The organism is Lysinibacillus xylanilyticus, assembly GCF_001708185.1.
In the GTDB taxonomy this organism is placed as follows: domain Bacteria; phylum Bacillota; class Bacilli; order Bacillales_A; family Planococcaceae; genus Lysinibacillus; species Lysinibacillus xylanilyticus_A.
On sequence record NZ_MDDN01000003.1, the window covers coordinates 1 to 57,671 of the forward strand.

The window sequence follows — 57,671 nt, forward strand, 5'->3', positions numbered from 1 at the left end:
GAATAAGTTCTTGAAAGTTGCATTTCACCTTATTACACACGGCATATTGTACGATTATGAGTCCGCACTACCAGCTCTGAAATCGTAACCAAGTTTATATTTACTATAACACACCGACCTTTCGAAAAAAAGAAAATCGTAAGGTCTTTTAGTCGTGCGAAAATTTAGTTGTAGTTGGGAGGGGTACCCCTCCCAGCTACAACTAAATCAAAAAACAAAAGAAATTAAAGAATTACACTTGACTGGAGGTAAGAAGGAGGCTGGGACATAAGTACATATTAAAAGCAAAATTCAAAAAAATCACATCAGAAAAGCGCGAGAAATCAACGTTTCTACCATTGATTTCTCGCGCCTTTTTAGATTTTGTGCAGTTTTGTCTCAACTTCATATTAGGATAAGCCCTAGTGAGATAAATGTGCTTTATTGGAGGTTAATTAACGAAAATCACACCACGTTTTTTTCTGCAGTTAGTCAGCTTTAAATGAAAAAAAGACCATCAAATTGACGATCTTCGTTATTAAATAAATCTACCCAATTGCATTATATTGTAATTTTGTCACGGTACAAAACAAATGTAACTACGTTTAATAATATAGTAACGCTGACAAGTATTGCTGAAACAAAAGCCATAGTACCCATTGTATCCATCAGAGAAGCAAAATCTTCATTTTTCACCAATATATAGCTATAAAACATTTGTAAACAAATTGCGATTGCGCACGCGCTAAAACTAATAATAGAAAATGCGACCCATTTCTTGCTCTTTTGTTTTTTATATCCTAAAAGATTAACAAATGAGGCAATCAAAGCTACTAATCCAAGTACTATGCTAAATAAATTAATCATAAAAATACTCCCTCCTCATATCTTCAAACGAAAAATAGTTAAATAAGTTACCTACTAATTACTTAACATTTGTTCATAATTATTGTAAATAGACTTGTGAGGGAGAGTTTAAGGAGTTGACAATTTTGCTACACTCAAACCCTCTTGGCATTGTCGTGGTTAAAAAAGGATCCCCATCGTATGTGAATGGGGACTCTTTATTGTTGTTTAATTACATGTTATAACACTAGTTGCTTTTTTGCTAGGTTCTATATTCCAAGGAATTTTACCTGTATATGGCGGAATAGGTCTAGCGTGACAATTAAATTGCTTTTCTAGGGATGTTTCATTTTTCCAGTCGTAATAGTGAGAAAAGTTATTCTTTAATTCTGCGAATGCTTTTTCTTTTGTCCAACCTTTGGCAGATTTATTTGGATATATAGAGATTGATTTTACGCCACTTCTATCTATCCAATATGCTTTAGTAATATATGTAGCCCCACCTGGGTCAATTCTGAAAGGTCACTGCAGGTAGTGAGTCTAATATTATATTTTCTTTTATTTGTAGTTCGGAATCAATTGTGACCCATTCAAAAGTATCGTCCTCACTAAATTCATTAGTATATAGAGGGACCCCAAAAGTAAACTCAATTCCAGAAGGCAGTGTTGCTTGTCCCGAGTTAAATTGAGTACTTTGTAATATTTCATCTTTTTCTTCATCAGTCATAGATTCATATAACTTTTCATCTTCTAACGTCAATACTTCTAAAGCCACTTCTAAGCTTGGTAATACATCCTCAGCATTATTAGAACTTGAATTTACATTAATACTTGGAAAAACAAATGATAAGATTAAAATAAAACTTAAAGAAAACAAATACATTTTCTTATTCAATTTTAAATACCTCCTTTTTTACTTTTTCCTGGATATATTTATAACTTATCATTAGACATAATAATTTCAAAATCAATTTTTGTTAATAATTGAACAAAAATTGATAATAGTCAGAAAATTATCTAAAATTCAAAGATATTATAAATATCTTCAAACCATACTCAAAAATTTGCCCTCTAAGTAATGTAAATGACGCTGAAATAGCTGTAATAGTCCCTTCACGTGGAACTGTGAAGGCTGGATAAAGAATCTCGCTAAGTTTTTTGTATTGTCTATAATAACTACATCATTTATAGCGGTACTAAATCCTATAAGACTAGCTGTTTTAACATCGATTATTTCATTAATTATGGATTGTGTATTGCCAGAGGAGAATGGAATAATCGAGCCATCGGCAGGGGTAGAAGTGTTTATACTGTTGGCATCAGCAGCCGAAAATGTCCCGAATTTATCGCATTTTTTAGATGTTGACGAGTCATTATTACATTCAAAATTATTCATAGACTTTTTCCCCTTTTAGTATTTATCCTATGTGGTTAAGAGTAGGGGATAAATGTAAAAACCTCATTTATTGGTAATTATCAAACAACGTGGTGGTCGTACACAAATAAATAGCAGGCCAAATATAGAGAATGCTGGAAGGGTAGATAGGGGAGTAGTAGATGTGGAAGAACAAAACAAATAACAATGTGTGACATTTTAGCTTTCAGAATGTCTAAATTTCTTGAAGCCAATTTACAAGAAAAAAATAAAAAAGATTGAAGTAAATTAGCCTCAACCTTTCTTACACACGCATGCATGTACATACGCTTTGCCGTATATTATTAGCCCCATTTAGACCGAAGTTACCCTTAACAGAGCCCCAACAAGCCTTAATTTGAAGCATTATTTTACATCATATAAAATTCAGAAATAATAGCAAAACCTTGATAACACGGCATTATTCAAACGAATTGATTTCACTTTGCATGTTGACTAAATTAGTCCGTGAAGCATAAAGATGATAAATAACCTAACATTAATAAAAGACCAATACCCATTGCGATTTCCATGCTTGTACCTCCTTTTAAAAAACGACACATTTTTCCCACAAATAAATGGAAGTAAATGCTGACTGAGTTTTCACTTTATACATAAATATTGTACAATGAAATATGGAAATATGAAACCTTTTATTGGCTTATGCGTATATATTAGTAGTAGAGTTACCAATTTGTACATAAAGAGAAGGTGTTAATTAATGAAAAAGTGGTTTAAAAAGAGTATCGTCATCATGGTTGCGTTTTTAACATTAGGATTAATTACGCCAACACATGAAATATGGGATGCATTCGATCAAAATGCTTCAAATCGTTCTTCAATTGATTCAGCACCAGGGACAAGCACTGCCGTTGCAACTGAACCAAATGCAGCAATAGAAGAAAAGACCGAGATACATCAGGAACCGGTTGACTACGGATCATTGCTTGTTGATGCCGCTAAAGAGCAATCCTACATAAAGTTCGGCACAAAAATTGGCCCGAAAATCAGCAATGAATTTGACGCCATTATCTTCCCTAAAATGGAAGAAGCAATTGCCATGACAGTAGCGGGCTTAGACGATGCATCATTAGCATCCTTATCAATTTCAGAAAAGCCAAGTGGGAATTATGGCGAAAAAATTTTTAATATTACTAGCAATGAAACAGGCAAGGATTTAATTCGCTTCCATGTCCGTACAGAAAAAAGACCGCAGGAAGGCTATTATTACAACTTCCACTACCACAGTGCAGAGGACAGTTTTATGGCACACAACAATTTAGGGGATATTTATTGGGAGAAAAATACACCTCCGAAGTGGTTATCCTAAAAGTTACGAAACACTCGTTTAAAATACGAGTGTTTTTTGTTTGAAAACATTGATATATCAACGTTTGTATTAGAATGGTAAGTTGTTATATTTGTATGCCGTTCTAAAGGTGAAGGAGAGAGAAAAGTATGTACCCAAAAATGTACCCCAAATTCATCGTTTTTCAATTTCCTCAGATTCTACAAATGAACTCAAATTGATAATTTCAATCATAATATTAGAGGCGTGTACTTCATCTTTTTCAAATGAATATGCATAATTCCTGTAGGAGCTCGAACGCGTCAACAAACGGCAACGATGCTTAAACGCGATCATGATAAATATATTAAGTAATCGTCAAGGCAAGCAAAGCTAAAAATTATTTTTGAGCATTGGCGTTTTTATTATTGTACTGTGAAACTATATGAGGATTCATTTCTTTGGATCAAGTTTTAAACTGAGCACCAAACTAAAGATTACTATAATACAAAGAATAATTAAATCAATATTATAAATGGAAACTATTGTATTTCCTGATTTCGCGATATCATAAATTCTAATAATAATACCTAGAAAGGAACAAATTAGTACTAGAATAGCAATTTTTTTCATGTTTTCCCTTCTGAATTTATATTATTATAATATTATGTAATTTAGATAAATATTAAAAAATCTATTCACCACTATTAAATGTTTGTGTATTATTGGAAATAATAAAGGAGTATATCGACTAAAGGCGATGGAAAAAATACAAATCCTGCAGTAGCTCTAACGTGTCAACAAACGGCAACGATGCTTAAACGCGATCTTGATAAATATATTAAGTAATCGTCAAAACCAGCAAAGCTAAAAAAAATTAGCCAAGCTGGTCTTTTTTTATTGCACAACGCCAAACAAAATACCTTGTAAGTTAAATTGTATTCAAAACACCCTTTACTAATTTTATATTGAATTTCGATAAGCCTTTAATGTTGAATTGTACTTAGAGTTTGATAAAAATTTTTGGAGGTTGTATTGCCCCCATGGTCCTAATTTAGTAGTACTAGAGCCTAATAAACCATCCTTAGCAGCACTTTTAAGTGTTTCAATCTGTTTACTAGAGAGTTTAGATGTTTTACTTTCTTCGATAATTTTATTAACATTGTTTAATCTTTCTTCACTCTTGGAAGTACGGTTAATTTCGTTACTGTTTTGTTGAGTGAGCCCATATTGTTTATAGGATCTACGTGCCATTAAATATTGCATAGTTGTTGAATTTCTTGAAGTAATCATAAAAGTCTTCCACCTTTTTAGTTAATTGAATTTTTAGTATTTACCTTACTTATTATAATATCGACCAGTATTTTAAATAAATTAGTCTTTGTGAATATTTTACTATTAAATATAATTATAGATATTACTATTGTGAAGCGGGGGACCTATTTTAAGTTTCTACTCATCAACATCGAATTTGATGTTGTTTTTAATTTTTACAGAGCAACTAGCACGGGGAGATGACAAAACAAACAAATGTTTGGTGTGATGTTTAGGAGATTTGGCTAATTGGGATAAAATAATTGCCAGCTGCGTCTTTTCTAATTTCAATCTACTCGAATCTTCAGCTGCAGCCATCTCCTCAAACTGACGATTAGAAGTACGCAACTCTCTGATTGCTCTCGATCGAGCAGTTGCGCCTGTCTTTCCCATGCGAATTGGAATGTCTTCTACTTCATTTAATGTATGCTCATATTTCATTTCAGTTTTACCATCGTCCTATGTGCTCTCATTTTCTGAAATCCATACTAAAAACGAAAGTGGAAATAAATAATAAAAAATATATTTTTATGAAACTATTTTTAAACTCAAAACGTTATAAACAACTGGGTATATAAACCATTTATACTTATAGTTGGTTCTTATCCAAAAGTTGTAGATGACATTTGTTAAATTATATGTCATGTATATAGGTTGATTGGAGTGAAGACTGGGCGACTCCTTGGGGATTAGCGTCACAGATGAGACCCTGCAGCGAAGCGAAGCGGCTCATCGGACGCCCCCCAGGAAAGCGCCCGGTCGGAACGGAAATCAACGACACGCTATGGTGATGAGCCGAATGATGGAGGAGAAAGAAATATGACAGTTAGTTATTGGAAAGGACCAAATCTTACACTACGAGCGATACAACCGGAAGATATCGTTGTATTTGAATTATTAGATGATGAAATTCTTCGCAATATGGATTCCATACATTTTCCTCGCTCTGCGGATCAAATGAGTGAGTGGGTGGAGGAACAATTATCTGAAGAAGATGATGAATTCCGCTTTATTGCAGTAGATCAAGACAATAATATTGTTGGTATGATTGAAACCTTTGATTGTGATTTGAAGAATGGTATTTTTGATTATTATTTAGCTGTATTTGAGCCATACAGAGGTAAAGGGTATGCAAAAGAAATGATTCTTATGGTTCTTCGCTTTTTCTTCTCAGAGCGTGCATATCAAAAAGTCAATACAACCGTTTACTCTTTCAATGAGCCATCCATGCGCTTGCATGAGAAATTAGGTTTCGTGAAAGAGGGGCAACTAAGAAATATCCTTTTCACAAAAGGAACTTATCATGATGGTATTTGCTATGGAATGCTAAAACAAGAGTTTGAACAGAATCATGGAATTCTGTAAAAAGGAATAATCAACAAATTAACAGGACCAATGGAATTGTTTTTGTTGATATTCCCTTCCTTTGAGGAGATTGACTTAGGAATGTGAAAACGAAATGTCCTGGATCATGTGCTACAGGAGCATCCTATGATAAGCGTGGCTCAAACATCTAGGCGTTTCCTCGTTTGTTTTGACGGTTACGTAAGTAGATAAATGTGAATGGTCTAGTTGTCGATGAAAGAAGATCCTCGATTGTTCCATTTATTGACGGTAAAACAGCATTGGTTCGCGGATATTATTGGCTGTTTCATCACTAGCCATCCGAAGCCCCTTGAAAGCACCCAGTCGGAACGGAAATCAACCACACATTGTGAGCCGAATTTCTAACAATACTAACAAAAATAGTAAATAACTATATTAACCAAACGATCATTATGATATACTATTTTTGTTTTACATATTTGGGAATAATTTAAAGGTTAGGGAGGGAACATCTTAGGGTGTGGAAGGCATGAAAAAATTATTTGGAAAATTAAATAAAATCGACACATTTTCACCGTATTTCTTTTTACCGTTTATTTTAATACTCTATTTCTTTACGAGTATGTTTGATTGGCATAAGTTTGAGCAGTTCAATATACATGTATCTATTTGGCCAGCTGTTATTTTAGCGGTTATTTGCTATTACATAGGTGTGTATGTTATAGATAAGCTGAATTGGACGATCCCTTCATTTGGTCTATCGTTTTTAAGCAAATATGTGATTCATTTTATTGTGTTTCTGACGTTACTTGGTTTAGGTGCCTTCATACTGATGACTTTTGAAGGCGGCTTTGGAATTTCGGATGAGTCAAATCGACGAAATCTTGATCCAAAGCTAAACTTCTTTAGTCAATTACTATGGTTTGGCGTTTTATTGCTACTATCTTATAAAATGATTTTGGAAAAGAATATGACATGGAAAAAAGCATTCGTCTATGGTTCTATCTTTGCAGGCGTCATCTTTTTATTCTTGTTAATGGCCTATCGAACACCATTAATTATTATGCTATTTACAGGAATCATCATTTTCCACTATGTAGTGAAACGAGTCAAATTAACGTGGTTTTTAACAACGCTGCTAGTTATTGGTGTAGCTTTCTCTATGTTTAGTTTTATTCGTGTGTTAACGGAAGATAGGTCATTAGAATTCAATGACCGGAGACAACCTGATGTAGAACTGACGGAAGACGAGAGAGAGAACCTGTTAACGGCAGAACAAAAGGTTAACCAAACGCCGTTATGGATACGTGCACTAAATGAGGAGAGTGTAACAGGTCATATCGTGTTAAGTACAATTATTGAGTATACACAGGAAAACGGATATTTAAATGGAGAAATCCATAAAGGTATCTTTAGTACGTTATTACCTGGTGAGCAAACTTCACCTCGTATGGAGGTAACGGAGGTTGTCAATTCCGTAAGTGTGGAGAAGGGTAAGAATATTACACGTGAAAACCGAACAACGACACCAACCTTTATCGGTCAATTGTTTTTAGATGGCGGCTATTTATTAGTGGCAATTGGCTTCTTTTTATACGGAGCTTTAATTTCACTTATTTACAATAAAGTGAAGCAGGAAGGTATTCGTAGTTTCCATACTGTCGCATATGCATTCACTATTACGGTATTTACGGTTTCTATGCATACAGGTCTACTCGATTTAATCATTATACTAATGCTTGGTTTCGTCATTATTGCATCGTCTATTATTAATATGGAAAATAAAACAGCTTCGGTCATCTTGAAAAAGACGGCTTTGGCTAACCATATGAATTCTTAAGTCATTGTAAGTAAATTTGAAAATTGGATATCAAAAAGCCTTCCCCGTCATTGGAGAAGGCTTAATTTTATTGAGTAATGCGCTCGAAAAACGCTTTTGTTTTTTCAATATCCGTAACATGCTGATTGCACTGTTGGCTATCTGCGCAAATGTAATTACTATAATTCGTGAACGTTCCAACGACTTGCCCTTTTACGGAAGTAGTAAATAGACCTACTACGGAATGGTGATTGCAAATTGCGCATATTCCTTTAATTGTATCGTTAGAGAAAATGCCCTTAATCGCTTTTAGCTGTTCATCTTGTTCAATTACAACATATTTTCGATGTGTTCCAGGATCATCCCAAGCTAAATAACATGTCTGTTGAAAATCCATGTCCTCAAGCTTCGGTAGCTTCAGCTTTTTTTCCTTTTTAAATAGGCTTTTCAGTGTGCTGGCAGTCAGTGCTTTGAACGGGATGACATATGGTTTTAATTGCTCTAAATATGCTTCACCTTGTGCACGATCTTTAACATCAAAAAGCTGTTCGATTAGCTGAGCATCTGCAGCGGACAACGCTACTTTTGCAGTAATTTCGCTTTCAACAATACCATGTACGGCAAGGATGACGTCTTTATCTTTTGTCGTTGCAAGTGTTTGGATGATTTTGTTCATTTGCTGTTCAAGTAAATTATAGTTTGCGACCGTTAGAAACGGCTGAATTGTTTGGTTTTCCATTTGAAATCACTCCTGTATATTAGGCTTTTAATAAAGGTTTTTGGCCTAAAGAGATCCTTCAATTGATGTTATTTGTGTTAACTTTTCTAGACCTCTTTGACCTGGGAAGTGTTTGGTCTAGAGCAAGCATTACAAAAGAATGCGTCCATTTCGATTCCTCCTTGAAAAGAAAACTACTATTATAATAGCATCTTTTGGGAACTTGATAAATGAAAAAGGTGTAGTAATTCACATTTTTTTGTAAAATCAGATATGAAATAAATTGGTAAATTTGGTACAATTGTAATATTGGTTTGAAAGGGGGAATTTTTATGAGACAGGTTATGTATGATAAAAGTTTGGTTATTTGGAGCGGGATGAAAATTTAAGGGAACAACAGGAGGAACAACTATATGCTAAATCAACAAGGATTTAATTTATGGGCTGACGGTTATGATAAAACGGTTCAGCTTAGTGAGGAAAGTAATCAATACCCATTTGCAGGTTACAAGGCCGTATTAAATACGATTTTTAACGAGGTCATGTACAGTCCAAAATCAACTGTACTGGACATTGGCTTTGGGACAGGGGTATTAACAGCGAAGCTTTATGATAATGGCCATATGATTAATGGGTTCGATTTCTCCTCGAAAATGATCGACATTGCGAAGGAAAAAATGCCGGATGCTAACTTAATGGAATGGGATTTATCAAAAGGCTTGCCACCAGCGCTACTGGATCAAACATATGATGCCATTATTAGTACCTATGCGCTGCATCATTTTACAGATGACATGAAAGTACAATACATCACAGCATTATTGCAGCAATTAACACCCACAGGAAAAATTTTCATTGGTGATATCGCTTTTGAAACAAAAGAGCAGTTGGAAAAATGTCGTCAAGACAGTAGTAGCTATTGGGATGATGATGAGTTTTACTTTATCTATGAGGAAATTGGCCCCTTATTAAAAGGACTATGCCAACTAGAGTTTCACCCAATTTCGCATTGTGGTGGGGTTTTTGTTATTTCGAATTTTGCTCAGGAAGATATTTAAGTGTTTATTTCGGATTATATATACGGGCAATTCGAGATTGAGGATGTGTTAGAAGAACTTATTTCGAGTAAACCGATGCAAAGGTTAAAAGGTATTCATCAAGGTGGGGCAAGTTATCTTGTGAATAGTCAATGGAATGTAACGCGTTATGAGCATTCGGTTGGTGTTATGCTGCTAATTAAACAGCTTGGCGGTTCTTTAGAGGAGCAAATAGCGGGATTATTGCACGATGTTTCACATACTGCCTTTTCGCATGTCATTGATTTCGTCCTTGATCATGATGCTGAAGACTATCATGAAGAAATATTTATGGATGTGCTGAGGAATTCGGAAATCCCAATGATACTTAAAAAGTATAACTATAATTACGAACATATCTTGTTGAATAGCTCGAAATGGACTTTACTTGAACAGCCAGCTCCGGATTTATGTGCAGATCGCGTCGATTATACTTTACGAGATATGTATAAATATGGACAAGTTTCATTAGAGGATATACAAAAGTTTTTAAATGATATTATTATTTTTCAAGGGAAGATGTGCCTTCAAAGCATCGAACGTGCAGAATGGTTTGTGAAAACATATTATCAAGAAGTGCTTGATTTCTTCATGGATCCGTTAAATATATATGCCTATCATAAATTGGCGCAAACGTTAAAGTTATCATTAGAAAAAAAGGTCCTGACGCTCACCGATTTTCTTAAGGAAGATAATGAACTAATTGAACAGATGAGATCTTCAAATGATATTCAAGTGCAGAGTCTATTAAAGCAACTTCATCCATGTGTAAAAGTGAGGGTGGATCATACAGAATTTGATATTCATCAAAAAAATAAAGTGCGACTGATTGATCCTTTACTATAATATGGGAAATAAATTACTAAAGGCAAGTGATTTATCAGAAGAAGTTAAAAAAATGAATGCAGATGCTAAAGAAAAATTCAAACAGGGTATGTTTGTGAAAATACTTTAATTTTCTCGATAAATCACAAAAAAGTTTCGATAAATTAACAATATTAGTCGATAAATTCACGAGTTTTCTCGATAAACGAAAGAGAAGGGGCTGTCTACTGGCAGCACCTTTTTTTATGCAAACATCGACATAATATACTTACCTGATAACATAAAAACGGCATAAACTGCGAGTGCGCTAATTACGGAAATACTTGGTTTAAACCAGTATGTTAATAAAAATGCAAGAACCGTGAAAAGTAACATGCCTACAGCACCAAACACAGTATTTTGTAAAACGCTATGGAAAGTATCTTCTTTCATATTTTTCATCTGCATGCCCATATTGATAAGTGTTAGGATAGGCAACGCCGTAATGATGCCTGATAAAAACAAATATTTTGATTGGCTTAACAGTAATGCTAATACCATGATAGAGCCGCCCACTATAAAATATAGAATATATAACATATGAAACCCTCGATCTTGTGTTCAGAATAGTGTAATAATACTTTACGAAATAACTATTTACAAGCCCTTGTTTTGAGTATTTAGCAAGAAACTAAGAAAGATAGATTTTTATCAAAAATAACGAGAATATTTCGATAAATAGGACATGCTTTTAAAAAAATATCTGAAAATATAAACTTTATCAAATCTCTTTTTATATATCGTGTTATACGATACAATCGAATCGAACGATATATTGAAGGAGTAAATTTGATGATTACAGACATAAATAATTATTTTACATCAATTTTTTATCATCTACATACCGCACATGAAGATGTGATTTCGCATCAAAGCGTACGTATTTTACAGATGATTCAGAAGGAAGAGGAAGTAACAGTTCGCGATATCGCAGGGTTACTGAATATTTCTCAAAATACTGCCTCTGAGCACGTAAAAAAGCTGGAGCGTAACGGCTGGGTGAAAAAAGAGCGAGACATCGATGATCAACGCAAAGTAAATCTGCATTTAACAGCGGAAGGGCTTCAGATCGTCAAGAAAAACACAGAATTAGATGATGACAAACTGCAATATGCATTAAATCAATTATCAGAACAACAACAACAAACGATTTTACAGGCATTTCGTCTATTAAGCGAGGTGTCTAAATAATGTATACACTTGTGAAAATTCTCTGCTCAGCAGCTATAATCGGTATTGTAACAGAAGTTGCGAGAAGATTTCCTTCCTATGGTGGCATGATTGCAGCACTACCTCTTGTTAGTATTTTAAGTATCATTTGGCTAACTGTGCAAAGTGAGTCGAGTGAGCATATTCAGCGATTTACTTATGGTGTAATCGTTGGACTACCAGCAACTATGTTCATGCTATTTGTAATATATATGGCGATGAAATCATCGATCCATATTGTTTTTGCCATTGGACTAGGAATCGTTTCGTGGGCGGTATTTCTTGGGGTTCAAAAAGCCATTGCTGGTATTTTTAATATTTCTATTTAGGTAGGAGAATAATAGATGACAGTAATTTCTATTCAACAGTTACCTCAAACGGATGTGTTGCAGTTTTTTACAGAGCATTGGGGAAGTACAGAAATGGTTATTTCTAGCGGAGTTTATGACTGTAGCAAATTACATGGTTTTGCCTATGTAGATAAACAAAATACTATTTTAGGTCTTATAACGTATAGTATTCGTCATAAAGAATGTGAAATTATTTCTCTTGACAGTATTTTAGAGGGAAGAGGGATTGGTTCATTACTTGTACAAGCTGTTGAACAAAAAGCATCCGAACAAAACTGTACAATGATTACCCTCATTACGACCAATGATAATTTACACGCGTTAAGATTTTATCAAAAACGTGGCTATCACTTAGTCGAAATATTACAGAATGCTGTAGAAAAAGCACGAGTATATAAACCTGAAATTCCTTTAATCGGCAATGACGGGATTCCAATACGTGATGAAATACGACTAGAAAAACAATCTGGCTCTAGATGAGTCAGATTGTTTTTTTCTTCATTCACAAATGTTTTCTGTAGCAAAAGAAAAAAGTCAGCTAAAATTACGCCAAGGCGAAATTGATATTCTAGGTATCATCACCTGCCATTTCTCGCTATACTTGATGGAGAGCTAGAAAGTGAGGAATTTATATGAAAAAAATACTATTTGTTTTATTATTTAGCGTTCTTATGGTGGGAGCGGGCTTCATCATTTATTTAAAAAGCAATCCACCACTTGTCATGAACAGCTATACGAATCCTACTGATGATTCAACCATTAGAATTGTTGAAATCGAGAATAAAGGACTACATGAGATTCAGCTTCAGCAAATACTCGTTAATGATAAAATGCCTGAAAATGTCGAGCTTGTCGTTAGTAAGTCTGAACCGTTTGAAGCGGAAACGAAACTGGAGGATAACCCGAATATTACATATCATAAGTTAAGACAAATTAACATTTTTCCTAGTAAATACATAGATCGCGAAGCCGTTGGAAAGCAGCCTCAGCATTATGCTGTAAAGGTTGAGGCACCAAATATTAAGACCATAACGATTAAGTACAATTATTTAAAAATCCCATTTACATTAACAGCTGAGTTACAGGCTAAAAAATAAAGGGTTTCGTCTATTCACATTATCCCGCATGTCATTTCATAAGAGTATTTTAAAGCTATTCATAGGAGGAATATACCTCTTGAATAGCTTTTTTATTTGACAGGAAAAAAACGGAACCTATTCCAGTGGATTTCGTAAAATATAAAAAGGAAGGGGTGTCTATATTGTATTCATTACTATACTATAAGGAAAAACCTTGGGAGATTGACGATGAGGAGGAATTTACTCAATATGCCCAAAAGCTTCAAAAGCACATTGCCATCTTAACCTATGGGAATAATCTAGATGAAGAAGCCTTTGATGAGCTGATTGCAAACTATTTAACAGAGGAAAGTAGCGAAGATCCAACTAAATTTAAGATAAGATATGATACATATGATGCTAATGTGAATAGTCCACATAGGAATAATTGGCTTTTTGGTTTTCAGATGAATGATGAGCAGTTTTTAGCGTTTGAAGCGGCTATCCATCGTTTAGATGGGACACATGTCAGAATTCACCATAGGAGTAGAGGCCATTATGAAGTAGAGATTGATGGTAAACGATATTCCACAAGGGTTTATCGTACTAGAGATTGCTCTAAGGTTTATCGAGAGCCCGTAGAGGGGAGATACTTACTTTTTATCGACGAGGAGTCCGAAGATAATGAGTTGTTAAGAAGTAAGATGCATACGATACCAGAAAAATTGCAATCGCTCTCCTTATCAGTGACAATTCCTTATGAAGAGTGGGAAGTATATGTACGGGATTGGATCAAACGATTACTCAAAATCATACAAGAGTAACAGCCAATCAACAACAAAAAAAGAAGGTAAAATACTTTGGATATTTTGACAGATAAATTAATAATGATTGGTTTGTTTATTCTCATCATTCATTCGATAGAAACACTTGCGTATGCAGTTCGATTATCAGGTGCACGTGTGAAATTATTAGCCTCTGCACTATCCTTATTCAATATCATTGTCATGGTTTCAAGACTTGCAAATATGATGCAGCAACCTTTTACTGGAAGTTTGACTGACACAGCACCAAAGGAAAACACATTAGCATTTGTGGAGCAGCAGTTTCGCGTACTTATTGGCGCCGCTTCACTAGGTACATTGGTAGGTATTTTTCTATTGCCGACATTTGTAGCAATTTTTTCAAGGGCTATAATCCATTTGTCTGAGGAAAGAGGCTCCATTCCAGCATTATTCAAAAAAAGCTTTAGTATCGAGTATGTCAAACGGGGAATAAAACATATTCATATGCCGAGTTTTTCATACTTAAAGGGCATTAGTTGGCGTGATATACCTATTAAATTATTTGTCGTTAATGTAGCCATTACGGCCATTTATACAATTGGTGTCCTATCTGCACTTTACGCCTCTTTATTAGTTCCTGAAAGATCGACAACTGCTGTGATGTCGTCAGGGCTTATTAATGGTGTAGCAACGATGTTATTAATTATCTTTATTGACCCTAAAATTTCCATTCTAGCTGATGATGTAATCAATCAAAGAGGCAGCTACTTAAGTCTTAAACGAGCTTCTGTGATGATGATGGGTTCAAGGCTGCTAGGCACATTCGTTGCGCAGCTTTTATTTATTCCTGGGGCAAAATACATTGCCTGGTTTACACAATTTATGACTTAGGAGGATTAATATGAATCAAGAATCTTATGAACGTCCAACAGATTATTATGACAACCAGCTGTTTACTATCGATGAACAAATTTGTGCACTAATAAATCAGCGTAACCAACTGTCAAATAAAAATCCTGGTTTTCCACCGGATGAAGCACTCGATCGCTGGGCTAAAAAATATGGTTTTTATGAAGCCTATCTTGCATCATTATTTGGGATGATGAGAACAGAAGAGTATTATAAACCTCGCGTAGAGCCGACCGGTTTTAGAAAACATATCCCGGTATTAAAGTCAGTTGAAGTTGATGAACAATTCTATACGGTAACTTATATTCGGCAGTATCAAAATGCAAGTGTTGTACAGTTATTAATGGATTGGGATCCTCGACAAGAATCAAATGTTCATGTCAGACACAATTATACGCATAACAGTTTTGAGTTGTTTGTAGGAGAAGAATACGAATGTTGGATAGATAGCGGAGGGGGAACAAACGGCCATGACAGTTGCACTTTTATCGTTTCACCTCCGTTACCTGATAGTATTGAAGGTTTAGATTTTGTCTTTAAAGAACATAGCGACGCCTTTGGGGAAAAACCGACTGGATTGGTGATAACTATTCAAGCTAAGTAATAACTTACTCGAAAAATAAAGAAGGATAGATTGAAGTTGATATTATCATGATAACTTTCAAGGAAAGGGAAATCGGAATTCAATGAAAAAATTATGCTTCCTAATTATGATGTTTTTTGTGTTAGCTGCTTGTAGTACGGGTCAACAAGAAGAAGTGCATTACAAAGCGAAAAGTGAGCACTGGAAGGCTGTTTATGATAGTAATGCAGAGGATGGTTTAAGGATTTTCTATTTAGGTGAAAACAAAGACTTGGGTGATTTACAAATTTCGATTGAAGGTGCAAAAAACTCACTAGGGCTGTCAGACGTACGCGTAAATACAGAAGGACAATTAACCTTAACGAAAAAAGAAAGTGAGCAGATTTTTAAAGAGGATACTTCACCCATCATTCATATTCAATGGCAGTCTTATGACGAGACATTAGAAGTGCAAAATAATAGGCGTGTTGATTAGGAAAAGGTAGGTTTATTATTGAGCGAAAAAAGATTTTTTGTTGCTATTTTGCTAATATATACCCATTTTAACTGATTGTAGCGTAGGGCTACTCAAGTGCTCCTGTCGCTTCGCTTACATTGCAGAGCAAAGCTTCCCGCGGGAAAGCGAGACAGATGAGACCTGAGGCCAACACGATGTTGGTCACGAATGTATTGTCACAGTACGTGACTTGTTCCTTTAGCGAAGGAAGCGGCTCGACGCTCGCCTGCAGGAAGCCTTGCTTTGTGCGAAAGCGAAGCGTCAGCAACAAAGCGAGTAGCCCGTAGCGGAAATCAGAGCCTTCTAATACATGTCAAAATCATGTTATTTTTGATGATACTTTCAATGCATACTTTTGTGCTTCCTGTAATGACTGGAAAGAAGAAAAATGCAGTGATTCCCATTGCTACTACTGTCTACAAAGACCAGAGTGTCCATTACCAAGCAAATAGGTATGAATTGAGTTGGTATTTATTTTTTTAGTAAAATACTCTATTCTTGCAATTAATATTATGAAAAAAGTAAAATTTCAACTATTGACAAGTATTGGTGTATTCTTTATAGTAAATAACAATTTCATCAAACAATGGAATTGGCGATGACGAGGACACGAGGTTTGAAAAGCGATTTACAGAGAGGGAGGCATTGGCTGAAAGCTTCCTAATGAAGCTATCAAAGCTTACTACCTTTGAGCTGTGCTTGGAAACTTGCACCGTATTTGCAACGTTACTGCAAAATCAATGAGCCACTAGTGCATCTAGTGGGAATTTGGGTGGAACCACGGGTAATCAACACATACTCGTCCCTTTATGGGACGAATATGTGTTTTTTTATTTTAAAAAAGGTTAAAAGGAGTAGAGAACATGTCAAATCAATTAATTAATATTCAATTTCCAGATGGGAAACAACAAGCTTTTTCAAAAGGTGTTACACTAACCGACATTGCACAAGCGATTAGCCCTGCTTTACGCAAAAAAGCAATCGTAGGGAGTGTGAACGGAACCATCATTGATTTGACGCGCCCGCTTTTGGAAGATACACAAATTTCCCTGTACGATGCTAGCTCAAAAGAAGGAATTCAGGTTATTCGTCATTCAACGGCCCATTTATTAGCCCAAGCAATTAAGCGTTTATACCCGGATGCTCAATTTGGGGTTGGACCCGTAATAGAAAATGGCTTTTATTATGATATTGACATTGCGCATTCACTAGCACCTAGTGATTTACAACAAATTGAAAAAATGATGAAGCAAATCGTTCAAGAAAATATACAAATACAGCGCAAAGAAGTAACACGATCAGAGGCTCAGCAGCTATTTGCTCAGGATGCGCTTAAGCTAGAGCTACTAGAGGATATTCCTGAACATGAAGTTGTGACGGTTTATGAACAAGGAGAATTTTACGATTTATGCCGTGGACCGCATGTACCCTCTACAGGAAAAATACAACACTTTAAATTAATGCATGTGTCAGGAGCGTATTGGCGTGGAGATAGTAATAATCAAATGCTTCAACGTATATATGGTGTAGCATTTGCCTCAAAAAAAGAACTGGAGGAATACTTTGTTTTCTTAGAAGAAGCAGAGAAGCGTAATCACCGTAAGCTTGGAAAAGAGCTAGAGCTTTTTATGTTTTCAGAAGAAGCACCTGGGATGCCGTTTTATTTAGCGAATGGGCAGATTATACGCAATGAATTGGAGTCCTATTTACGTAATTTGCAAACGAAATTTGATTATCAAGAAGTACGGACGCCATTAATGATGAATCAGCGTTTATGGGAACAGTCAGGGCATTGGGATCATTATAAAGAAAATATGTACTTTACACAGGTCGACAACCAGAGTTTCGCATTAAAGCCCATGAACTGTCCTGGTCATATGTTGATCTTTAAAAATGATTTGCATTCATACCGAGATCTTCCGATTCGTATGGCTGAATTCGGTCAAGTTCATCGACATGAATTTAGTGGTGCATTAAATGGACTTTTACGAGTACGAACTTTTTGCCAAGATGATGCACATATTTTTGTCACGCCACAGCAAATTGAGGATGAAATTACGCTTGCTTTGAAAATTATTGATGAAGTGTATCAAGTTTTTGGCTTCCACTACGACATTGAATTATCAACAAGACCAGATAATTATATGGGCGATATTGAACTTTGGAATCAGGCAGAAGCGGCGTTAGAAAATGTACTTCAAAATTTAGGCTTCCCTTATACAATAAATGAAGGTGACGGAGCATTTTATGGACCGAAAATTGATATTCATATTAAAGATGCCATTCATCGTAGCCATCAATGTGCAACCGTGCAGCTCGATTTCCAGCTACCCGAGAAGTTCGATTTAACGTATATCAATGAACAAAATGAAAAAGTAAGACCTGTCGTTATTCATCGAGCAGTATTTGGCTCAATTGATCGCTTCCTAGGTATCTTAATAGAGCATTTTAGCGGCGCGTTCCCAACATGGCTTGCACCTCAACAAGTAACAGTGATTGGTGTTGCCGACCAGCATCAACACTATGTACAGCAAGTAGTAGAGGCTCTCCAAAAGGAACAAATACGTGTAAAGATCGATAATCGTCAAGAAAAGCTCGGTAAAAAAATTCGTGAAGCGCAACTGAAAAAAATACCGTATATTTTAGTGCTTGGGGATAAGGAAATGGATCATCAAAATGTCACTGTTCGTCAATATGGTCAGCAAGCTTTATCCGAAAAATCATTAGCGCAGTTTATCGAGGAGATTAAGCTAGAGATACAACAAAAAGCTTTATCTTATGAAGGAAATTAAACTACTTTGATGCTTGTATAATAAATAAAAAGGCTTGTAGCTCGACATCTAGGCATTTATGTGAAACTAATCGAAATTAGTCACTGCCCTAGAGTCGAGCTAAAACAAGCCATGAAAGCAATGTTGTGAAAAACTATTTTTTTGTAATTTACTTAAAATTGTTAGTTTTTTTATTTATTTGCTACTATTAATCAATTTTCAAGCATACAATAAATTAAATAACAAACGAACTATATACGAAAAGGTGCTATTGTTTTGATGTTAATTTCTATTGAATGGTTTCTGTCTCAGCATCGATGATAGGTATTTAGAAAGCATGCTAAAAATATACTTGTCAATTGGAATGAGTAAAAGTATGTTGAGAGGTCTATTTTTCATGTATACAATTTGAGTTTTAGATGAAATGTTTCCTCAGCCTTCGGACACTCTAAGGCTTTGTTTGACGAAAATTCAAGGTAGCATTTGTTCTATTCTTCATCAATTGTCTGGTGTAATTGATGAAAAAATCGTTTTCAGTACGAAATGATTGATATTGATTATTAGGATATTATTAAGATGTAGTTTCAGATGGTTTGCTAAGTGTAGGTGCTGTGTTTTCTACTGAATCTTGAGGCTACGGTAGTAAAAAGCTTGAAATATCGACCAATGTTGGGCCTCCTTTTTCGTGTTATAAAGAAGATTTTACTGATTGTATTGATGTATACCTAATTGTAGACATGACATCAGGATCAAATGTTTCTTTATAACGGGAACCTAGTACAAGATAAAACTAGTCAAATCATTGAAATATTGGACTGGCTTTACTTTATCGATCGTTTAGTATTTTCAATAAATGCTCATTACAATTAGGAAGCATTTAAATACTTATTTAATAGGACATCTAATTCTTGACTACAATCTACCACACTAGGATGGGTGAAACCTAAATCCATAGCCTTTCTATACATAATTCTTCTTTTAACTTCAATTTCCATTTTTAAAAATTGTTTACGCGATTTAATTCCCAAGATCTTTTCCTCCTAATTTCTTCTCAATATTCTTGTAATAAAATATTTATATGACCTCGATTCAACTTTTTCATTGTATCTCACTTAAAATAAAAAATATGTCATATTGTGTATAGGGTGAGAAATTCGTAATATAGTCACAGGAAATTATCCTAATTCTTAAAAGAGGGGAAAGATAAAAGGTTTCAATATAAAGTGTTTAGACCTATTTCGATTTACTTTTATTGTTATTTTATGCATTCTAATGCCTTATATACGACTATATTAAAGTTTTTTATTGCTAGACGATAGAAAACGTGTAGAGATAGGTTTAATAGATTTGCAACTTTTTTACTATAAAGATTTAACTTGTATGGAACTTCGTATCTTGTCATAATTTATCAAATAAACTTTTTTGTTGTTTGTTATTGAGGAGATTTCATTTTGTTTAATAATGTTGAGAATTTTCGAAATAAATGGAATAATAGGTAAATAGAGATGTGATATAAGGGCATTCCTAGAGGAGGTTATAATGACCGTAATTTACTTTGTAAGACATGCTCATTCTTATTATACAGCTGATGAGTACAACCGCCCGCTTTCTGACAAAGGGTTTGAGGATAGGGAGCATGTCACTGAATTATTTAAAGATAAAATAATCCACGCAGCCTATTTCAAGTCCATATAAAAGAGCCATCCAAACGGTCGAAGGCATAGCGCAGGAACATAATCTACAGATTAATAGGATGGATACTTTAAGAGAACGAATACTATCTAATAGGAAGATCATTGATTTTGACGATGCCATTTATCAATTATGGAGTCAGCCAAATTTTGCATTTGAGGGTGGTGAATCAAATGAATCCGCAATGGAACGAGCAATTACCACCTTGCAAAAAATAGTACTTACACATCCAAATGACAATGTAGTAATTGGGACACATGGCAATATCATGGTTTTGATGATGCACTATTTTGATCCACAATTTGATTACACTTTTTGGAAGGAACTTGCCATGCCGGATGTCTATGAACTTACATTTGAAAACTTCGAGTTAAGGGATGTTCAGAGAATTTGGAGAGAGTAGGATAAGAGAAGTGGAACAAGAATTATGTGAACAAATAATGAAGCTAGAAAAGCAATTAAAGCATGAGAGGAAAGCGGATTTTGAGAATATATTGGCTGATAATTATCGAGAATGTGGAAGTTTGGGCACAATGTATGATAAATTAATACAATTAAATTCGCTGGAGAACGAAGGTGGATTTCAGAATATCCCATTTGTTGTTAGATTTTGCGATCCAGCAATGCTACATATTGTACAACTTCAATTGCAAGCGACAAAAAATCATTAAGAAGCTCTATTGCGGACTCAGAGTGGAAAATGTATTTCATCAGGGAACCCCAACTTTAAACGCTCGTATGTAATATGACATACGAGCGTTATTGAGTTTGGCTGAAGTGGCAGCCCCTTATTTCGTTTTATCGAGAAAATCAAGGATTTTTATCTGGGCCATTCTTCTCGTAATAGACCAAATAATAGTAGATCATAAAACTTGCCGAAGCGGAATATCTCATTTCTTAAAGTACCTTCTTTTGTAAAGCCACATTTTTCATAGGAACGTACTGCTGCTTCATTAAAGCTAAACACCTGAAGCTTAATCTTATTAATGGAAATGTAATTAAATATAAAATGAATAAGGGTTTTCATGGCATCTGTTCCAAGTCCTTTTCCTTGCCATTGTTCACCGATTGAAATGCCTACAAAGCATGTGCTATTTTGCCAGTTAATTGCATAAACGGCGCAGGAGCCGATTAGTTCATTAGATGACTTTTCAAATATCCCGAAGATAAATTCTTCTTTCTTGCCACTAATACTTTGAAAAAATGAGGAGTGATCCTCAAAGGTTTTTGGAAAGGGGATCTCGTCATTCGCAAGTAATAACGATTTTTTTTCACTTTCAATTTTTACAAATGCTTCTAAGTCAGAAGATGTCATTTGCTGTAAAGTAATAGATTGACCTGTAAGAAATTCTTTAAAATAATTTTCCATTAGTTTGGTTTTCTCCCTTGTTCAAGGGCTGCAGTTTGAGCGATATCCCTTGATTTATTTGTTGAATAAACAAAACATCTACTGCACTTTTCGCACTCATTGGCAAAACTCCTTATGTTTGAATATTTTCATAATAACATTTTTAGGGATTTATAGAAATATATAATTTAAATTACCTTTTATTTGAAGGGTGCCAATTTGTTTGATCATTTATATCTTGTTGCTCCATCCACTGAAGGAAAGTTTCCGTGTCTCGAATATTGTGATCTAATACAGCTTGATAGACATAGATTGAAGGAAGTATTAGCGTTTTGTGTAGCAGCTCTTCTTTTATTTTTAAAATACACTTTCGACGATCAATTGTTAAAGAATCATTCATAAGCGAAACTAAATCTCTTGATAAAGGGCCATTTCGTGTTTCTGAAAACAGCCACATATCAATATTCCAAATGTCTGAAGGAGTATGCTGATATTGTATTTTAAAATAGTAACCATGATAGGCTGTTTCAAAATAATTACGGTACTTTACCTCTAAAACTTTAGGATGGTTAGTTAAATCCGATAGTATCGTCATGGCTTCAGCCGGATTAGGACTGACACTGAAGGTTTCGATATCGATATCTTGATCTACTAGTAAATCATAGGCCGTAGCTCCAACAACATATACTTGTCCGATTTTATTCCATTTTTCTAATAACGCCAATTCGTTTAGAATCGTCAAGGCAGTTTCTTTTCGCTCTTGCGCTCTCTTTAATATTTCCAAAATTTACACCTACCCTTAAATTAATTTCTAAATCATGTTAGAATACATTATATTTGTCATTTGTTCAATATTATATCAGGGATGTTGAATAGGAAGATATAGAGTTATTCTTGATCAAAACAAGGATTTTTTTGCTGCTGTATGCCCATTTTTAGTTGATGAATAGAATATGATGTACTAATGCTATGAACAATATCAGACAGAAAGAAGGAATAATACATGCGTACTTTTACTCCATATTTTAATGGTCTAATGCAATACTTACCTGAAGAGGAGCAGCTTCAATTACAACGGGCAATCGGAGCAACAGAGTCTCAGATACAATTATTACTTAAAGTGTTTCCTGAGTGTCCGGAGTCACTTATGAATCTATTAAAGGATGTTAATGGAACGTACTATTGTAAGCATGGTGATGAAACGATTTGTGTACTTGTACTCGGCTCGGGTCTTGATGAATATCCATATTATTTAAAGTCCGTCGAGCAAATCATTAAAGATTACCGAGTAGAAGATAGTGTAAGTATTTATGATCGTTATAAGGATTTTTTAGATTTTGTAGAAGTGGATGAGCGTATTAATCTTCACGTACCGCTAAAAGAACGATTATGCTTTTCGGATTGCATGAACAATGGGGGTACGTCTAGTTTATATATTGACTTCAAGCCGAATGATTGTGGGATAGTAGGACAAGTGATTCGCTATATGCATGACCCAGATAGCTATGAAGTGATTGCACCTTCCTTTGACGCATATTTACAGCAGCTGATGGATGGGGAATATGAATTTACTGCGCTCTATGAGGAGGACTACTAATGTCGGAAGAGACAGCTTCTATAAGATTAAAGTTTCTAGAAGAAAATGATGATCACTTGATTGAACGATATACTATAACTAAGGAGCAACTTCGCTATACGAAGTCTCCAATGGATAGCATTGAATTAGTGAAGCAGGACAAAAACCGCTATGCGATTTTGGCAATAGATGGAGACAAACTCGTAACTTTCTTTGTGCTCCATGAAAAAGAAGGCGTCAAGCCATATTCCTCCAATAAACAGTCGATATTAATCCGTGCCTTTTCAACAGATTTTTATGAACAAGGTAAAGGCTATGCGAAGGCAACTTTACAGCTATTGCCGGACTTTGTTACGAAGCATTTTCCTCATATAAATGAGCTTGTATTAGGCGTTAATTTACCGAATACTGCTGCACAGGCATTGTATAAAAAATGTGGATTTGTCGATGAAGGCAAGATGGCAGTTGGATTTACGGACATTAAGGTGATGAGTTATTACATAAGTGAGTCACAAGTAATCGAAGCATGTATGGAGCAATTTGAGGAGATATGTGCGATTGATCAAGATGTAATTGGAGATTTCTCAAGAAGTGAAACTATTCGCACGGCCGTTCAAGAAAAACGTTGTCTTATTCAACAGTCCGAACAGGGGATTGCTGGTTTCCTCATTTTTACAAATGACTTTTTTGACAATAACTTTATTTCACTAATCATCGTCAAGCCATCTGAGAGACGAAAGGGTGTTGCTACTGCATTATTAGCTTTTTATGTAGAAATGGCAGACACAAGAAAAATCTTCTCTTCGACGAACCAATCAAATACGAGTATGCACAAAGTATTTGAAGCAGCAGGATTTGTAAAAAGTGGCTATATTGAAAATTTAGACGATGATGATCCAGAGATAATCTATGTGAAAATGAAGTAAATGGCAAGTCTCGTAGCATGTTTACTGCGAGACTTGCCATTCGTTATTTTCTTGCCTTTATGAATAAAAAGGAAGGGCGACTAATCTCTTTTTTGAGAGAAGGCAGCTGTTGCATAGCTTCATCGCTAGGAATCGGTTCTAGTATTTTTTCAATCGTCAAGCCATGCGCGATTAAGGTATTGATTATTGTAGAAACACTGCGGTGATATTTGACAACGCCATCTACAAACCACGTTTGCTCACGCTTGCCCTCATCATGGTAATGGTCGACTGCATAATGGCTTCTATTGCCATGTTCATCATAAAACCAGTTGCCCTCTATCGTTTTACGAGCTGTAGTAATCGGGTGCTCAACTGAGAAAATAAACAAGCCATTAGGACGAAGCATTCTTGTAATGTTTTCAATTACGCCATTGAAATCAGCTATATAATGTAATGAAAGAGAGCTTGTAATACAATCATAGCTTTCTGGGGCAGCATGATAATCCTCTAATGCTTGCAAATGGTAGTCTATGTTTGCATGAGCATGTTCACGTTGAGCAATTGACAGCATATTTTTGGAAACATCAATTGCTGTAACATGCTTTGCGCCATTTTCAATACAATAGTATGCGAATTCTCCCATTCCACAGCCGATATCAAGCATTTGTAAATGGATTAAATCAGGGAGCAATGATTTGAATGCCGGTTGCTCCAGTAAACGGTTATAGTTATAAGGTGTTTGCCGTAATTTCCGGTATTGTTGGAAAAATTCTAGATGATCATAAATGTTTTGTTTCATGTCAAACCTCCAATAGTTTTACATAACGTTATGTAACATTTGCGCATAATTATTGTCCCATAGCTATTGAAAAAGAAATAGACTTATATTTCAAATTTTAGTAAGATGTAGATAGAGGCCTGTCAATTTTTTCAATTGCAGCTGACCTAAAAGTAAATATAAAATGGTTAAAGAAATTCTATAATGTTATTTTTTGATTTAAAGGTAAAAATCTGCAGACTCCTGCGGGGAAAGCAAGAGCACGAGACCCAACAGGGAGCGTTAGCGACCGATGTGGCTCGTAACTTGCCCCGCGGAAAGCGAAGCGGATTTTTACCTTTTACAATTATGCTAGGATTCTCATGAAGGATTTTTTTATGATGAAATCGGGGAGGGAGTTAACTGAAAAAATATGTACTATTGTCTTCAACTTTATGTATATATGTCCTCACCATGGTGTTTCATTTTTCCTTGAATTCCTTTGAAAATGGAAGAGCCTTTTTAGGATTTACAATGTTGATTCCACTCCTTACTGTTTTCCTCGTTCAAAAAATGGGGGGAAGGCTACCTATTCATACATTTTCTTTGACAAAGCCCTCGAGTAAATGGGTATTCCTAAGCATTATTGTTCCGATCGTAATGGGCATTGGGCTTCATACCTATTTTTATGTCACACATGGAGATTTTTTTCTCATTACTAAACCTACGCAATTCATAGCCTTACTACTTATAGGACTTACGATTAGCGCGTTTTCTGCATTAGTGGAGGAAGTGGTATGGCGGGGGAATTATCATTATTATTTGCGTCAACGTTTTAGTTTTTGGCCTACTGCTTTGTTCATAGGTGTGATGTGGTCATTATGGCATTTGCCCATCGCCTTATTATACAAATCTTATACAACCCCCGTTCTTTCAGTTCCTGTATATTTGTTCATACTTTTTGCCTTGTCACTAGTTCTTTCTATTATAAGAGAAGTTGCTCAATCTATTATTCCAGTCGCACTATTACATGGTATGATGAATGTTTTTTATTTAAGTGATGGCCAACAAATGTCTGTGACAACAGATTTTCAAGAATGGCTAAAATGTATCGGAATGGTATTACTGTGCATTGTTTGTATCCTCCTTTCGTGTCATAAAATTGTAACAATTCAAAAAATAAACGTGTTTAAAGGGAAATGATGGCACTTTTTTTAATGAATGACGTTATTTTCATTGGGAGTAAATATCTAGTTTCCCAAATAATACATTGGAGGATTGTACATTGAGTAAAGAAGAATTATTAAGCTTGAGTAGTAATTCATTGTTCGTGGCCTTTATTTTACTGCTAATCGCTATTATACCGATTGGACTTGCCGTGAAATCAAAAGGAAAAATGTTTGGTAAAGTAGGGCTTATACTTACTTATATTGCCTTTACTTTGCAACTAGTTTATTTTGTTCTAAGGTGGATTGCTGTTGACCACGCACCTGTTAGTAATATGTATGAGTTTATGACGTTTTTTGGCATCATGCTTACGGGTAGTTATTTGATTATTCATTTTTTATATAAGCAAATCGTTGTTGGCTTGTTCACTATTCCAGTGTCATTAATTATTCTCGGTTATGGAAGTGTTTTTACAAAAGAAGTTTCACCACTTGTTCCATCGCTGCAAAGTCACTGGTTAACGATTCACGTTATGACAGTTGCATTTTCAAGTGCTATACTATCGATTTCATTCGCAACAGGTATTATTTATTTATTAAGAACATTAGATGTTTCTAAATTTTCGATTCGTACATTTGCCTTGGAATTTGTCATGTATTGTTTAGTTGTCGTGATTGGCTTTATCGGTGTGGGCACTTATTTTAACTTAGCAGCAGATAAACTCGAGGTTCATTTTGAAAATGTACAAGAAAAAGAAGAAACAGCCGTTTATACGATGAAGCCGCTCATTGTCACGAAAGATGCAGTAACATCTAGTGGGGAACAGGTTGGCGTTTTACAGATTACAAATAAGATAGACGCGAAGAAATTGAATTCGATCGTATGGGCATTTATAGTTGGAACAATTTTATATGCTGTCATTTTACTCATTGCGAGAAGACCGTTAATTGTTTTATTAAAGCCCTTAACAAACCGTGTACAACCAGCATTAATAGATGAGATTACATATCGAGCCGTTGTTATAGGTTTCCCGTTATTTGCTTTAGGAGGACTTTTGTTTGCCATGATTTGGGCACAGATTGCCTGGAGTAGGTATTGGGGCTGGGACCCTAAGGAAGTATGGGCTCTAATTACGTTTTTATTTTATGCTGCTTTCCTTCATTTACGACTTTCTAAAGGCTGGGAAGGAGAGAGGACAGCTTGGTTAGCGATTGTTGGTTTTGGCATTATCGTGTTTAATCAGGTATTTGTGAATTTAGTCATTGCAGGTTTACATTCTTATGCATAAGAGGCTACATTAATTTATATTAGAACCTAAAAAGAGACATCCGCAATTGGGATGTCTCTTGAATTTGCACAGTTTATTCTAATGCTGAAATTATAGCTTTACAACATTCGTTGCTTGTGGTCCGCGGTTACCTTCTTCTACACCGAATTCCACTTTTTGGCCTTCTTCTAAAGTTTTAAAGCCATCAGATTGAATAGCAGAGAAATGTACGAATACATCATTTCCACCTTCTACCTCGATAAAACCAAAACCTTTTTCTGCGTTAAACCATTTTACTGTACCTTGTGTCATGTGAACAACCTCCCAAAAAAATTCAACAATCAAATTCCTTCAAACATTCGCAAAAAATCACGAACTCAAAAGCTCGTATTACTTTTGAATACGTTTTTTTAATGATTAAGATGAAGTAATGTAATTATTATTTTTATTATATAACAACTTTGTATATTTATCCAGTATATTCCGAATTTAGAAAGAAAAATTTACATTGCATCGTTTTTCTGTATTATTAATTGATCCATGCTTTCTCTTTAGCGACGATTACTGCCTCTGCCCGAGATTCTACATTTAGTTTGACAAAAAGTTTGGATAAATAGTTTTCAACGGTGCGTTGAGTAACCCCAATGGCTGAAGCGATTGCTTTATTCGTACAGCCTTGTGCGACAAGCTGTAAAATTTCTTGCTCCTTGTCGCTTAGTAAAACGTCTTGCTGAACATTTGATCGATTGGTGCGCTGATGTACAAAATCTAAAAAATCTGCTGCTAATAAGATTTCACCTCTTAGTGCGGCTTGAATCGTTTGAATCACTTGCTCTTTCGTGGCAAGCTTTGATAATAGTCCATCGACTTTTTTCTCAATAAGTAGTTCGTAATAGTCGGAAAGTTCGTATCCAGTATAGAGTAAAATAAGTGCTTCTGGTTGCTTTTTCTTAATCATTTCTGAAAGCTGGATGCCGTTGAGTGGTTTCATATTAATATCAATCAAAAATAATTGGAAATCTTGAGCATCCATTCTCGACAGTACAGAAGCACTATCCTGCTCAGTGTCTATACGAACATTTGTTAAATCCTGTAATAATGTTTTTGTACCATCTAAAACGACAGGATGGTCATCGACAATTAGAATATCAATCATTTGATTTCACGTCCTCTTGTATTTGAATAAATATATGCATTCCTTCATTTTGACTAGAAGTTATGGCGATATTTCCATTAAAAGCACGGACACGTTCTCGAATACCGTTAATGCCCATAGATGTTGAAGATTGCAGTAAATCTTCAATATCACAGCCAATGCCATTATCGTCGTATTGGAGGACAAAGCCACGATGGGTCGCTTGTAGTTTTAGTGATACCTCGGTAGCCTCAGCATGCTTGATTGCATTATTTAAAAGTTCTTGCACTAGGCGATAAACGACTAAATGTAAGGTTGCATCATGAAATTGAACCCGTTCTATTTCCGTGGCTAATATAAAGTCGGCACGTATTTTCACTTTTTGTATCAGTTTTTTCAATGCCATTTGTAACCCAAATGTGTCGAGCAAAGGAGGGCTTAGATTCTCGCAATATTCACGTAAATCTTTCGTTGCATTTAGTAATTGCTCCCGAATATTTAAGACTTTTTCCTTTTTTATCATCGATGAGCCAGCTAACACATCTAATTCTCTCGCTATATGAAGCTGCTCCTGCAAAATAGTGTCATGTAATTCTTGTGCTAAAATACTCTTTTCTTTTTCAGTGATCGTCCATAACAATTTATCGAGCCAAGGAAGCTGTGTATCATGGTTATCCTTCATATCCTGTATTTCACACACTAAATCTTCAATGAGCTTTAAATTATCTATAAACATGGAAACATAGAGTGCAAGTAACTCCAACCAAAGACGTTCTTCTTTGTGTAGGGCATGGCTAATTTTTAAAATAATCTTTTCTTCACCCGTATCATGTAATAACAGATAAGTCATGTCAGCCTCTGCGCTAACCTCACCAGGGCTAATTGGCACATCTTCCGTTATTGTTGTAATGGTAAAGGATGCAGTACCAAGCTTTTCTATTATTTCATATTTAAACAGATTAAGTAATTCTTGCTGATTTTTTGCTTTACCCATACGGTTAACGGCACCATATAAATTATGTACATAATTGCCAGTAGAAGAAAAGATAACTTTTCGATACTTATAATCAAGCTGCTCCTTAATATAGAAACAAGCAACGAAAATAAGGAAAGCAATGATAAAGACACTCGTAATTTTAACAATCGACAATTGGTCTAAAAACACGATCATCATGCTCGAAGTCAATAATAATGTACTAAAAAAGGCTAATGTTGAATAATATCGTAAACGAGATAATTGATATTCAATATCGAATAATCGTTCGTTCACTTGAATGAAGATAAAAGAAAAAGGAATAAACAATAAAAATAATGCAGCTACGTCAGATTTTAAAATAGGTTGATGCCCTAATATTTCAGGTATGACGAAAAACAGTAAAAAGGGCAGAAATGGAGTTATAAATGCAATAGCGATAAGACGGATCTTGGCCAATTTCGTTCGTAAATAACTTGTTAGTAAAATATAGATGGCATAAAGTACAAGAACAGCAAACATAGCAAGGTTTACGATACCCGCTATATTAAATTTGGAATTAAATACTTCAATGAGAATAAAGCAAGGTATAAGTAGCGGTATTCCATATAGCCATTTGGTATTGATATAGGGCCATTTTATATGAAGATAGCGGAAATAGTATTGTAAAAAGTGAATAAATATCACAAGACATAAATCAATACAAATACCTATGATTAACCTTCCGATTACATCTCCTCTAGCTGAGGCTCCTGTACTTATATAGGCTAGTGAACATGTCAATAAAAATAATATTAGTAAATTTGTTAGTTGATGATCTTTCTTACTTTGCCATAAGTAGATGGCAACGACAAAAGATAAGATGAAATAAAATAGTGGAAATATAACTTGTAAATATAATTCTTCGGGAATATCTTTATGCTGAACTAAAATATTGTGAATTTCACCATTTGGTTTGGAAATTGTTAGCTCATTTGCACTTCTAGCGAGAGAATAGCGTTGAATTGAGCTAAAATCTTGTGCTGGCTTGCCATCGATTGTTAGTAAAATATCACCTTTTTCAATGTTTTGTTGCTGTGCCCAGTCAGGATAATAGAAATCAACAATAACTGGTTGCCCGCTAGTTGTGTCTACGGAAATACTAATAAAAGGTACTCGTATTGCTACTACGAGCACATAAATACCGAGAAGTAGGTATGTTATAAAAATACTATAAGTCCATTTGCTTATCATTCTCTTGTCTATTTGCATGATCGAAATGCCCCGTTCTTCATTATGTATGCTATATATTATCCATAATTTTTGGTAATTTTGGAATACCGAAATATGGGGTTTCGGAAAACCACTATTACTTTTTCGGAATAACGAAATAGTCTTTTCGGAGAAGGATATGATAGTGTAAACCTAGCATATGTGACGAAAAGGGGGAGCGTTGCATGAAAAAGAGTGGATTGTCACTGATCCTTTTTTTTCTAGTCGTCATAATGTCGTACCCAATGACAACGATCGCTAAGAACTTTGAATATGATGTGGTGAAAGTAGATATTTGCATTATCGGGGGTGACAATCATTTTGTTTATAAGATTCCAAAACATTTACATAATAATACGCCGTATTATGAAATGAAGAATAACATTGAATCTTCATTAGAGAGGCATTGGAAGGTCGGGGATGCCCATTATGAAGCCAAACAGTCGGAAGTTACGTATACTTTTTTTATTAATGATTTAATTCATGAACAACAAGATGGGCAGATGAAGGTAGCGATACCTTATAATATTTTACTAGGAATGTTTGGTGAAAATGATGCCATTCAATTACGTATTTTGGCGAGCAAACTAACTAACTGGAAAGTAAACGCAACGGATTGGACAACTCTCGGATTTGTGGAACCGCTCAGTTATTTTAGTGATCAGGAATATGTATTTGAGGGAGCGATTAACGAGCTATTACAACAGCGAGTAGGACATTTTAATGGAACAGTTATAAAAGGTCAAATGATGCTACAATGTATCATTTATTTTAATTTTATGATTGCACAGCTTATTGCCTGTATACTTTTATCAAGGCGTTTTAAAAAGAGAATTATTGAAGATCCAGAAACGATGCATCAGTTCCGAAAGCTCAAATATATGTATCAAATCGTTCCGTTAATAATTATTGTTGTGCAAATGGTTTTTCTAGTCATGTCAGGGTTAGTGACTGCGTTTGGTCTTTATTTCAAGCCAGGCATTGATCTATTATTTATTATTGGCCCTATTGTATTTAATATTATGTTGTTGCCAATGTTTTTCTTTACGACTGCAAGCGAAATTTCAAAGGAGCTAGAATACAATTCCTTTGGCTCAGGCTTGTAAACATGGAATGATTGTTTTTATTTTTGGTCGACCAAATGTAGTTATTAGATTATAATGGTCAACAGCATACTTGAAGGAGCTGTTGATTGACATGACGCACCCAGAAATCGCGTACTTAAATTTACTACAACATATATTAGATAATGGAGTTAAAAGAGAAGATCGTACAGGAACAGGTACTTATAGTGTATTTGGCTATCAAATGCGATTTGATTTAAGTAAAGGTTTTCCTCTTTTAACGACTAAACGTGTACCTTTTAAGCTTGTAGCAAGCGAGCTACTTTGGTTTATTAAAGGGGATACAAATATTCGTTATCTACTGCAAAACAACAATCATATTTGGGATGAATGGGCTTTTAAAAAATGGGTTGAGTCTGATGAATATTCAGGTCCTGATATGACAGATTTTGGACGTCGTTGCTTAGTGGACGAGTCTTTTAATGCTGTTTATCAACAAGAGTTAGCATCGTTTTGTGAGCGAATTTTATCAGACGATGAATTTGCACGTCAATACGGAGAGCTTGGGAATGTTTACGGTAAGCAGTGGCGTAATTGGACAACATCAACAGGAGAAAGTATTGACCAATTACAAGATGTGATCAACCAAATTAAGCACAATCCAGATTCACGACGCATTATTGTCAATGCATGGAATCCTGAGGATGTGATCAATGCTGGAGCGAAAGGCAGTAAAGCCGCATTACCTCCGTGTCATGTAATGTTTCAATTTTATGTGGCGAATGGAAAGTTAAGCTGTCAGCTAATGCAAAGAAGTCTTGATACATTGTTGGGCTGTCCATTTAATATTGCGTCCTATGCATTACTAACACATTTAATTGCCCATGAATGTGGCTTAGAAGTTGGCGAATTTATTCATAGCATTGGGGATGCTCATATATATTTAAATCACGTGGAGCAAGTGAACGAACAGCTATCACGCGAGCCTAGGGAACTACCAACCTTAAAAATCAATCCGGATAAAACGTCAATTTTTGATATAGAACTCGAAGATCTTTCTATTGAGGGCTATGATCCACATCCTGCAATTAAAGCACCAATTGCCGTATAACCTAAAGCAGCAACCGATTTTGGTTGCTGTTTTTTTATGAAGATTGAAGCGATGGATAGAAAAGCCAGAGCGATGGATTGAAGAGGTAAAAAGACAGACAGAACCTGCAAAGTGATGGATAAAATCAGAGCGACTGAATGATGAGGTGGGGCGATGGATAGAAAGGCCAGAGCGCGGAAAGAAAGGTCAGAGCGATGGAAAGAACAGACCAAACGACGGATAGAAGAGCCAAAATCGTGGATAGAAGAGCAAAAGTCGTGGATAGAACCCTTAAAGTCGCGGATAAAAAGGCCAAAGTGACGGAAAGAAATGAGAGCGACGGAAAGAAAGGCCAGAGCGACGGAAAGAACAGGTCAAACGACGGAAAGAACAGGTCAAACGACGGAAAGAACCCTCAGAGCGACGGAAAGAACACGCCAAACGACGGAAAGAACCCTCAAAGCACAAGATAAAATGCCAAAAGAATAAGCCAAATACCAAATTCTCTAGCACTTTATAAGACGGATGTTTTAATTTATGAAATTTTTTCCGATATAAGTTTTAAACTGGAAATGGTTTATAAAAATGGAGAGGTGAGTGGTGTGGGGATGTCAATGGTGTTTCAAATAGATGAAGGAGAAAATGAACAACATTTAAGGAGACAATTACTTTTGAGGACTTTTCAACAGGAACAGGAATTTACTCAACGACATGAGCTAGCACACACCTCTGCAACATTAACACAGGAGCAAATATTTAAAATGATGCAGGTCATTGAGGAGATCCGCCTAAAACGTTATGAAGAAACACTATAAATGTAAGCGCCTTCTAAGCTATAATAGCTGAGGAGGTGTTTAATGATGAACGTGATCTTTATAGAAGCGGTTTCAGGTACAGAACTTTTACAAATGGTGTCACATGATGTGGCCGGCATATTAGCAGCGGCACAGGGCGAAAGTGTGACGTTCCCAGTTGGGCATTTTAAGTATGAATTTCATAATTTAGATTTTTATGAAGAAGATGGAGAAATACGACAAGAATTAGTCATTTACTTAAATAAAATATAATCATCGAATAGTACTTCTCAAAACGAAGAAATAAATACAGGTGCAAATAGAACAATTCATTTGCTTTTATTCAAACCTGTAACTATAATGGTTACAACGGGTGGTGATACATATGGTGAACAGTCGGTTTTCGGTAGCGATCCATATACTTTCGCTCATTGCAACAACATCTGATAAAAGTCAGTTGACATCTGATTATATCGCAGGGAGTGTCAATACAAATCCGGTTGTCGTACGACGAATGATCGGAGTGTTGAAAAAAGCGGGTTTGCTTACATCGCAAACAGGTATTGCAGGCTATGACCTTTTAGTAGAGCCAAAAGATTTAACGCTATTAGCTATTTACCAAGCGATTAATGGGCCCGAGCAGCTTTTTGCGATTCATGATGAGCCAAATCCAGATTGTACGGTTGGTCGAAAAATTCAATGTACATTGGAAGGTGTTTATACATCTGTTTGGCATGCAATGGAAGAACAGCTTCAAGCACAAACTTTACAGGATGTGCTAGATCAACTTCGTTAAATAACGAAGTCGGTCTTTTGTATCTAACCTGTAACTAAAATGGTTACAAATGAAATTGGGAGGAACTAAATATGAAAATTGCAGTAATCGGTGCAACAGGAAAAGCGGGACAAAAAATTGCGGAGGAGGCACTACAACGTGGTCATGAGGTAACTGCGATTGTACGTACTGCTTCAAAAGTAACAGCAACTATTGACGTTATTGAAAAAGATGTTTTCGAATTAACGAAAGAAGATGTAAAAAGCTTCGACGTTGTTGTGAATGCATTCGGTGCTCCTATTGGTCAAGAGGAGTTACATGTAAAAGCTGGCCGTCATTTAATTGATATTTTCACGGGCATTGAGACAAAATTATTTGTTGTCGGTGGTGCAGGTAGTTTGTTTGTAGACACAGAAAAAACAGTTCGCTTAATGGATACGCCAGACTTCCCTGAAATGTTCTTTGCAACAGCTAAAAACCAAGGAGAAAACCTACAAGACTTACACCAATCAACAATAACTTGGACATTTTTAAGCCCATCCGCTTTCTTTGATCCTGAAGGTCCACGCACAGGCAGCTATACGACTGGCATTGACCATTTATTAATCAATGCAGCTGGTGAAAGTTATGTTAGTTATACAGATTATGCCGTTGCTGTGTTAGATGAAATTGAAAATCCAAAGCATGTAAACAGCCGTTTTACAGTGACTTCAAATAATTAAATCAATAGGTACCCCAAAAAAGGCAGAATCTTTATGATGCTGTCTTTTTTTTCGCTAAGACCAGCAATCGTTTGTTATTACAAAATTGGATGTATTTGGTGGATTAAGTATGGTCGATTGCTCTATAATTTTAGTTAAATAGGATTTCCATTAACTGTGCAATTTAAACTATAAATGTCTTATATGCAGAATATAATGTTAAAGAAGGGGGAGACTAAATGAGGTATACTCGTTATTACTTTGGATTAGTATTATTCCTTTTGATCGCAGGTGCATTCTTTTTTTATCTGATTAATGACACTTATGTAGAAGCTGTTTATCAAATTGGAGAAGAAAATTTGGTGGAGGAAAATGGTGATTATTACCTTATGTTGGATAATCGCAAATTAACTTTACCTGAAAGACTGTATGACGAAATTAAATGGGAAAAAAATGATGAATACCATGTAGAATATGAATATAAAAGTTTTTCAAAAAATAATGGTGATGTTGTCATGTTAAAAAAATATGGCTATTCACCTTGAGTTCATATGCAACAATATGAGCAATTACTTGTTAATGTTACAGAGGAGCAGTCATTTTTTAGCGAAAAATGAGCTTTTTTCACAGAATTTTTCATTTTACAGAAAAATGCCTGTTTACAATACTCCATTAATTAGCTACTATCAAGTGTGAGTATTACATCAAAGGAGACGACAATTATGTCCACACAACGTATAGAAAAAGACTTTTTAGGTGAACGTGTATTACCAAGCAATGCTTATTATGGAATTCAAACGCTTCGTGCAACTGAAAATTTCCCAATTACAGGTTACACGATTCACTCATCTCTTATTAAAGCAATGGGTATCGTAAAAAAAGCAGCTGCATTAGGGAATATGGAAGTACACCTACTTTCAAAAGAAATCGGAGATGCAATTGTCGAAGCTGCACAAGAAGTTATTGATGGTAAGTGGGATTCAGAATTTATCGTAGATCCAATCCAAGGCGGTGCTGGCACATCTATTAATATGAATGCCAATGAAGTCATTGCTAACCGTGCCTTAGAGATTTTAGGCAAAGAAAAAGGGGACTACCAAGCAATTAGCCCAAACAGCCATGTTAATATGTCACAATCAACAAATGATGCTTTCCCAACAGCTATTCATATCGCTGTTTTGAATTTAATAGATGAATTACTTTTAACAATGGAAAATATGCAAGTGGTGTTCCACCAAAAAGCGGAGCAATTTGCACATGTTATTAAAATGGGTCGTACGCATTTACAAGACGCAGTGCCGATTCGATTAGGGCAAGAATTTGAAGCATACTCTCGTGTAATTAGCCGTGATATTGTTCGTATTCGTCAAACTCGCCCAAACCTTTATGATGTGAATATGGGGGCAACTGCAGTTGGTACAGGCTTAAATGCCTTCCCAGATTATATTCAATCAGTAGATGTTCATCTTGCTGAAATTTCAGGTTTGCCGTTAAAAGGCGCTTCTCATCTAGTGGATGCAACACAAAATACAGATGCTTATACAGAAGTATCAGGTGCATTAAAAATCTGTATGATCAACATGTCTAAAATTGCCAATGACCTTCGTTTAATGGCATCTGGTCCACGTGCAGGTTTAGGCGAAATCATTTTACCAGCTCGTCAACCTGGTTCTTCTATTATGCCAGGGAAAGTAAACCCTGTTATGCCAGAAGTTCTTAACCAAGTTGCCTTCCAAGTAATTGGTAATGACCATACAATTTCATTAGCATCTGAAGCAGGACAATTAGAATTAAACGTTATGGAGCCTGTACTTGTCTTTAACTTAATTCAATCGATTAGTATTATGAATAATGTTTTCCGAGCATTTACTCAAAATTGCTTGAAGGATATTGAAGCAAACGAAGAGCGTATGAAAGAATATGTGGAAAAAAGCGTTGGTGTACTAACAGCAGTAAACCCACATATTGGTTATGAAGTAGCTGCACGACTTGCGCGTGAAGCAATTTTAACTGGTCGTTCTATTCGAGAGCTTTGCCTTGAATCAGGTGTATTAACGAAAGAACAATTAGATTTAATTTTAGACCCATATGAAATGACACATCCAGGTATTGCTGGTTCAAGTATGATGAAATTAAAATAATGATGATGAAAGCACTTTGCGAAAAGCAAAGTGCTTTTTCTATGCAAGCAGTCAATACGGTGGTATCACAAGACTTATGTGAACAAGCCGAAAATTTACAAAAGCTTACACAGCGATTTAATGGATAATAATTGAAAACAATATCATTTGATAAATAACAAAAGAGGCTATTTTGCGAAAGACTAATTTTCTGCAAAATAGCCTTTTTTTATTAAATTTACGTTTTCCACCTAGCAACTTCCAATTAAGTATTAAATAAGCCGAAAAAGTCGGTTTTTATCGTCAAAAATATTATGCTAATCATAAACATCATTTCTGCGATAGTAGCAACAAAAGCTCTTTTATTTTCTGCGTATTTCCATTCCATAAATGCACGTAACATGTCAGAGGCTACTAAAAAGACAATTATGATAAACCATATTTCATAATACCAAGCAATTTCAACAGTATCATTGTAGTTCGTATAATACGAACTAGCTAATACTAAAATCATGAAAATTATTCGTACCAATAAATCTAATTTTTTATGTCTTTCGTTAAGGTAATTATAGGAAAAACATTTCTTTCTCTCGACACCTAGCAACTTTCTAATTACAAACCCAAAAATACTAATTATTAAAAGGAGTACTAGGAGAAAAAGTATTAATGTTCCAAAATCGATCGTAATAGTATTCAATTTCATTCACCTCTTTAATCTAACCTTTTCTTAACTAAATGGAAATTCATTCCACAAAGAGATTGTAGCACAATAGAGTAAAAGTTGGTAGGGAATTGGAAAATTTGCAACCATAGAGATTGCCAGTTACAAGTATCGATAACAGTATCAACTTGTAGCTGACTATTTGCATTATTCAGCTAAAAGTTGGTATACATTAGCCTCGGGAAAGCGCCTAGTCAAAACGGAAATTAACCTCACGTTATGGAGATTAGCGAATATTATTGGTATAATATTGAAAAAAAGGGGTGCAGAATTGGATGGGGATAAATTTCAATAGCTTTTTCAGAGAAGAATTGTCAGTACAAGATATTCAAGTAGCTATGGAACAGGGAGAAATAACATCTAAAGAATTAACAATGTATTATTTACACAGAATCGCTAAGTATGATCAAGATGGGCGAAAAATTAATTCTATGCTTGAAATTAATCCTGAAGCGCTATTTATTGCAGAAGCGTTAGATGAAGAAAGAGTAACAAGGGGTGTTAGAGGACCTTTACACGGGATTCCGGTTGTTTTAAAGGACAATATTGAAACGAAAGATTTCATGCATACTAGTGCAGGTACTATAGCTTTAGAAAATTATCTAGCTGAGCAGGATGCATTTATTGTAAAAAAGTTACGTGAAGCAGGGGCAGTTATTTTAGGGAAAACAAATATGACTGAATTAGCAAACGCAATGTCGAGTACGATGTGGGCGGGTTATAGTTCTCGAGGTGGGCAAACACTAAATCCTTATGGTGATCCAAATCTTTATGTGGGTGGATCAAGTTCTGGATCGGCGGTTGCAGTAGCATCGAATTTTTCAGTTTTATCAATTGGAACGGAGACAGACGCCTCGATTCTAAGTCCTGCTATTCAAAATTCAGTAGTCGGCATAAAACCGACTGTTGGACTCATTAGCCGCCGAGGCATTATCCCATTTACATACTCTCAAGATACCGCAGGGCCATTTGCAAGAACAGTGACAGATGCAGCTATTTTATTGGGCGTATTAACAGGAGTAGATCAAGACGACGTCGCTACACATAAAAGTGAAAGAAGGATATATCAAGATTACACAAATTTTTTAGATGCTACAGGTTTGAAGGGTGCTAGAATTGGCGTGTATAATAATGCCTTAAAAGAGTACTATGAGTCAGCGGAGTATGATGAAACACTTTTTAATAATGCCATCCAGGTTTTAAGAGAGCAAGGAGCCGTTATTATTGAAGATATCGATATCCCTTCTTTTCATAGAGACTGGAAATGGGATGTAGGACGATATGAATTAAAACATAGTTTAAATAATTTCCTTATCAATCTACCTTCGCATATGCCTGTACATTCTATCTCTGAGCTCATTCAATTTAATGAACGTTCAAAAGAAAAGTGTTTGAAATATGGGCAGGATAAATTGGAAATGAGAGAGGGTCTATCAAATACGTTAAGAAATGCTGAATATTTACATGCAAAATTAGAGGATCTGTATTTTGCGCAAGATCAAGGAATTGATTTTACATTGAAAAAATATGAATTAGATGCGATTATCTTTCCATCATATATAGGTTCGACAGTTTGTGCGAAAGCTGGGTATCCCTCTATTGCAATTCCAGCCGGGTATATGAAAAATGGGCGACCGTTTGGCATAACTTTCGCAGGAACTGCATTTAGTGAGGACGTTCTTATAAAACTCGCTTTTGCATTTGAACAAGCAACTAAATTTAGAAAAGCACCGAAATTGTAATATGATTTCCTAGCTAGGATATAAAACTAGAAGAACGAGCTTAAAATTTCCGTACCAACACTTCTTTTAAAGAAGTTGTGCTATTCACAATTAATATGCAAAGCAACTACTACCTCTCACATTTCTAACATTGATGAGAGGTGGTTTTTTAATGCTAAAAACGATTGTGAGGGCAAAATAAAAGGACTTGTGTGCATGAGTAAAATCATACCCACAAGTCCTTTCTAGATGGCGGTGTTGTTAAATTCAATCCTATTTCGTGAATTGGATGTTGCAAAATTGCGCATTTTACTCCACTTGTTGAATCTCTTCATCAGATTTTTTTATCAAATCACCTATTTTTGCAAGTATATAAACGAATCCATAGGTAATAGTGAAGTAGATGAATTTATTAGCAATATCACTAAATTGTACAATTGAAAAATTAGATATTAATAAATCCATAAAAAAGAGGAACAAGGTAAATTGAATAATTTGAATCAAAAAATAGATTCCCTTACTTTTTATACCTATATGCAGGGCAAATGATTCTAATATAATGCTTATTGGTATTAAAAGAATAAAACCAATGATGATTCCAATTGATAAAAAAATTGAGCTATATATACTTGTGAATCTAAAATCTAGAATAAGACTAGCTATATATTGAACGCCCATTAGTAAACTTATAATAATAGCTAAAACAGCGACCAGAAAAGCAGGAATTAAAAAATAGTCTCTTGTTTTCATAATTTTCATACAAATCCTTCTTAGAAGTACTCATTATTTCACGTTTTAATTGAAATAGGGAATTAAATTTTTGAAAACTGCGTTCGTTTAGTTACTTCTCGCAGCAATTAATATTCTATGTTTGCGTAAGCCTAAATCAATACACCAAGTCACAACAATCATCAAAATTAAAATAATGAGGAAGCAACTACTTGGAAAGGTATCTCTCATGGCAGAATTGATTAAATCTATACAACCAAAATAAATAAGTAATAAAGTTCCTATGTTGAGAATGAATCATTCATACAAGGTTGTCTAATCGTTTGTTATAGAGCTATCTACAGAAGCGGTTAGGGATAACGGGAGTTTGATAATAACCCCGTATCTAATCAGTTGAAATATAACCAACCTTTTCTAGTAATTTCAATGTTGTATAATTTAAATTTGGAAGTTTTTCTAAAGGGAAATATTCTAAGTTTTTACTTTCCTCATTTTGAGTAATAGTGCCTTTTACAGCAGTTGCCTTAAAAATTGCCGTAGCATTATAAATTTCATCCCCATGTGGAAATTTATAATATAACTCTCTCCCTGAAGCTAAGCCAAGTAATTTCAATTCTTGGGCGATTAAGCCTGTTTCCTCATACAACTCTTTTTGAGCAGTTTCTTCAAAACTATCTCCTATTTCCATTCCACCACCTGGAAGCCCCCAATCATTTGTATCTGAACGTAATTGCAAAAGTATTTCATTCTTTTCGTTTAAAACAATGATTGCTGAACCTGGTGCAATAATAGGACTTGTTCCAACATATTGTCGTAAAGATTTTATATAATTCATGTTTCCTCCAATGTTTAATCCAATTTCTTAATTAAATGAAAAATTCTGTCTGTAAAATATCATAACATAGCAAAGTTTTTGTTGGTAGGGAAATGGTAAATGCGTATTGAAGAGGATTAATCGTTACAGCATGGGGAGACGATGAGGTCTAAACAGTTTCAACTTTGAGATTGCGAGTAACTATAGTGGTCAAACCTCATACAAGCTTGTGAGGGTTGAGAAAGAGGTAGAGAATCGTTTGTACAAGTGTCTTATGGTTGCTACAGAGATATGAGTGGAACTATAGGACCGAATTATGTGAAAGTATTAGTGCATATCAAAAGGACTTGCATATACGAGATTCAATCATACATACAAGTCCTATTCTTATTGAAATAAAGCTCCACGTTTGTTAAAAATTTTTAATATGATAACTATTAAAGTCACTGAAACAATTCAAATACCCACACAATTAGGTAAAGTGGAATTGCCACTATTAACATACCAGCAATTAAGTACCCTAGACTTTGTAATACAAACTTTATTACATCGTATATTGCACCAGCCAAGTCATCAATAAACTTTGCCATAGTAATCCACCCCTTAACTATCTCTTTTTAAGAGACTACTTTAAAGATATTTTTGTACGTTATAAATAGCATGAAGCCTATAATACAACTGAGTAGATTTAGTATAATGTCATCTATATCAAAACTACCTAAAAATAAAATGATTTGTAGAATCTCTATGCTGAAAATCAATAATAAACTGGAAATTATCGTTTTAAATACATTTCTTTGCGAGGGAAAAGCCATAGGTATGATAAATCCCATCGGTATAAAAGGAATAATATTACCTAAGGTGTTTATTATAGAGACACTATCATTTATATCACTTATATATGCTCCAATTGTGCTAAAAGGAATTAGATTTACACCAACCCCTCTGTCCTTATTGGTTCGAATAGTATTGATAACGCTGTATACATCTCCATTGAACTTAAACACAACAAAAATAAGTAACATTAATATATATATAGTAAAAAAACTTTTCCAAATCGTTTTAAACATTCTTGAAAATTCCTGCCCATCTCTTAATTTGCTGAAAATTATTTCTGTATAAGGATTGTAGCATAGTAGAGTAAATGTTGGTAGATAAATGGTAAAAAAAGTCTTCAGATGTGTATAAAGAGTATGTGAGCATTGATAGTGGAGAAGAAAGGAAAACATTTATATAAGTAGTCTTATGGGTGCTAAAGAGCTATGTGTTAAGCAGAAGCGATTATGGGGGCGTAACAATAGTACTTGTATTTATGAAGATTAATCATAAATACAAGTACTTATCCTAATTAAACTATAGCTGGTATCGTTGAATAAGGGATATTTTTTAAATTGTTACCAAAATCTCTTTTGCGATTTCATCAATTTCTTCTGCGAGTTCATTATGTGTAGGTGTTTCAGCCACTCTTGTTAAATACTCTCTAAACTGAACCTTTGACTCAATTGGTAATTTTATAACCAAAAAGTGTAAAACAAACCACTTCCAATTATCATCATCTGAAGATAAAACATCTTGCACATGTGGGACAATTTCTTCTGGAAAAGTTAAAAGTAATCCTAATATGCTTGTTGCCACTGGCCAATTCATATCTTGAATCCATTCGAGGAGGTTAGGCAGTAAAGGCAATATTATATCTCTATCCATTTTTTTAATTATTTCTACTCTATCATTATCAAATTTATGTCTTGGCAAAAGATCTTCAAAGTTTTCCATATGTATTCCTCCCTTAGATTTTTATATATGGCAATCTATTTATTATATCAGTCTTTATTAAACTAATTGTCGAGCGTGAATATAAGCAATTTTTACAAGGTGTGATCGCGTATTAAAACAGGCAAAGAAACTGTGCAATGTTTGTAAATAACTTACAGGTAAAGGTGGTTTCTCACGCTGGGCAGGGAAATACCCGCGGAAACAGAACAAATACCCGCGATTGGGGAGAGAATATCCGCGTAAGAGGAGCAAATATCCGCGCGAAACAGGAGAATACCCGCGGGAGCAGAGTAAAACGCGCAATCAGTCGAATCTTGCATATATCACAAAAAACAGGACATGCATATAAAACCATGTCCTGTTTTATTCTAAGAATTATTTAATGCAATGCATCGCTGCCTCAGCTTCATGCCACGGAACGGAGTAGCCTTTGCCTTTTGCACAAAATATACTAGAGGATGTATAGTCAGGATCAGCATTTTTATCGTAGCCGATTTGCGCGATAACTTCTTCTGTATTATGGCACACATCATAGCCATCAAATTGCAATGAGAGTACACCCTTCCCATTGGTGTAGGCGGCAAAGGTTGTGCTGTAGTTCATAAATGTTGCGACAGGGGCACGTCCAGTTAAGATGACGTTATTTTCAGTTAAGATTGGTGCGTCAAATGTACCTGAAGCTTGCTGAATATCGGTCATCATGCGGCCGATAAAATCACTAGGGGCTTTAAGCTTAAAGCGATAGTAAGGCTCTAGTAATATATTTTCTGCTTGCTCAAGACCTTGCCGTAATGCCCGAAATGTTGCCTCGCGGAAATCGCCACCCTCAGTATGCTTAATATGCGCTCGTCCCGTTAAGAGTGTGAAACGAATATCCGTGACAGGAAAACCTGTTAATAAGCCATGATGATCCCGTTCGAATACATGTTTTTCTATGAGTCGCTGATTGCCAACCGATAAATCATCCGCATGGCATGCATTGACAAATGTAATGCCAGCACCACGTGTGTTTGGCTCCATCAATAAATGTACCTCGGCGTAGTGCTTTAATGGCTCAAAATGGCCGTAGCCTGTTACAGTTGAGGCGATTGTTTCCATATATAAAATTTGTGGCTCACCAAATGAGACAGCTAGTGAGAAACGTTTGTGAAGGACTTCGGCAAGCACCTCGAGCTGGATGACGCCCATAATATGGACATGAATCTCTTGAAATTTTTCATGCCATACGACGCGTAAAGTTGGTTCTTCGGCTTCAAGGATACGGAAAATTTTTAACACTTCTTTTATATGCTGATCGCCTGCATATTGGACTTTTGCTTGCAAGGTCGGTACTAACTCATAGGGCTGCGGGTTAGTCGTACTACCGATGATATCACCGATGTTTGCGAGACTTAGCCCTTTGACTGCGAAAATCTCCCCAGCTTCAACCTCTTGGACTGTTTCATAGCGATTTCCATTATATAATCGAATTTCCGTCACTTTTTCAGTTAGATCTCCAAACGAAAATTCATCACGAACACGCAGAGTTCCTTGTAATGCCTTCATAAAAGTTAAGCGTTGATGTCCATCATGACGAATTTTAAATACTTCTCCTTGGAACGTTCCATTGTTGTTAAAATGTGTCTCAGTAAGTAGAGGGAGCTGTGAAATGAATTCTTTTATCCCAGTATCTTTTAAGGCAGAGCCAGTAAAACATAAAAAGGCCTTTTCCTGTTTAATCATCGCTTGTATATGAGTCAGGCAGTTAACGCTATCCAACGTCTCGTTAAGAAAAGCATCGAGAAGCTGCTCATCACGCTCAGCAAGCCACTCCATCATGTGATTGGAAACAAAATCAGAACGGAGCGGTTCATCTACTAATAGTACATCCTTAGAGCAGTCTTTTTGAAGCAGTGTCATAACGGCTTCGACATCTGCACCTTCACGATCTATTTTGTTAATAAAGAAGAAGGTAGGGACATGATATTTGCGTAAAAGTTGCCACACGGTTTCAGTATGACCTTGTACTCCTTCGACCGCACTAATAACAATGATGGCATAATCCATAACACGAATAACACGTTCCATTTCTGGCGAAAAATCGACGTGCCCAGGTGTATCGATTAACGTATATGTATCGTTTCCAATCGTCATGCGACCTTGTTCCGCAAAAATAGTAATGCCTCGCTGACGCTCGAGTTCATGATTATCTAGAAATGTATCTTGATGATCAACTCGACCACGGGCTTGAATACTGTTTGTATGGAATAGTAACTGCTCAGAAAATGTTGTTTTTCCTGCATCGACGTGAGCGAGTACACCAATTGTTTTATGCATAAAAAATCCTCGTTTCTTTTTTTCGTCCAATATCATTGTAACAGAAATAAAATAAAGTAAAGACTACTAATCAGTGAGGGTTTCGCCACCCCAACTCGATAGAGGAACACCCTGTTGTCCTAAAGTAATAGGGCATTTCCGGGCTGTTAATCTTCCGTTAAACTTCTTGGCTATCTGCTAGTTATGTGGAACAAAAATATTTCATGTAAAATAGTTAGTGTTTATGTCGAAATAGTGCTACTATATTCATAATACTTATTTTTCTATTTTTTCGAGAGATTGCGAACATAAATTTCTTCTGCTAGTCTAACAATATCATTTTTAAAAAATAATAGATGTATTGGTGCAAATGATTTGTCATTTGCTTAAAAGGGAAATCGGTGCGAATCCGATGCTGTCCCGCAACTGTAAATGGGGAGTCTATACAAGATGCCACTGTAGCCATGCTATGGGAAGGCGTATAGATGATGAACCTAAGCCAGGATACCTGCCAATATGTAATCTTTGCTTAAACCACGAGGATGGGGCTAGTGAATAGGTTGTAGAACCCATCTTTCACTATGCGAACCTCTTGGAAACAAGGGGTTTTTTTATGCCCTTTTTAACTTATGTTTAGCGGGTGTGGATTCGGTAAGGTGGTCTTAGGGGATGTTAGCCTAAAACCACAGCATCGTTGCGATAACGGCTAACTGACCTGCATCGGTGCTGTGTTGCCGCTGCCGCTACGCTTTCGCGCAGTTAAAACCCTTTTGCTGGCCTAAGCACAAAAAACATTTGTTGCTGACGCTTCGCTTTCGCACAAAAAACATTTGCTGGCCTAAGCACAAAGCCGAATCCGGACGCAATTATGCCGAGGTATAATTGATCATTCAGTAGCGAGGAAGTCAAGGGATTTCTTTCTATATATTTGACACAAAGGAGACGAGGACATGAAAAAATGGAAAAGCTTGTGGCTTGTCTTTGCAATAGCAATAATCGCTATTCTAGGAGCATGTAATGCAAAGGACAAATCAGAATCAGCTGCACAAGGTGAGAAGGTAGAGCCTGCACAAACTGACAAGACAGAGATCACAATTGACAATAATGGAACGACACAAGTGTATACAGAAGCACCCAAAAAAGCGATTAGCTTAAATCAACATGTAACAGAAATTATGTTGGCATTAGGCTTGGAAGATTCTATGGTAGGTACCGCCTATTTAGATGACAATATTTATGAGCCCCTACAAGCTGCCTACGATAAAGTGCCTGTGTTAGCTAAACAGTATCCTTCAAAGGAACAGGTTATTGATGCAGAAGCAGATTTTTTATACGGCGGTTGGAAAAGCGCCTTTGGAGAGAAAGGTGTTGGTACACAGGAAGAGCTTGAGGCATTAGGGATTCACACTTATTTACATACAGCCTCAAGTATGACGAAACCAACATTAGAAGATATTTTCACAGATATCCGAAATATCGCAAAAATATTCCGTGTCGAAGAACGTGGAGATGCTTTAATTGCACAAATGACCAAAGATGTAGAAGCTGTACGTGCGAAATTACCACAAAATGGGGAAGAACTGCGTGTATTAGTGTTTGATAGTGGTGATAAAGATGTCCTTACTGCTGGACAAAACTTTATGAATGAGCTTGTGACGATTGCTGGTGGTAAAAATATTTTTGGTGATGTGGAATCAGGATGGACTACGGTATCAAAAGAAGATGCAGTAGATCGTAATCCAGAAGTCGTTGTTGTTGTTGATTACGGAGAAACAAAGGCGGAACAAAAAATTAACTTCTTAAAAAATGATCCTGCCTTAAAAGAAATGGAAGCTGTTAAAAATGAACACTTTGTGATCTTACCGCTTTCTGCTGCATCAGAAGGGGTTCGTGCTGCAGAAGCTATTCAAATTTTAGCAAAAGGCTTTTACCCTGAAAACTTTTAGACTAAATAAGGAGCTAGCGACTTGCTAGTTCTTTTTTTATAAGGAGAGTTATAAATGAATGCATTTTGTAAAAATATACCGGACAAAACATTTGAAAAGCTAAATCATAATGGAGAGTTTACACGACTTGCAGTTAGCCCGGGTATTATTAATAAACATTATACCCCTGCACAATTTCAAGCAATGGCAAAGGTTGTAGGAGAAATTGGTGCAATCAAATACTCCACTTCTTACAGTATATTATTATCTATTCCGACAGTAGATGTAGCAGATACGACTAAGGAGCTACAAGATGCTGGCCTGTATGTGGCAAAGCAAGGACCAATTGTTGTGATGAAGGCTTGCGATTTCTGTGATGGGGATAAGATGGAGGCAGCACCGATTACTGAACAGCTATTTCATTCATTAGAAGGAATATTGGTCCCTACAAGATTACGTTTAAACGTAAATGGCTGTGCCTCTGCCTGCTACAATGCAGTGTATGATGATATTGGCCTTGTTTATCAAAAAGATAGCTTTGATGTCTATTTAGGGGCGGTGCCAATGGGGGCAAATGCGCAAGCTGGGACGCTCTTTGCTAAAAGGGTGGCAGTTGACAGTATTGAAAGTTTACTTCATGAAATCATTCGACTCTATAATGAGCATGCTCGTCCGAATGAACCTTTTTATAAATTTTATCGCAGAACAAATTCTGCTGAGTATTGGAAAATGTAAAAAAGTGATGATAAAACACGCTACTTTTTTTGAGTTTTAGACCATCTTTTTGTTTCTTCTATTGGAATACTCGAGCCAACTTTCATGGTATTTTTGACAATAATCCAGCGCCAATATGTTCATCTCCTCGTGAAGCTATTTCTCAAGTATTAGTAATAGGAGAGCGTTTAGGTAAAAGTTGCATACTTTGAAATAAATTATATCCGTAGATCTTCGTCATTATTGCGAAGCAGCTACTTTTTTTCAGTGTATGTTTTTAAACATCTCAAATAAGGTATAACACGGGTAATTTTAAAAATTTTCTGTTTATAAGGAGGAATAATACTTAGGGCGTCGAAATATTGTACTATGTAATGCAATTAACAAAAAGGGGCGGGAAAATATGACATCCAAACAAGGGATTAAACCGGAAGATCTATATCAATTAAAATCAGTGGCAAATCCACAAGTATCACCTGATGGAACAGAAGTAGTCTATGTAGGGACTTATATCGACGACAAGAAAAAAGACTATGTGTCTAATTTATATTACATAAACTTGGATGAAAAAATTCCTCAACAATGGACATTTGGTGAAGATAAAACAAATTCACCTATTTGGTCTCCAGATGGCAGTAAAATCGCGTTTGTGTCAACGAGAAATGGCAAACCACAAATTTTTGTGCTTTCTAAAACAGGTGGAGAGGCGAAGCAAGTGACTCATTGTAAAAACGGTGCGACATCACCTGTTTGGTCGCCGTGTGGCAAGAAAATAGCCTTCTCTGTAAAGCTTGGTAAAAATGAAAGCATTGATGATCAAGCTGAACATGATAAGAAAGAAGACAAAGAACTAAAACCACTTGAAATTGAAAAGATGAAACATAAGTCAGATGCAGCTGGATTTCTGGATATGGAGCAATTTACTCAAATTGCAAGCGTCAATCTTGAATCTGGGAAATTAGAGCTGATGACGGAAGGAAAACATCATTTCCAGGTTGGTACATGGTCTCCAAACGGTAAATATCTTTCTTACAGTGCAGACGTAACAGAGGATCTAGATTTTTCATTCATGAGTGATCTGTACTTATTGGATGTAGAAACGAAACATGCGCGCAAGCTAACGGAAGGAACAGGGATGTTCTACCAAACTTCATGGTCTCCGAACAGTCGCTACATAGCTTATGTTGGAAGTGAAAGAGAATTTGAAAATGCGACACATGCCAAGCTTTGGATTTATGATTTGGAACATAACCTTACGACATGTGTAACGAGTGAATTTGACGCGCCTGTCGGTGATTTTGTTGTGGGTGATTTCCTTCAAGGTGTTGTTGCTCCGCGTGTTCAATGGTTGGAGGATAGTGAAAGCTTTTACTTCCAAGTGACAGATCACGGAAATACAGCCATTTATTTTGGCAACCTTTCTGGAGAATTATATCCCGCTATTCATGATGATCAGTATGTATATGGTTTTTCACTTGATCCAAAAAATGATAAAGCGGTAGTCGCGATTAGCACGACGACAAATCCTGGCGACCTATTTTACGTAAATTTAAATACTGGTGAAAAGGAACAGCTGACTAGGGTGAATGAAGAATTTTTAAAGACGAGAGAATTATCTGTGCCAGAAGCAATTGAATATGAAGGGGCAGATGGCTGGAAAGTAAGCGGCTGGATGATGAAGCCAATCGGCTATGAAGAAGGGGAAAAATATCCACTTATTCTTGAAATCCATGGTGGTCCGCATGCGATGTATGCCAACACCTATTTTAATGAATTTCAAATCCTTGCTGCACAAGGCTTTGCGGTTCTCTATACGAATCCACGGGGAAGTCATGGATACGGACAGAAATTTGTTGATGCAGTCCGTGGTGATTATGGCGGCAATGATTATCATGATCTAATGGCTGCTGTTGATTTTGCATTGGAGCATTATGATTTTATTGATCAAGACCGTCTCGGTGTAACAGGTGGGAGTTACGGGGGCTTTATGACAAACTGGATTGTCGGACATACCAATCGCTTTAAAGCCGCTGTTACGCAACGTTGCATTTCTAACTGGATTAGCTTTTACGGCGTAAGTGATATCGGCTATTACTTCAATGACTGGCAAATCCAAGCGGGACTAGACAATATAGAGAAGCTATGGCATCATTCACCGCTTAAATATGTGGACAATGTGGAGACGCCGCTGTTAATTTTACACAGCGAAAAAGACTATCGTTGTCCGATTGAACAGGCAGAGCAATTATTTATCGCCTTGAAACACCGTAAAAAAGAAACAAAATTTGTTCGCTTCCCTGAATCCAATCACGAACTTTCAAGGAGCGGAAAACCAACGTTAAGAATCAATAGACTAGAATATATTAGGGATTGGTTTGTGGAATATCTGTAAGAGAAAATATTGGTGGCTTAAAACGTGAAAATACTTTTTAAGCCACTTTTTTAATTTACATTGTGAGGGAGAATGCTTTGTTTTAATCAACATTGAAAAGGCACCAGATAGTAGGAACACCTTTTTGAGAGACTAGGCTATTTATTAATGATCCCATAATAAACTATATCCTCGTATTTACCATCTTTTATGACGTGATCCTTTAAAATTCCTTCTTGTTTCATACCAATCTTCTCCATTACTTTTCCTGAAGCGGGGTTCGATGAAAAATAGCGGGCAAACACTTTGTGCAGTTTCTTTTCTTCAAAAGCAAATTGTAGAATCGCCTGCGCCGCCTCCGTAGCATAGCCTTTTCCCCAATATGGCTCGCCAATCCAATAGGCTATTTCACCTTGGTTAAAATCAATATTGTTCGATAATCCAATTGATCCATATAATTCGCCAGTCTCCTTATCTGTAACTGCAAACTCATACGAAAAATCCTCGATAAGATTATCATAATGGAATTCAATCCATGATAATGCATCATCTATACTATACGGAAAAGGTAGGTACATCGTGCTTTTATAAATATTATAATTATTGCAAAGTGTCGCAACCGTTTCTGCATCAGATGTTTGAAATAATCTAAGAACAAGCCTTTTTGTTGTAATCATTAATTTTTCAGGAACATATGCCATTCAATCATCTCCATTAAATTATTATTTCGAACTCATCACCAAAAATTGAGGATGACATATGTTAAACGTATGCCATGGGATACGTTGATGTCCGTTCCGACTGGACGCCCTAGAAAAGTGCCCAGTCGGAACGAACATTAACCCCACGTTATGGTGAAAGAACTATAATTTGTAAATTACATTATATGACAAGCGGAAAATTTGGACAATGACACGAGAGGGGGTTATCATAAAAAAATTTTCCCAAACAAAAAAGACAGAATGCTAAGAAAGCGATTCTGTCTGTGTAGTATTTAGTTGAGTTTTTCTATAAAAACAACCTTTAAATAATTGAATTCAGGATATTCACGTGTCACACGGAAATCCTTTGGTAGGCCGTATTCTTCAACAATTTTATAGCGTGTTTTTGTTTCTTTAAAGGCTTGGTCAATGAAGCTTTTGAACTTTTTCATACCGAAGCTTGCATTGTTCGTTGATGCAATAATGATACCATTTTTCTCGGTAATGGCGATTGTATCCATCAGTAATTTAGGATAGTCCTTCGCAGTTGAGAATGTTCTTTCCTTCGTACGTGCAAAGCTAGGTGGATCTAAAACAACAAGATCGAATTTTAAATTATGGCGCTGAGCATATTTAAAATAGTTAAAGACATCCATCACTTTAATATCCTGTGCTTCGTAATCAATGCTATTGACGCTAAATTGCTCAATTGTTTTAGCTAAACTACGCTTTGCCACATCTACACTTGTTGTTTTTACTGCGCCTCCAAGTGCCGCCGCGACAGAAAATGCACCAGTATATGAGAATGTATTTAGCATGTTTTTACCCTCTGCAAAACGTTCACGAATGGCAAGTCTCACTTCTCGTTGATCGAGGAAAATACCTGTCATTGCCCCATCATTTAAATTGACAGCGTATTGCATACTATTTTCCGATACGATAATCGGAAATTCGCCAGGTGTTCCCATGACGAAATCGTCCTGTTCCATATATTGACCTTTAGTATCGAAACGCTTTTTCTCATAAATGGCTTTGTAGTTTACAGTCTCTGCAAGTGCTTCATATATCGTTTCTTTAAATGAATAAATGCCTGCGCTATACCAGCTCACCATATAGTAAGAATCGTAAAAGTCAATTGTTAAACCGCCAATACCATCACCCTCGCCATTAAAGATACGAAAGGCTGTTGTGTGAGGATCATTGAAAAATGCTTCCCGATTTTGAATGGCCTTTTTAAACTTTTTAATAAAATAATCTTTGTCTATTTTTTCATTAGCATCGGTTGTTAGTACCCATCCAATACCTTTGTTTTGTAAGCCGAAGTATCCAGTGCCGATAAAGCGGTTATGAACATCCGTAAGTCTTAATAGTGCGCCTTCCTCTTTTGGAAGATGACGTGCATCAACGGCATCCTTTGAAATAAGAGGATAGCCTTTTTTTAATTGATCAGAAAAGGGTTTGTTAATTTGTAAAGCAATTGTTTGTGTCATGTTGTCATCCTTTAAAAAACATTTTGCTCTATTATCGCATTCTTTTATATGAATAGACAAACTTATTTCACGAAATGAGCGATTTTTTCAACTGTGTCAATCGTTGCTGCCTCAAAAAACGCCATTTTGCTGAAGTAACTATGAATTAATCCAGGCATATGAATATGCTCTACTTCTACATTTGCCTCAGCTAGTTTTTGCGCGTATTCAAGGCCTTCATCATAAAGAACATCTGCCTCTGCTGCAATAATCATTGTTTTCGGTAAAACGCTTAAGTCTTCCATATGAAGTGGGGAAACAAGTGGATTTTTATAGTTTTGTCTATCTGTGTAATGACCCGCAAACCATTGCATTCCTTGTTTGTCTAAACCATAATCTTCCCCATAAGCACTGTAGGAATCCGTTGTAAAATCAACATTGACTACAGGATAAATAAGTGCCTGAGCTGTAATCTTTGGTCCATTTAATGTAGCGGCTAAGTAAGCTACAACGGTTGCTAAGTTTCCACCGGCACTATCACCAGCCACTGTGATTGTTGATGCATCTCCGCCAAAATGTTGGATGTTTTCGTCAACCCATTCTAAAGCGTCATAGGCATCGTAGAGTGGGGTAGGAAATGGGTATTCTGGTGCTAAGCGATAATCGACCGAGACAACGATGGCTTGGGCTTTTTCTGCTAATAGCTGGCAACCTGCATCTGTAGAGTCTAAATTTCCAAATACCCAGCCGCCTCCATGATAATAAACAATGACAGGAAGTATTTTGTCTAATACAGGTCTATAAATGCGCACATTAATTTGTGCGCCATCTCGAACCGATATTTTGCAATTTTCGATTGCCGCAAGCTGTGGGCTATGTGGTGACGTCCATTTTGGCACTACTTTTATTGCTCGCGCTTCTTGAGGTGTTAAATCATAGTACTTCATAGAAGAATCACTTGCTTTTATATAACGGATCGCTTCATTTTTTAATGTTGTCATCATCATCAATCCTTTTTCATTGCATTTGTTAATCCTATTATAAACTATTCATATAATTTTACTAGGATTTAATATGTGAAAAAGAAAATTATTTTATGACAAAGCAGAAATAATCCGATTGTAAAGTAAAAATATGTTTATAATATAGTGAACAATGTATTTGGAGGGACAATAGATGATTTCTTTAATAGTGGCACATGATACGAATTATGTGATTGGATATGAAAATGGTATGCCGTGGCATTTGCCTGGGGATTTACAATATTTTAAGGATAAAACGATGGGGAAGCCAATGATCATGGGACGAAAAACATTCGAATCCATCGGTAGACCGCTTCCAGGGCGTCGTAATATTGTTATTACTCGTGATGAAAACTATCATGCGGATGGGATTGAAGTGGTGACAAGTGTAGAGGATGCCCTCGCTCTTGCTGGAGATGTTCCAGAAATTATGATTATTGGTGGCGAGCAAATTTTCCGCTTATCCATGGAAATCGCCGATCGCCTATACATTACAAAAATCAATCATTCCTTTAATGGGGATACATATTTCCCAAACTACGAACAGGATTTTGTGGAAATATCCTCAGAAGAGCCTGTGACAGCAAAAGAAGGCTATACATTCCAATATCAGATTTTTGAACGTAAAAACTAAACAAATAGGAATTGGTAAGCGCGGTGATCTAATGACCGTGCTTTTTTGTATAACGGAAGGCGTTTGGAAATATTTGTGGAATAAATGATTATAAGGCTTATCATCATAACGTGAGGTTGATTGGTGCATTCGACGTCTATCAATGTAAAAATCTTACCAGTAAATCCGTTTTACCCGATCGGCGGACATAAACCTGGCCTTGACGGATGAACTTTTAAGCGATGAATAGAGCTACCGAAACGACGGATAGAAAAGTCAAAGTGACGGAAAGAGCGGAAAGAGTCACCGAAGCGACAGATAGAAATATCGAAATGCCGGATAGTTCCTGAGGGCAATCGATGAGATTTTTTACTGCTTAACATTCCAACAATTACATTCAAAAGAGGGGGGACAACTGTGAGGAAAATAACATTGGCAAATGGAAAAAGGTAGAAGTGGAATGTTTGAGCTGTGCCATAACGAGCGGATATCCGCCGGAGGCTTCAACTTCCTTCAACGGGTGTTTGGACACCCGCTGAAAGAAGTTGAACCAGATGGAGGTGTGGTGATTGAAACGGACTACTTTCATGCCCATCAAGATGTTGCTTATCCGATCAAGGGATTAATCATTCTAGCTTCAAAGCGCCATATTACATGTTTGGATGTGCTTAACGATGAGGAGAAAATGGATTACATAAACCTTTTATCAAAAATTAGAAAGGAACAAAGGGAAGTATTAGGTATAGAACATGTCTATTATTTCTATAATGGAAGATACGACACACCATTTTCATACTTGGATGGTGCCGCGCTATGAATGGATGTCTGCATTCGGACGCTCCGTAGAATCGATGAGACCTGTTTTACTTCATGCTAGAAATGAATCATGAAGAAAATATTCGAGAGGTCATGCATGCAGTCAAGGCATTAACGAAGGAAATAAGTAGTGAATAGTAAATACACCAAAAAATCGCTCCTTTTGTCTAAGAGAGCGATTTTTTGTTAATACCTACAAGTAAAAATAAACACAAGCATACATAGAGCCACAACCAGCTAACACAAAGAGGTGCCAAATTGCATGATTGTAGGGCAGGGATCTCCATGCGTAAAAGATGGCGCCAATCGTATAGAAAAGCCCACCTGCTAACAGTAAAGCAAAGCCATTAACACCTAAGTAAAGATAGACAGGCTTAATGGCAAAAATAATTAACCAACCCATACCGATGTAAAAAATTAAAGAAAGCTTCTCAAATCGATTAATGAAGAAGCATTTAAAAATAACGCCTAATAACGCAAGTGACCAAATAATACATAATAATGTAATACCTAACGTGCCACCAATCGCAATTAGTAGAAATGGTGTATACGTTCCGGCAATTAAAATATAAATAGAAGAATGGTCAAGAATGGCGAAAATGTGTTTATATTTTTCAGGCATGCTATGTAGCAGCGTCGACATTAAAAATAAAATGATGACTGAGGCACCAAAAATACTAAACGTTGTAATTTGGAGCGCACTTCCGGTTTGTACAGCTGCTAAAATAAGTACAACTAGCGCTGGAATACTTGCGATAAATCCAATGCCATGAGTAATGGCATTCCACAATTCTTCCTTCCATGTTTTATAGTCAAATGAATCTAGCATAACGAACACTCCTTTCGTGCATATATTTATTATACGCCAATAATTTTTATCCTGCTATTTACAATTGTCATGTATTTATTATCAAAATTGTCATAGGTATGGTTATTTGTTTGAAGGTCTTTGTTAGACAAGTACTCGACAAAACGTTATAGTAACCAAGGTAGTGATTCAAAACGGACTAAATAGAGTGATGTCTAATGACAAATGTCATGTTTACAATGATTCATTAGTCTATATAATTAATTTTAATGATGTAAAAGGATGTGTCGAAGTGGGACGAATTCATATAGTAACGGACTCAACTTGTGATTTAACAAAAGAGGAAGTAGCGCAGCATGGTATACATATTGTGCCTTTATCGATTCAAATTGATGGAAAAACATATACAGATGGTGTTGATATAGAGCCACAATCTTTTTTAAGCTTTATGCAGAATTCCGAAAATTTGCCTAAAAGCTCGCAGCCTGCGCCGGGGAAATTCAAAGAACTATTTGATGAACTAGGAAAAGACGGAGATCAAATTATTTCAATTCATATGACTGGTGGCATGAGTGGTACTGTTGAATCGGCTCGTCAAGCAGCGCAAATGACTGATGCAAATGTGACTGTTATTGATTCACGTTTTATCGCCTTTGGTCTAGCTTTCCAATTACGAGAAGCTATTAAAATGCGTGATGCAGGTGCAACTGTCGAGGAAATTATGGCACGTCTGGACAAGGTTCGCGAAAATACGTATTTGTATGTAGTTGTCGACACACTTGATAATTTAATTAAAGGCGGACGTATTGGGAAAGGTAAAGGCTTTATCGGTTCTTTACTGAACATCAAAGTAATTGCAAACTTAGAAGGTGGCGCATACAATCCCGTAACCAAAGTGCGTAGCCATAAACAGGTTGTCAACTACTTATTTAAACAATTCCAAGCAGATACTGCCGGAAAAACAGTTAAGTCAGTTGGAATTTCCCACGCCGATGGAATGACAACGATGGGTGGACCATTAAAAGAATTGATCGAGGGAACAGGTGTAAATGAAGTAGAAATTGCCTTTACTTCACCAATCATCTCTACACATACTGGCCCAGGTGCAATTGGTTTCATGTTTTTTGCAGAATAATATACGATAGCTACTACATAAGTTTTGTAGTGGCTTTTTTTTATATGGAATGGAAAAATGCATGCCTTAAGAAAGTTATACATTGTGAAAAAATGCGCACTTTTACAGAATACCTAGGTTAGTCACTTTTCATTGCAGCATAAACTATTCTATAATAGAAGAAACAGCAAATGATGGAAGGTGGTCAAATGAACATTTGGCGTATGCTAATTTTGTCATGTTTGACCGTCTTAGTACTAAGTGGTTGTGAAATATCAATAGATGAACCGAATCCGCAAGCTGAACCAGAAGGGGAGCAAGCAGGGACGGAGCAAGATATGAGCCAAGATGAGCAACAAACGGAAAATGAGGAAAAAACCTCAAGGAATGTATTGACGCAGATTTTTGAACATTTTTTTGAACCAACTCCCGAGGATTTACGGCAAATTGATGATGAAAACGCAAAGCAACTACAATATTTGGCACTCGGCGATTCTTTAACAGCCGGTGTCGGTGATGAGTATAGTGAAGACGGTTTTGTAGGTAGGTTAGCAGATTCATTGGAAGCTTGGCCCTCGATTTCTGAAGTTGAGGTCGATAATCGAGGAAAGAGAGGAAGACGTAGTGATCAGCTATTAAAAT

The 57,671-nt window shown here is 35.9% G+C and carries 60 protein-coding genes, 4 pseudogenes and 1 riboswitch (1 of these 65 running past the window's edge); of the genes and pseudogenes, 38 read left to right on the forward strand and 26 right to left on the reverse strand.

The annotated features are described in order from the left end of the window. Window positions 1-540: 540 nt before the first annotated feature. The 4 genes from BFJ97_RS07785 to BFJ97_RS07795 form a co-directional block, all read right to left on the reverse strand. On the reverse strand, window positions 541-846 hold the full coding sequence (locus BFJ97_RS07785; protein WP_068984094.1) for a hypothetical protein: 306 nt from the start codon (window positions 844-846) through the stop codon (window positions 541-543). Between the two features lie 207 nt (window positions 847-1,053). Then, entirely contained in the window at window positions 1,054-1,338 is a 285-nt protein-coding gene (locus BFJ97_RS25635) for a DUF2599 domain-containing protein (RefSeq protein WP_083226981.1), read from the reverse strand. Further along, complete coding sequence (locus BFJ97_RS07790; RefSeq protein WP_068984095.1) at window positions 1,334-1,720, reverse strand: hypothetical protein; 387 nt, start codon at window positions 1,718-1,720, stop codon at window positions 1,334-1,336. Before BFJ97_RS07790 ends, BFJ97_RS25635 begins: the two co-directional genes overlap by 5 nt. A 150-nt stretch (window positions 1,721-1,870) precedes the next feature. After that, on the reverse strand, window positions 1,871-2,221 hold the full coding sequence (locus BFJ97_RS07795; protein WP_068984096.1) for a hypothetical protein: 351 nt from the start codon (window positions 2,219-2,221) through the stop codon (window positions 1,871-1,873). A 739-nt stretch (window positions 2,222-2,960) separates the two neighbouring features. Here BFJ97_RS07795 and BFJ97_RS07800 point away from each other — a divergent pair. Continuing rightward, the gene (locus tag BFJ97_RS07800; RefSeq protein WP_068984097.1) at window positions 2,961-3,569 is read left to right on the forward strand and encodes a YpjP family protein; all 609 of its coding nucleotides are present in this window, start codon (window positions 2,961-2,963) and stop codon (window positions 3,567-3,569) included. A gap of 921 nt (window positions 3,570-4,490) precedes the next feature. On the opposite strand, the gene BFJ97_RS07810 is transcribed toward BFJ97_RS07800, so the two are convergent. After that, entirely contained in the window at window positions 4,491-4,820 is a 330-nt protein-coding gene (locus BFJ97_RS07810) for a hypothetical protein (RefSeq protein ID WP_068984099.1), read from the reverse strand. Between the two features lie 159 nt (window positions 4,821-4,979). Continuing rightward, window positions 4,980-5,282, reverse strand: a complete 303-nt coding sequence (locus BFJ97_RS07815; protein ID WP_068984100.1) for a hypothetical protein — start codon at window positions 5,280-5,282, stop codon at window positions 4,980-4,982. Between the two features lie 378 nt (window positions 5,283-5,660). Between BFJ97_RS07815 and BFJ97_RS07820 the strand changes: the two genes are divergently transcribed. Together BFJ97_RS07820 and BFJ97_RS07825 are read left to right on the forward strand one after the other, a co-directional pair. Further along, window positions 5,661-6,206 carry a GNAT family N-acetyltransferase gene (locus tag BFJ97_RS07820; protein ID WP_068984101.1) on the forward strand — a complete coding sequence of 182 codons (546 nt, stop codon included), beginning with the start codon at window positions 5,661-5,663 and terminating at the stop codon, window positions 6,204-6,206. A gap of 490 nt (window positions 6,207-6,696) precedes the next feature. Beyond that, window positions 6,697-8,007: a hypothetical protein gene (locus BFJ97_RS07825; RefSeq protein WP_083226982.1), complete on the forward strand. Its 1,311-nt coding sequence runs from the start codon at window positions 6,697-6,699 to the stop codon at window positions 8,005-8,007. Window positions 8,008-8,074: 67 nt separating this feature from the next. On the opposite strand, the gene BFJ97_RS07830 is transcribed toward BFJ97_RS07825, so the two are convergent. After that, complete coding sequence (locus BFJ97_RS07830; protein WP_068984102.1) at window positions 8,075-8,725, reverse strand: FusB/FusC family EF-G-binding protein; 651 nt, start codon at window positions 8,723-8,725, stop codon at window positions 8,075-8,077. A 392-nt stretch (window positions 8,726-9,117) separates the two neighbouring features. Between BFJ97_RS07830 and BFJ97_RS07835 the strand changes: the two genes are divergently transcribed. Together BFJ97_RS07835 and BFJ97_RS07840 are read left to right on the forward strand one after the other, a co-directional pair. Beyond that, window positions 9,118-9,762 (forward strand): class I SAM-dependent methyltransferase, encoded by a 645-nt coding sequence (locus BFJ97_RS07835; protein WP_068984103.1) that lies wholly within the window; start codon window positions 9,118-9,120, stop codon window positions 9,760-9,762. Beyond that, window positions 9,763-10,735: pseudogene (locus BFJ97_RS07840) on the forward strand (HD domain-containing protein). 113 nt (window positions 10,736-10,848) lie between these two features. Here BFJ97_RS07840 and BFJ97_RS07845 read toward each other — a convergent pair. Then, window positions 10,849-11,184 (reverse strand): DUF3147 family protein, encoded by a 336-nt coding sequence (locus BFJ97_RS07845; protein WP_068984104.1) that lies wholly within the window; start codon window positions 11,182-11,184, stop codon window positions 10,849-10,851. 252 nt (window positions 11,185-11,436) lie between these two features. Here BFJ97_RS07845 and BFJ97_RS07850 point away from each other — a divergent pair, with 252 nt between their 5' ends. The 9 genes from BFJ97_RS07850 (at window position 11,437) to thrS (ending at window position 18,826) form a co-directional block, all read left to right on the forward strand. Further along, complete coding sequence (locus BFJ97_RS07850) at window positions 11,437-11,835, forward strand: MarR family winged helix-turn-helix transcriptional regulator (protein WP_068984105.1); 399 nt, start codon at window positions 11,437-11,439, stop codon at window positions 11,833-11,835. Next, window positions 11,835-12,182 (forward strand): DUF3147 family protein, encoded by a 348-nt coding sequence (locus BFJ97_RS07855; protein ID WP_068984106.1) that lies wholly within the window; start codon window positions 11,835-11,837, stop codon window positions 12,180-12,182. Before BFJ97_RS07850 ends, BFJ97_RS07855 begins: the two co-directional genes overlap by 1 nt. A gap of 15 nt (window positions 12,183-12,197) precedes the next feature. Beyond that, window positions 12,198-12,683 carry a GNAT family N-acetyltransferase gene (locus tag BFJ97_RS07860; protein WP_068984107.1) on the forward strand — a complete coding sequence of 162 codons (486 nt, stop codon included), beginning with the start codon at window positions 12,198-12,200 and terminating at the stop codon, window positions 12,681-12,683. Window positions 12,684-12,835: 152 nt separating this feature from the next. Beyond that, a complete protein-coding gene (locus tag BFJ97_RS07865; protein ID WP_068984108.1) occupies window positions 12,836-13,300 on the forward strand; it encodes a hypothetical protein in 465 nt (154 codons plus the stop codon). A 164-nt stretch (window positions 13,301-13,464) separates the two neighbouring features. Beyond that, complete coding sequence (locus tag BFJ97_RS07870) at window positions 13,465-14,085, forward strand: hypothetical protein (protein ID WP_068984109.1); 621 nt, start codon at window positions 13,465-13,467, stop codon at window positions 14,083-14,085. A 63-nt stretch (window positions 14,086-14,148) separates the two neighbouring features. Next, window positions 14,149-14,937, forward strand: coding sequence for a lipid II flippase Amj family protein (locus tag BFJ97_RS07875; RefSeq protein WP_068984464.1), 789 nt, complete (start codon window positions 14,149-14,151; stop codon window positions 14,935-14,937). Window positions 14,938-14,947: 10 nt separating this feature from the next. Next, window positions 14,948-15,559, forward strand: coding sequence for a hypothetical protein (locus BFJ97_RS07880; RefSeq protein WP_068984110.1), 612 nt, complete (start codon window positions 14,948-14,950; stop codon window positions 15,557-15,559). A gap of 82 nt (window positions 15,560-15,641) precedes the next feature. After that, complete coding sequence (locus BFJ97_RS07885) at window positions 15,642-16,013, forward strand: hypothetical protein (protein ID WP_068984111.1); 372 nt, start codon at window positions 15,642-15,644, stop codon at window positions 16,011-16,013. An 884-nt stretch (window positions 16,014-16,897) separates the two neighbouring features. Beyond that, window positions 16,898-18,826 (forward strand): threonine--tRNA ligase, encoded by a 1,929-nt coding sequence (gene thrS / locus BFJ97_RS07895; protein WP_068984113.1) that lies wholly within the window; start codon window positions 16,898-16,900, stop codon window positions 18,824-18,826. Window positions 18,827-19,671: 845 nt separating this feature from the next. Here the strand turns inward: thrS and BFJ97_RS07900 are convergent. Next, window positions 19,672-19,800: an aspartyl-phosphate phosphatase Spo0E family protein gene (locus tag BFJ97_RS07900; RefSeq protein ID WP_068984465.1), complete on the reverse strand. Its 129-nt coding sequence runs from the start codon at window positions 19,798-19,800 to the stop codon at window positions 19,672-19,674. Window positions 19,801-20,344: 544 nt separating this feature from the next. On the opposite strand from BFJ97_RS07900, the pseudogene BFJ97_RS07905 reads away from it, so the two are divergent. Continuing rightward, window positions 20,345-20,900 (forward strand): annotated as a pseudogene (locus BFJ97_RS07905) (histidine phosphatase family protein). A gap of 10 nt (window positions 20,901-20,910) precedes the next feature. Then, window positions 20,911-21,168 (forward strand): hypothetical protein, encoded by a 258-nt coding sequence (locus tag BFJ97_RS07910; protein WP_139114396.1) that lies wholly within the window; start codon window positions 20,911-20,913, stop codon window positions 21,166-21,168. Between the two features lie 149 nt (window positions 21,169-21,317). Here BFJ97_RS07910 and BFJ97_RS07915 read toward each other — a convergent pair whose 3' ends face one another. Next, window positions 21,318-21,866: a GNAT family N-acetyltransferase gene (locus BFJ97_RS07915; protein WP_068984114.1), complete on the reverse strand. Its 549-nt coding sequence runs from the start codon at window positions 21,864-21,866 to the stop codon at window positions 21,318-21,320. Window positions 21,867-22,038: 172 nt separating this feature from the next. Next, entirely contained in the window at window positions 22,039-22,629 is a 591-nt protein-coding gene (locus BFJ97_RS07920) for a hypothetical protein (protein WP_068984115.1), read from the reverse strand. A gap of 219 nt (window positions 22,630-22,848) precedes the next feature. Between BFJ97_RS07920 and BFJ97_RS07925 the strand changes: the two genes are divergently transcribed. The 3 genes and pseudogenes from BFJ97_RS07925 (at window position 22,849) to BFJ97_RS25785 (ending at window position 24,347) form a co-directional block, all read left to right on the forward strand. Further along, complete coding sequence (locus BFJ97_RS07925) at window positions 22,849-23,442, forward strand: SMI1/KNR4 family protein (protein WP_068984116.1); 594 nt, start codon at window positions 22,849-22,851, stop codon at window positions 23,440-23,442. Then, window positions 23,442-23,936, forward strand: a pseudogene (locus BFJ97_RS25780) (GNAT family N-acetyltransferase); the annotation flags it as partial. The gene BFJ97_RS07925 and the pseudogene BFJ97_RS25780, both read left to right, overlap by 1 nt. Window positions 23,937-23,951: 15 nt before the next feature. Then, window positions 23,952-24,347 carry a GNAT family N-acetyltransferase gene (locus BFJ97_RS25785; protein ID WP_439098000.1) on the forward strand — a complete coding sequence of 132 codons (396 nt, stop codon included), beginning with the start codon at window positions 23,952-23,954 and terminating at the stop codon, window positions 24,345-24,347. A gap of 43 nt (window positions 24,348-24,390) precedes the next feature. On the opposite strand, the gene BFJ97_RS07940 is transcribed toward BFJ97_RS25785, so the two are convergent. After that, window positions 24,391-25,128 (reverse strand): class I SAM-dependent methyltransferase, encoded by a 738-nt coding sequence (locus tag BFJ97_RS07940; protein ID WP_068984117.1) that lies wholly within the window; start codon window positions 25,126-25,128, stop codon window positions 24,391-24,393. A gap of 450 nt (window positions 25,129-25,578) precedes the next feature. Here BFJ97_RS07940 and BFJ97_RS07945 point away from each other — a divergent pair, with 450 nt between their 5' ends. Both BFJ97_RS07945 and ccsB read left to right on the forward strand, forming a co-directional pair. Continuing rightward, window positions 25,579-26,289 (forward strand): CPBP family intramembrane glutamic endopeptidase, encoded by a 711-nt coding sequence (locus BFJ97_RS07945; protein WP_175401713.1) that lies wholly within the window; start codon window positions 25,579-25,581, stop codon window positions 26,287-26,289. Window positions 26,290-26,371: 82 nt separating this feature from the next. After that, a complete protein-coding gene (gene ccsB, locus BFJ97_RS07950) occupies window positions 26,372-27,541 on the forward strand; it encodes a c-type cytochrome biogenesis protein CcsB (RefSeq protein ID WP_068984119.1) in 1,170 nt (389 codons plus the stop codon). Between the two features lie 90 nt (window positions 27,542-27,631). On the opposite strand, the gene BFJ97_RS07955 is transcribed toward ccsB, so the two are convergent. From BFJ97_RS07955 to BFJ97_RS07965, 3 genes are all read right to left on the reverse strand, one after another. After that, window positions 27,632-27,832 (reverse strand): cold-shock protein, encoded by a 201-nt coding sequence (locus BFJ97_RS07955; RefSeq protein WP_053592785.1) that lies wholly within the window; start codon window positions 27,830-27,832, stop codon window positions 27,632-27,634. A gap of 217 nt (window positions 27,833-28,049) precedes the next feature. Beyond that, the gene (locus tag BFJ97_RS07960) at window positions 28,050-28,676 is read right to left on the reverse strand and encodes a response regulator transcription factor (RefSeq protein WP_068984120.1); all 627 of its coding nucleotides are present in this window, start codon (window positions 28,674-28,676) and stop codon (window positions 28,050-28,052) included. After that, window positions 28,669-30,879: an ATP-binding protein gene (locus BFJ97_RS07965; RefSeq protein ID WP_254660137.1), complete on the reverse strand. Its 2,211-nt coding sequence runs from the start codon at window positions 30,877-30,879 to the stop codon at window positions 28,669-28,671. Before BFJ97_RS07965 ends, BFJ97_RS07960 begins: the two co-directional genes overlap by 8 nt. Window positions 30,880-31,064: 185 nt before the next feature. Here BFJ97_RS07965 and BFJ97_RS07970 point away from each other — a divergent pair, with 185 nt between their 5' ends. The 9 genes from BFJ97_RS07970 to aspA all read left to right on the forward strand — a co-directional run bounded on the left by BFJ97_RS07970 (window position 31,065) and on the right by aspA (window position 37,444). Then, window positions 31,065-31,985 (forward strand): hypothetical protein, encoded by a 921-nt coding sequence (locus tag BFJ97_RS07970; protein WP_068984121.1) that lies wholly within the window; start codon window positions 31,065-31,067, stop codon window positions 31,983-31,985. A gap of 91 nt (window positions 31,986-32,076) precedes the next feature. Beyond that, window positions 32,077-33,054: a thymidylate synthase gene (locus BFJ97_RS07975; protein ID WP_068984122.1), complete on the forward strand. Its 978-nt coding sequence runs from the start codon at window positions 32,077-32,079 to the stop codon at window positions 33,052-33,054. Window positions 33,055-33,363: 309 nt separating this feature from the next. Next, complete coding sequence (locus BFJ97_RS24610; protein ID WP_175401714.1) at window positions 33,364-33,522, forward strand: hypothetical protein; 159 nt, start codon at window positions 33,364-33,366, stop codon at window positions 33,520-33,522. A gap of 182 nt (window positions 33,523-33,704) precedes the next feature. Further along, a complete protein-coding gene (locus tag BFJ97_RS24615; protein ID WP_175401715.1) occupies window positions 33,705-33,848 on the forward strand; it encodes a hypothetical protein in 144 nt (47 codons plus the stop codon). Between the two features lie 42 nt (window positions 33,849-33,890). Further along, complete coding sequence (locus BFJ97_RS07990) at window positions 33,891-34,100, forward strand: thymidylate synthase (protein WP_223554321.1); 210 nt, start codon at window positions 33,891-33,893, stop codon at window positions 34,098-34,100. Window positions 34,101-34,212: 112 nt separating this feature from the next. Continuing rightward, entirely contained in the window at window positions 34,213-34,623 is a 411-nt protein-coding gene (locus BFJ97_RS07995) for an Rrf2 family transcriptional regulator (RefSeq protein ID WP_068984125.1), read from the forward strand. Between the two features lie 71 nt (window positions 34,624-34,694). Next, complete coding sequence (locus BFJ97_RS08000) at window positions 34,695-35,324, forward strand: NAD(P)-dependent oxidoreductase (protein WP_068984126.1); 630 nt, start codon at window positions 34,695-34,697, stop codon at window positions 35,322-35,324. 218 nt (window positions 35,325-35,542) lie between these two features. Then, window positions 35,543-35,848 (forward strand): hypothetical protein, encoded by a 306-nt coding sequence (locus tag BFJ97_RS08005; protein WP_068984127.1) that lies wholly within the window; start codon window positions 35,543-35,545, stop codon window positions 35,846-35,848. A gap of 177 nt (window positions 35,849-36,025) precedes the next feature. Beyond that, the gene (gene aspA, locus BFJ97_RS08010; protein ID WP_068984128.1) at window positions 36,026-37,444 is read left to right on the forward strand and encodes an aspartate ammonia-lyase; all 1,419 of its coding nucleotides are present in this window, start codon (window positions 36,026-36,028) and stop codon (window positions 37,442-37,444) included. 244 nt (window positions 37,445-37,688) lie between these two features. On the opposite strand, the gene BFJ97_RS08015 is transcribed toward aspA, so the two are convergent. Next, window positions 37,689-38,120 carry a DUF4181 domain-containing protein gene (locus BFJ97_RS08015; protein ID WP_175401716.1) on the reverse strand — a complete coding sequence of 144 codons (432 nt, stop codon included), beginning with the start codon at window positions 38,118-38,120 and terminating at the stop codon, window positions 37,689-37,691. 299 nt (window positions 38,121-38,419) lie between these two features. Between BFJ97_RS08015 and BFJ97_RS08020 the strand changes: the two genes are divergently transcribed. Further along, window positions 38,420-39,886, forward strand: coding sequence for an amidase family protein (locus BFJ97_RS08020; protein ID WP_068984130.1), 1,467 nt, complete (start codon window positions 38,420-38,422; stop codon window positions 39,884-39,886). 288 nt (window positions 39,887-40,174) lie between these two features. Here BFJ97_RS08020 and BFJ97_RS08025 read toward each other — a convergent pair whose 3' ends face one another. From BFJ97_RS08025 to BFJ97_RS08050, 6 genes are all read right to left on the reverse strand, one after another. Continuing rightward, the gene (locus BFJ97_RS08025; protein ID WP_068984131.1) at window positions 40,175-40,624 is read right to left on the reverse strand and encodes a hypothetical protein; all 450 of its coding nucleotides are present in this window, start codon (window positions 40,622-40,624) and stop codon (window positions 40,175-40,177) included. A 355-nt stretch (window positions 40,625-40,979) separates the two neighbouring features. Next, complete coding sequence (locus BFJ97_RS08030; protein ID WP_068984132.1) at window positions 40,980-41,429, reverse strand: NUDIX hydrolase; 450 nt, start codon at window positions 41,427-41,429, stop codon at window positions 40,980-40,982. A 422-nt stretch (window positions 41,430-41,851) separates the two neighbouring features. Beyond that, the gene (locus BFJ97_RS24620) at window positions 41,852-41,998 is read right to left on the reverse strand and encodes a hypothetical protein (RefSeq protein WP_175401717.1); all 147 of its coding nucleotides are present in this window, start codon (window positions 41,996-41,998) and stop codon (window positions 41,852-41,854) included. A 27-nt stretch (window positions 41,999-42,025) separates the two neighbouring features. Further along, window positions 42,026-42,637 (reverse strand): VanZ family protein, encoded by a 612-nt coding sequence (locus tag BFJ97_RS25645; protein ID WP_083226956.1) that lies wholly within the window; start codon window positions 42,635-42,637, stop codon window positions 42,026-42,028. 157 nt (window positions 42,638-42,794) lie between these two features. Then, window positions 42,795-43,181 carry a DUF5071 domain-containing protein gene (locus BFJ97_RS08040; RefSeq protein ID WP_068984134.1) on the reverse strand — a complete coding sequence of 129 codons (387 nt, stop codon included), beginning with the start codon at window positions 43,179-43,181 and terminating at the stop codon, window positions 42,795-42,797. Window positions 43,182-43,556: 375 nt separating this feature from the next. Continuing rightward, complete coding sequence (locus tag BFJ97_RS08050; RefSeq protein WP_068984136.1) at window positions 43,557-45,497, reverse strand: elongation factor G; 1,941 nt, start codon at window positions 45,495-45,497, stop codon at window positions 43,557-43,559. Between the two features lie 324 nt (window positions 45,498-45,821). Continuing rightward, a riboswitch (cobalamin riboswitch) is annotated at window positions 45,822-46,006 on the forward strand. Between the two features lie 420 nt (window positions 46,007-46,426). On the opposite strand from BFJ97_RS08050, the gene BFJ97_RS08055 reads away from it, so the two are divergent. From BFJ97_RS08055 to BFJ97_RS08065, 3 genes are all read left to right on the forward strand, one after another. Continuing rightward, a complete protein-coding gene (locus tag BFJ97_RS08055) occupies window positions 46,427-47,422 on the forward strand; it encodes an ABC transporter substrate-binding protein (RefSeq protein ID WP_068984137.1) in 996 nt (331 codons plus the stop codon). Between the two features lie 54 nt (window positions 47,423-47,476). Continuing rightward, complete coding sequence (locus BFJ97_RS08060; RefSeq protein ID WP_068984138.1) at window positions 47,477-48,136, forward strand: precorrin-3B methylase; 660 nt, start codon at window positions 47,477-47,479, stop codon at window positions 48,134-48,136. A 382-nt stretch (window positions 48,137-48,518) separates the two neighbouring features. After that, window positions 48,519-50,507 carry a S9 family peptidase gene (locus tag BFJ97_RS08065; protein ID WP_068984139.1) on the forward strand — a complete coding sequence of 663 codons (1,989 nt, stop codon included), beginning with the start codon at window positions 48,519-48,521 and terminating at the stop codon, window positions 50,505-50,507. A 137-nt stretch (window positions 50,508-50,644) separates the two neighbouring features. On the opposite strand, the gene BFJ97_RS08070 is transcribed toward BFJ97_RS08065, so the two are convergent. The 3 genes from BFJ97_RS08070 to BFJ97_RS08080 form a co-directional block, all read right to left on the reverse strand. After that, the gene (locus BFJ97_RS08070; protein ID WP_068984140.1) at window positions 50,645-51,187 is read right to left on the reverse strand and encodes a GNAT family N-acetyltransferase; all 543 of its coding nucleotides are present in this window, start codon (window positions 51,185-51,187) and stop codon (window positions 50,645-50,647) included. Window positions 51,188-51,480: 293 nt separating this feature from the next. Beyond that, on the reverse strand, window positions 51,481-52,677 hold the full coding sequence (locus BFJ97_RS08075) for a class I SAM-dependent rRNA methyltransferase (RefSeq protein ID WP_068984141.1): 1,197 nt from the start codon (window positions 52,675-52,677) through the stop codon (window positions 51,481-51,483). A gap of 62 nt (window positions 52,678-52,739) precedes the next feature. Further along, window positions 52,740-53,657, reverse strand: a complete 918-nt coding sequence (locus BFJ97_RS08080; RefSeq protein ID WP_068984469.1) for an alpha/beta hydrolase — start codon at window positions 53,655-53,657, stop codon at window positions 52,740-52,742. A 175-nt stretch (window positions 53,658-53,832) separates the two neighbouring features. Between BFJ97_RS08080 and BFJ97_RS08085 the strand changes: the two genes are divergently transcribed. Both BFJ97_RS08085 and BFJ97_RS08090 read left to right on the forward strand, forming a co-directional pair. After that, complete coding sequence (locus BFJ97_RS08085; protein ID WP_068984142.1) at window positions 53,833-54,312, forward strand: dihydrofolate reductase; 480 nt, start codon at window positions 53,833-53,835, stop codon at window positions 54,310-54,312. 396 nt (window positions 54,313-54,708) lie between these two features. Continuing rightward, window positions 54,709-55,245 (forward strand): annotated as a pseudogene (locus BFJ97_RS08090) (HIT family protein). Window positions 55,246-55,300: 55 nt separating this feature from the next. Here the strand turns inward: BFJ97_RS08090 and trhA are convergent. Beyond that, window positions 55,301-55,936: a PAQR family membrane homeostasis protein TrhA gene (gene trhA, locus BFJ97_RS08095; protein WP_068984143.1), complete on the reverse strand. Its 636-nt coding sequence runs from the start codon at window positions 55,934-55,936 to the stop codon at window positions 55,301-55,303. Between the two features lie 271 nt (window positions 55,937-56,207). Here trhA and BFJ97_RS08100 point away from each other — a divergent pair, with 271 nt between their 5' ends. Then, window positions 56,208-57,050, forward strand: coding sequence for a DegV family protein (locus BFJ97_RS08100; protein ID WP_068984144.1), 843 nt, complete (start codon window positions 56,208-56,210; stop codon window positions 57,048-57,050). A 188-nt stretch (window positions 57,051-57,238) separates the two neighbouring features. Then, window positions 57,239-57,671 carry the beginning of a GDSL-type esterase/lipase family protein gene (locus tag BFJ97_RS08105; RefSeq protein ID WP_223554349.1) on the forward strand. The gene runs 500 nt beyond the window's last position, so the window shows 433 of its 933 coding nt (coding positions 1-433); the start codon lies at window positions 57,239-57,241; its stop codon lies off the right edge, out of view.

Coding starts and splice junctions, on each gene's coding strand:
- BFJ97_RS07880 (WP_068984110.1), top strand. CDS start 14,948: ATGAATCAAGAATCTTATGAACGTCCAACAGATTATTATGACAACCAG.
- BFJ97_RS07975 (WP_068984122.1), top strand. CDS start 32,077: ATGACGCACCCAGAAATCGCGTACTTAAATTTACTACAACATATATTA.
- aspA (WP_068984128.1), top strand. CDS start 36,026: ATGTCCACACAACGTATAGAAAAAGACTTTTTAGGTGAACGTGTATTA.
- thrS (WP_068984113.1), top strand. CDS start 16,898: ATGTCAAATCAATTAATTAATATTCAATTTCCAGATGGGAAACAACAA.
- BFJ97_RS07820 (WP_068984101.1), top strand. CDS start 5,661: ATGACAGTTAGTTATTGGAAAGGACCAAATCTTACACTACGAGCGATA.
- BFJ97_RS07865 (WP_068984108.1), top strand. CDS start 12,836: ATGAAAAAAATACTATTTGTTTTATTATTTAGCGTTCTTATGGTGGGA.
- BFJ97_RS07800 (WP_068984097.1), top strand. CDS start 2,961: ATGAAAAAGTGGTTTAAAAAGAGTATCGTCATCATGGTTGCGTTTTTA.
- BFJ97_RS07900 (WP_068984465.1), bottom strand. CDS start 19,800: ATGGAAATTGAAGTTAAAAGAAGAATTATGTATAGAAAGGCTATGGAT.
- BFJ97_RS08000 (WP_068984126.1), top strand. CDS start 34,695: ATGAAAATTGCAGTAATCGGTGCAACAGGAAAAGCGGGACAAAAAATT.
- BFJ97_RS07940 (WP_068984117.1), bottom strand. CDS start 25,128: ATGAAACAAAACATTTATGATCATCTAGAATTTTTCCAACAATACCGG.
- BFJ97_RS25645 (WP_083226956.1), bottom strand. CDS start 42,637: ATGTTTTCCTTTCTTCTCCACTATCAATGCTCACATACTCTTTATACA.
- BFJ97_RS07850 (WP_068984105.1), top strand. CDS start 11,437: ATGATTACAGACATAAATAATTATTTTACATCAATTTTTTATCATCTA.
- BFJ97_RS08055 (WP_068984137.1), top strand. CDS start 46,427: ATGAAAAAATGGAAAAGCTTGTGGCTTGTCTTTGCAATAGCAATAATC.
- BFJ97_RS08075 (WP_068984141.1), bottom strand. CDS start 52,677: ATGACACAAACAATTGCTTTACAAATTAACAAACCCTTTTCTGATCAA.
- BFJ97_RS08025 (WP_068984131.1), bottom strand. CDS start 40,624: ATGAAAATTATGAAAACAAGAGACTATTTTTTAATTCCTGCTTTTCTG.
- BFJ97_RS07885 (WP_068984111.1), top strand. CDS start 15,642: ATGAAAAAATTATGCTTCCTAATTATGATGTTTTTTGTGTTAGCTGCT.
- BFJ97_RS07925 (WP_068984116.1), top strand. CDS start 22,849: ATGCGTACTTTTACTCCATATTTTAATGGTCTAATGCAATACTTACCT.
- BFJ97_RS08065 (WP_068984139.1), top strand. CDS start 48,519: ATGACATCCAAACAAGGGATTAAACCGGAAGATCTATATCAATTAAAA.
- BFJ97_RS08060 (WP_068984138.1), top strand. CDS start 47,477: ATGAATGCATTTTGTAAAAATATACCGGACAAAACATTTGAAAAGCTA.
- BFJ97_RS24620 (WP_175401717.1), bottom strand. CDS start 41,998: ATGGCAAAGTTTATTGATGACTTGGCTGGTGCAATATACGATGTAATA.
- BFJ97_RS24610 (WP_175401714.1), top strand. CDS start 33,364: ATGAGAGCGACGGAAAGAAAGGCCAGAGCGACGGAAAGAACAGGTCAA.
- BFJ97_RS07960 (WP_068984120.1), bottom strand. CDS start 28,676: ATGATTGATATTCTAATTGTCGATGACCATCCTGTCGTTTTAGATGGT.
- BFJ97_RS07785 (WP_068984094.1), bottom strand. CDS start 846: ATGATTAATTTATTTAGCATAGTACTTGGATTAGTAGCTTTGATTGCC.
- BFJ97_RS08005 (WP_068984127.1), top strand. CDS start 35,543: ATGAGGTATACTCGTTATTACTTTGGATTAGTATTATTCCTTTTGATC.
- BFJ97_RS08085 (WP_068984142.1), top strand. CDS start 53,833: ATGATTTCTTTAATAGTGGCACATGATACGAATTATGTGATTGGATAT.
- BFJ97_RS07815 (WP_068984100.1), bottom strand. CDS start 5,282: ATGAAATATGAGCATACATTAAATGAAGTAGAAGACATTCCAATTCGC.
- BFJ97_RS07970 (WP_068984121.1), top strand. CDS start 31,065: ATGAAAAAGAGTGGATTGTCACTGATCCTTTTTTTTCTAGTCGTCATA.
- BFJ97_RS07955 (WP_053592785.1), bottom strand. CDS start 27,832: ATGACACAAGGTACAGTAAAATGGTTTAACGCAGAAAAAGGTTTTGGT.
- BFJ97_RS07965 (WP_254660137.1), bottom strand. CDS start 30,879: ATGCAAATAGACAAGAGAATGATAAGCAAATGGACTTATAGTATTTTT.
- BFJ97_RS07795 (WP_068984096.1), bottom strand. CDS start 2,221: ATGAATAATTTTGAATGTAATAATGACTCGTCAACATCTAAAAAATGC.
- BFJ97_RS25785 (WP_439098000.1), top strand. CDS start 23,952: ATGGAGCAATTTGAGGAGATATGTGCGATTGATCAAGATGTAATTGGA.
- BFJ97_RS08040 (WP_068984134.1), bottom strand. CDS start 43,181: ATGGAAAACTTTGAAGATCTTTTGCCAAGACATAAATTTGATAATGAT.
- trhA (WP_068984143.1), bottom strand. CDS start 55,936: ATGCTAGATTCATTTGACTATAAAACATGGAAGGAAGAATTGTGGAAT.
- BFJ97_RS07915 (WP_068984114.1), bottom strand. CDS start 21,866: ATGGAAAATTATTTTAAAGAATTTCTTACAGGTCAATCTATTACTTTA.
- BFJ97_RS08050 (WP_068984136.1), bottom strand. CDS start 45,497: ATGCATAAAACAATTGGTGTACTCGCTCACGTCGATGCAGGAAAAACA.
- BFJ97_RS08020 (WP_068984130.1), top strand. CDS start 38,420: ATGGGGATAAATTTCAATAGCTTTTTCAGAGAAGAATTGTCAGTACAA.
- BFJ97_RS07855 (WP_068984106.1), top strand. CDS start 11,835: ATGTATACACTTGTGAAAATTCTCTGCTCAGCAGCTATAATCGGTATT.
- BFJ97_RS08070 (WP_068984140.1), bottom strand. CDS start 51,187: ATGGCATATGTTCCTGAAAAATTAATGATTACAACAAAAAGGCTTGTT.
- BFJ97_RS07830 (WP_068984102.1), bottom strand. CDS start 8,725: ATGGAAAACCAAACAATTCAGCCGTTTCTAACGGTCGCAAACTATAAT.
- BFJ97_RS08030 (WP_068984132.1), bottom strand. CDS start 41,429: ATGAATTATATAAAATCTTTACGACAATATGTTGGAACAAGTCCTATT.
- BFJ97_RS07860 (WP_068984107.1), top strand. CDS start 12,198: ATGACAGTAATTTCTATTCAACAGTTACCTCAAACGGATGTGTTGCAG.
- BFJ97_RS07825 (WP_083226982.1), top strand. CDS start 6,697: ATGAAAAAATTATTTGGAAAATTAAATAAAATCGACACATTTTCACCG.
- BFJ97_RS07995 (WP_068984125.1), top strand. CDS start 34,213: ATGGTGAACAGTCGGTTTTCGGTAGCGATCCATATACTTTCGCTCATT.
- BFJ97_RS07810 (WP_068984099.1), bottom strand. CDS start 4,820: ATGATTACTTCAAGAAATTCAACAACTATGCAATATTTAATGGCACGT.
- BFJ97_RS07835 (WP_068984103.1), top strand. CDS start 9,118: ATGCTAAATCAACAAGGATTTAATTTATGGGCTGACGGTTATGATAAA.
- BFJ97_RS07875 (WP_068984464.1), top strand. CDS start 14,149: ATGATTGGTTTGTTTATTCTCATCATTCATTCGATAGAAACACTTGCG.
- BFJ97_RS07845 (WP_068984104.1), bottom strand. CDS start 11,184: ATGTTATATATTCTATATTTTATAGTGGGCGGCTCTATCATGGTATTA.
- BFJ97_RS08080 (WP_068984469.1), bottom strand. CDS start 53,657: ATGACAACATTAAAAAATGAAGCGATCCGTTATATAAAAGCAAGTGAT.
- BFJ97_RS07990 (WP_223554321.1), top strand. CDS start 33,891: ATGATGAACGTGATCTTTATAGAAGCGGTTTCAGGTACAGAACTTTTA.